This window comes from Blastococcus sp. VKM Ac-2987 (assembly GCF_026967805.1).
Classification (GTDB): Bacteria; Actinomycetota; Actinomycetes; order Mycobacteriales; family Geodermatophilaceae; genus Blastococcus.
The window spans coordinates 1,635,597-1,692,957 of record NZ_JAPVBG010000001.1 but is presented as its reverse complement, the minus strand read 5'-3'; the positions used below and the strand labels follow the sequence as shown (position 1 = coordinate 1,692,957).

At 73.8% G+C, this 57,361-nt stretch carries 51 protein-coding genes, 1 tRNA gene and 1 pseudogene (2 of these 53 only partly in view); 40 read left to right on the top strand and 13 right to left on the bottom strand.

The genetic code is table 11. From position 1 onward, the window contains the following. The 5 genes from O2W17_RS08335 to O2W17_RS08315 all read left to right on the top strand — a co-directional run. On the top strand, positions 1-1,353 hold the 3' portion of the coding sequence (locus tag O2W17_RS08335) for a 3-oxoacyl-ACP reductase (protein WP_269191931.1). The gene continues 3 nt to the left of window position 1, outside the view; the window shows 1,353 of its 1,356 coding nt (coding positions 4-1,356); its start codon lies beyond the left edge, outside the window; its stop codon occupies positions 1,351-1,353. 1 nt (position 1,354) lies between these two features. Further along, a complete protein-coding gene (locus O2W17_RS08330; RefSeq protein ID WP_269191930.1) occupies positions 1,355-2,209 on the top strand; it encodes a MaoC family dehydratase in 855 nt (284 codons plus the stop codon). 110 nt (positions 2,210-2,319) lie between these two features. Next, on the top strand, positions 2,320-3,534 hold the full coding sequence (locus O2W17_RS08325; protein WP_269191929.1) for an acyl-CoA dehydrogenase family protein: 1,215 nt from the start codon (positions 2,320-2,322) through the stop codon (positions 3,532-3,534). A gap of 329 nt (positions 3,535-3,863) precedes the next feature. Then, positions 3,864-4,826: a class E sortase gene (locus O2W17_RS08320; protein ID WP_269191928.1), complete on the top strand. Its 963-nt coding sequence runs from the start codon at positions 3,864-3,866 to the stop codon at positions 4,824-4,826. A 21-nt stretch (positions 4,827-4,847) separates the two neighbouring features. Then, the gene (locus O2W17_RS08315) at positions 4,848-5,003 is read left to right on the top strand and encodes a hypothetical protein (RefSeq protein ID WP_269191927.1); all 156 of its coding nucleotides are present in this window, start codon (positions 4,848-4,850) and stop codon (positions 5,001-5,003) included. Positions 5,004-5,081: 78 nt separating this feature from the next. On the opposite strand, the gene O2W17_RS08310 is transcribed toward O2W17_RS08315, so the two are convergent. Genes O2W17_RS08310 through O2W17_RS08300 form a run of 3 tightly spaced genes read right to left on the bottom strand, consistent with a single transcriptional unit; the run spans position 5,082 to position 8,452 of the window. Next, a complete protein-coding gene (locus tag O2W17_RS08310; protein ID WP_269191926.1) occupies positions 5,082-6,137 on the bottom strand; it encodes a DUF1611 domain-containing protein in 1,056 nt (351 codons plus the stop codon). Then, positions 6,134-7,156 carry a dipeptide epimerase gene (locus O2W17_RS08305; protein WP_269191925.1) on the bottom strand — a complete coding sequence of 341 codons (1,023 nt, stop codon included), beginning with the start codon at positions 7,154-7,156 and terminating at the stop codon, positions 6,134-6,136. The genes O2W17_RS08310 and O2W17_RS08305 overlap by 4 nt, the downstream gene beginning before the upstream one ends. A 54-nt stretch (positions 7,157-7,210) precedes the next feature. Then, a complete protein-coding gene (locus tag O2W17_RS08300) occupies positions 7,211-8,452 on the bottom strand; it encodes a hydroxymethylglutaryl-CoA reductase (protein ID WP_269191924.1) in 1,242 nt (413 codons plus the stop codon). Between the two features lie 122 nt (positions 8,453-8,574). On the opposite strand from O2W17_RS08300, the gene O2W17_RS08295 reads away from it, so the two are divergent. Genes O2W17_RS08295 through O2W17_RS08275 form a run of 5 tightly spaced genes read left to right on the top strand, consistent with a single transcriptional unit; the run spans position 8,575 to position 14,137 of the window. Beyond that, positions 8,575-10,110, top strand: coding sequence for an ABC transporter substrate-binding protein (locus tag O2W17_RS08295; RefSeq protein WP_269191923.1), 1,536 nt, complete (start codon positions 8,575-8,577; stop codon positions 10,108-10,110). Beyond that, positions 10,107-11,048, top strand: coding sequence for an ABC transporter permease (locus O2W17_RS08290; protein WP_269192054.1), 942 nt, complete (start codon positions 10,107-10,109; stop codon positions 11,046-11,048). The genes O2W17_RS08295 and O2W17_RS08290 overlap by 4 nt, the downstream gene beginning before the upstream one ends. A 22-nt stretch (positions 11,049-11,070) precedes the next feature. Then, the gene (locus O2W17_RS08285; RefSeq protein ID WP_269191922.1) at positions 11,071-12,024 is read left to right on the top strand and encodes an ABC transporter permease; all 954 of its coding nucleotides are present in this window, start codon (positions 11,071-11,073) and stop codon (positions 12,022-12,024) included. Further along, positions 12,021-13,103 carry an ABC transporter ATP-binding protein gene (locus O2W17_RS08280; RefSeq protein ID WP_269191921.1) on the top strand — a complete coding sequence of 361 codons (1,083 nt, stop codon included), beginning with the start codon at positions 12,021-12,023 and terminating at the stop codon, positions 13,101-13,103. Before O2W17_RS08285 ends, O2W17_RS08280 begins: the two co-directional genes overlap by 4 nt. Further along, a complete protein-coding gene (locus tag O2W17_RS08275; RefSeq protein WP_269191920.1) occupies positions 13,100-14,137 on the top strand; it encodes an ABC transporter ATP-binding protein in 1,038 nt (345 codons plus the stop codon). Before O2W17_RS08280 ends, O2W17_RS08275 begins: the two co-directional genes overlap by 4 nt. Before the next feature lie 79 nt (positions 14,138-14,216). On the opposite strand, the gene O2W17_RS08270 is transcribed toward O2W17_RS08275, so the two are convergent. Further along, entirely contained in the window at positions 14,217-15,419 is a 1,203-nt protein-coding gene (locus O2W17_RS08270) for an MFS transporter (protein ID WP_269191919.1), read from the bottom strand. A 195-nt stretch (positions 15,420-15,614) separates the two neighbouring features. On the opposite strand from O2W17_RS08270, the gene O2W17_RS08265 reads away from it, so the two are divergent. Genes O2W17_RS08265 through O2W17_RS08250 form a run of 4 tightly spaced genes read left to right on the top strand, consistent with a single transcriptional unit; the run spans position 15,615 to position 19,077 of the window. Then, the gene (locus O2W17_RS08265) at positions 15,615-16,583 is read left to right on the top strand and encodes an ABC transporter substrate-binding protein (protein WP_269191918.1); all 969 of its coding nucleotides are present in this window, start codon (positions 15,615-15,617) and stop codon (positions 16,581-16,583) included. Then, positions 16,580-17,428 carry an ABC transporter permease gene (locus tag O2W17_RS08260; protein ID WP_269191917.1) on the top strand — a complete coding sequence of 283 codons (849 nt, stop codon included), beginning with the start codon at positions 16,580-16,582 and terminating at the stop codon, positions 17,426-17,428. Before O2W17_RS08265 ends, O2W17_RS08260 begins: the two co-directional genes overlap by 4 nt. Continuing rightward, positions 17,425-18,198: an ABC transporter permease gene (locus O2W17_RS08255; protein WP_269191916.1), complete on the top strand. Its 774-nt coding sequence runs from the start codon at positions 17,425-17,427 to the stop codon at positions 18,196-18,198. The genes O2W17_RS08260 and O2W17_RS08255 overlap by 4 nt, the downstream gene beginning before the upstream one ends. Positions 18,199-18,225: 27 nt before the next feature. Further along, positions 18,226-19,077 carry an ABC transporter ATP-binding protein gene (locus O2W17_RS08250; protein WP_269191915.1) on the top strand — a complete coding sequence of 284 codons (852 nt, stop codon included), beginning with the start codon at positions 18,226-18,228 and terminating at the stop codon, positions 19,075-19,077. Positions 19,078-19,177: 100 nt separating this feature from the next. On the opposite strand, the gene O2W17_RS08245 is transcribed toward O2W17_RS08250, so the two are convergent. After that, positions 19,178-20,242 carry an alpha/beta hydrolase gene (locus tag O2W17_RS08245; protein WP_269191914.1) on the bottom strand — a complete coding sequence of 355 codons (1,065 nt, stop codon included), beginning with the start codon at positions 20,240-20,242 and terminating at the stop codon, positions 19,178-19,180. Positions 20,243-20,489: 247 nt separating this feature from the next. Here O2W17_RS08245 and O2W17_RS08240 point away from each other — a divergent pair, with 247 nt between their 5' ends. The 5 genes from O2W17_RS08240 to O2W17_RS08220 all read left to right on the top strand — a co-directional run bounded on the left by O2W17_RS08240 (position 20,490) and on the right by O2W17_RS08220 (position 28,098). Next, complete coding sequence (locus tag O2W17_RS08240; RefSeq protein ID WP_269191913.1) at positions 20,490-20,624, top strand: hypothetical protein; 135 nt, start codon at positions 20,490-20,492, stop codon at positions 20,622-20,624. A 181-nt stretch (positions 20,625-20,805) separates the two neighbouring features. Further along, positions 20,806-23,703, top strand: coding sequence for a putative bifunctional diguanylate cyclase/phosphodiesterase (locus O2W17_RS08235; RefSeq protein ID WP_269191912.1), 2,898 nt, complete (start codon positions 20,806-20,808; stop codon positions 23,701-23,703). A 411-nt stretch (positions 23,704-24,114) separates the two neighbouring features. Continuing rightward, positions 24,115-24,202 (top strand) — tRNA-Ser (locus O2W17_RS08230). A gap of 414 nt (positions 24,203-24,616) precedes the next feature. Next, positions 24,617-26,881 (top strand): immune inhibitor A domain-containing protein, encoded by a 2,265-nt coding sequence (locus O2W17_RS08225; protein WP_269191911.1) that lies wholly within the window; start codon positions 24,617-24,619, stop codon positions 26,879-26,881. A gap of 377 nt (positions 26,882-27,258) precedes the next feature. Next, positions 27,259-28,098, top strand: coding sequence for a hypothetical protein (locus O2W17_RS08220; RefSeq protein ID WP_269192053.1), 840 nt, complete (start codon positions 27,259-27,261; stop codon positions 28,096-28,098). Between the two features lie 70 nt (positions 28,099-28,168). Here the strand turns inward: O2W17_RS08220 and O2W17_RS08215 are convergent, their stop codons facing one another. The 4 genes from O2W17_RS08215 to O2W17_RS08200 are packed head-to-tail and all read right to left on the bottom strand — an operon-like array spanning position 28,169 to position 31,373. Beyond that, entirely contained in the window at positions 28,169-29,302 is a 1,134-nt protein-coding gene (locus O2W17_RS08215; RefSeq protein WP_269191910.1) for an NAD(P)/FAD-dependent oxidoreductase, read from the bottom strand. 45 nt (positions 29,303-29,347) lie between these two features. Next, complete coding sequence (locus tag O2W17_RS08210) at positions 29,348-30,280, bottom strand: alpha/beta fold hydrolase (protein ID WP_269191909.1); 933 nt, start codon at positions 30,278-30,280, stop codon at positions 29,348-29,350. A gap of 51 nt (positions 30,281-30,331) precedes the next feature. After that, positions 30,332-30,907: a TIGR00730 family Rossman fold protein gene (locus tag O2W17_RS08205; protein ID WP_269191908.1), complete on the bottom strand. Its 576-nt coding sequence runs from the start codon at positions 30,905-30,907 to the stop codon at positions 30,332-30,334. Between the two features lie 7 nt (positions 30,908-30,914). Continuing rightward, positions 30,915-31,373: a MaoC family dehydratase gene (locus O2W17_RS08200; RefSeq protein ID WP_269191907.1), complete on the bottom strand. Its 459-nt coding sequence runs from the start codon at positions 31,371-31,373 to the stop codon at positions 30,915-30,917. A 154-nt stretch (positions 31,374-31,527) separates the two neighbouring features. Here O2W17_RS08200 and O2W17_RS08195 point away from each other — a divergent pair, with 154 nt between their 5' ends. From O2W17_RS08195 to O2W17_RS08180, 4 genes are all read left to right on the top strand, one after another. After that, positions 31,528-32,025, top strand: coding sequence for an NUDIX domain-containing protein (locus O2W17_RS08195; protein ID WP_269191906.1), 498 nt, complete (start codon positions 31,528-31,530; stop codon positions 32,023-32,025). A 9-nt stretch (positions 32,026-32,034) separates the two neighbouring features. Beyond that, positions 32,035-32,922 carry a 1,4-dihydroxy-2-naphthoyl-CoA synthase gene (locus O2W17_RS08190; protein ID WP_269191905.1) on the top strand — a complete coding sequence of 296 codons (888 nt, stop codon included), beginning with the start codon at positions 32,035-32,037 and terminating at the stop codon, positions 32,920-32,922. A 16-nt stretch (positions 32,923-32,938) separates the two neighbouring features. Then, positions 32,939-33,271, top strand: a complete 333-nt coding sequence (locus O2W17_RS08185) for a hypothetical protein (protein ID WP_269191904.1) — start codon at positions 32,939-32,941, stop codon at positions 33,269-33,271. Positions 33,272-33,398: 127 nt separating this feature from the next. Then, complete coding sequence (locus O2W17_RS08180; RefSeq protein ID WP_269191903.1) at positions 33,399-33,992, top strand: TetR-like C-terminal domain-containing protein; 594 nt, start codon at positions 33,399-33,401, stop codon at positions 33,990-33,992. 59 nt (positions 33,993-34,051) lie between these two features. On the opposite strand, the gene O2W17_RS08175 is transcribed toward O2W17_RS08180, so the two are convergent. Then, positions 34,052-34,765, bottom strand: a complete 714-nt coding sequence (locus O2W17_RS08175; RefSeq protein WP_269191902.1) for a TetR/AcrR family transcriptional regulator — start codon at positions 34,763-34,765, stop codon at positions 34,052-34,054. A gap of 184 nt (positions 34,766-34,949) precedes the next feature. On the opposite strand from O2W17_RS08175, the gene O2W17_RS08170 reads away from it, so the two are divergent. Together O2W17_RS08170 and O2W17_RS08165 are read left to right on the top strand one after the other, a co-directional pair. Beyond that, on the top strand, positions 34,950-36,065 hold the full coding sequence (locus tag O2W17_RS08170) for an NDMA-dependent alcohol dehydrogenase (RefSeq protein ID WP_269191901.1): 1,116 nt from the start codon (positions 34,950-34,952) through the stop codon (positions 36,063-36,065). Positions 36,066-36,189: 124 nt separating this feature from the next. After that, the gene (locus tag O2W17_RS08165) at positions 36,190-36,858 is read left to right on the top strand and encodes an HAD family hydrolase (protein WP_269191900.1); all 669 of its coding nucleotides are present in this window, start codon (positions 36,190-36,192) and stop codon (positions 36,856-36,858) included. 56 nt (positions 36,859-36,914) lie between these two features. On the opposite strand, the gene O2W17_RS08160 is transcribed toward O2W17_RS08165, so the two are convergent. Together O2W17_RS08160 and O2W17_RS08155 are read right to left on the bottom strand one after the other, a co-directional pair. After that, positions 36,915-37,742: a glycerophosphodiester phosphodiesterase gene (locus tag O2W17_RS08160; protein WP_269191899.1), complete on the bottom strand. Its 828-nt coding sequence runs from the start codon at positions 37,740-37,742 to the stop codon at positions 36,915-36,917. A gap of 96 nt (positions 37,743-37,838) precedes the next feature. Further along, entirely contained in the window at positions 37,839-38,804 is a 966-nt protein-coding gene (locus O2W17_RS08155; RefSeq protein WP_269191898.1) for a glucosyl-3-phosphoglycerate synthase, read from the bottom strand. A 248-nt stretch (positions 38,805-39,052) separates the two neighbouring features. On the opposite strand from O2W17_RS08155, the gene O2W17_RS08150 reads away from it, so the two are divergent. From O2W17_RS08150 to O2W17_RS08080, 15 genes and pseudogenes are all read left to right on the top strand, one after another. Next, entirely contained in the window at positions 39,053-39,271 is a 219-nt protein-coding gene (locus O2W17_RS08150; RefSeq protein ID WP_269191897.1) for a hypothetical protein, read from the top strand. 41 nt (positions 39,272-39,312) lie between these two features. Continuing rightward, positions 39,313-40,044 (top strand): hypothetical protein, encoded by a 732-nt coding sequence (locus O2W17_RS08145; protein WP_269191896.1) that lies wholly within the window; start codon positions 39,313-39,315, stop codon positions 40,042-40,044. A 96-nt stretch (positions 40,045-40,140) separates the two neighbouring features. Continuing rightward, positions 40,141-40,380, top strand: a complete 240-nt coding sequence (locus O2W17_RS08140) for a hypothetical protein (protein ID WP_269191895.1) — start codon at positions 40,141-40,143, stop codon at positions 40,378-40,380. A gap of 119 nt (positions 40,381-40,499) precedes the next feature. Continuing rightward, entirely contained in the window at positions 40,500-41,120 is a 621-nt protein-coding gene (locus tag O2W17_RS08135) for a hypothetical protein (RefSeq protein ID WP_269191894.1), read from the top strand. 148 nt (positions 41,121-41,268) lie between these two features. After that, positions 41,269-44,559, top strand: a pseudogene (fdh, locus tag O2W17_RS08130) (formate dehydrogenase). Between the two features lie 25 nt (positions 44,560-44,584). Further along, positions 44,585-45,652, top strand: a complete 1,068-nt coding sequence (locus tag O2W17_RS08125; protein ID WP_269191893.1) for a 4Fe-4S dicluster domain-containing protein — start codon at positions 44,585-44,587, stop codon at positions 45,650-45,652. A 2-nt stretch (positions 45,653-45,654) separates the two neighbouring features. Next, entirely contained in the window at positions 45,655-46,716 is a 1,062-nt protein-coding gene (gene nrfD / locus O2W17_RS08120; protein ID WP_269191892.1) for an NrfD/PsrC family molybdoenzyme membrane anchor subunit, read from the top strand. A gap of 287 nt (positions 46,717-47,003) precedes the next feature. Further along, a complete protein-coding gene (locus O2W17_RS08115; protein WP_269191891.1) occupies positions 47,004-47,840 on the top strand; it encodes a glycosyltransferase family 2 protein in 837 nt (278 codons plus the stop codon). An 84-nt stretch (positions 47,841-47,924) separates the two neighbouring features. Continuing rightward, positions 47,925-49,061 carry a glycosyltransferase family 4 protein gene (locus O2W17_RS08110; protein WP_269191890.1) on the top strand — a complete coding sequence of 379 codons (1,137 nt, stop codon included), beginning with the start codon at positions 47,925-47,927 and terminating at the stop codon, positions 49,059-49,061. After that, complete coding sequence (locus O2W17_RS08105; RefSeq protein ID WP_269191889.1) at positions 49,058-50,233, top strand: glycosyltransferase family 4 protein; 1,176 nt, start codon at positions 49,058-49,060, stop codon at positions 50,231-50,233. The genes O2W17_RS08110 and O2W17_RS08105 overlap by 4 nt, the downstream gene beginning before the upstream one ends. Continuing rightward, positions 50,226-51,512 carry a lipopolysaccharide biosynthesis protein gene (locus O2W17_RS08100; RefSeq protein ID WP_269191888.1) on the top strand — a complete coding sequence of 429 codons (1,287 nt, stop codon included), beginning with the start codon at positions 50,226-50,228 and terminating at the stop codon, positions 51,510-51,512. The genes O2W17_RS08105 and O2W17_RS08100 overlap by 8 nt, the downstream gene beginning before the upstream one ends. Continuing rightward, the gene (locus O2W17_RS08095; protein WP_269191887.1) at positions 51,509-52,513 is read left to right on the top strand and encodes a CgeB family protein; all 1,005 of its coding nucleotides are present in this window, start codon (positions 51,509-51,511) and stop codon (positions 52,511-52,513) included. Before O2W17_RS08100 ends, O2W17_RS08095 begins: the two co-directional genes overlap by 4 nt. A gap of 52 nt (positions 52,514-52,565) precedes the next feature. Beyond that, positions 52,566-53,960: a hypothetical protein gene (locus O2W17_RS08090; protein ID WP_269191886.1), complete on the top strand. Its 1,395-nt coding sequence runs from the start codon at positions 52,566-52,568 to the stop codon at positions 53,958-53,960. Further along, entirely contained in the window at positions 53,957-55,270 is a 1,314-nt protein-coding gene (locus O2W17_RS08085) for a Wzz/FepE/Etk N-terminal domain-containing protein (RefSeq protein ID WP_269191885.1), read from the top strand. Before O2W17_RS08090 ends, O2W17_RS08085 begins: the two co-directional genes overlap by 4 nt. Positions 55,271-55,326: 56 nt before the next feature. Then, positions 55,327-56,682 carry a glycosyl hydrolase family 28-related protein gene (locus O2W17_RS08080; protein ID WP_269191884.1) on the top strand — a complete coding sequence of 452 codons (1,356 nt, stop codon included), beginning with the start codon at positions 55,327-55,329 and terminating at the stop codon, positions 56,680-56,682. 19 nt (positions 56,683-56,701) lie between these two features. Here the strand turns inward: O2W17_RS08080 and O2W17_RS08075 are convergent, their stop codons facing one another. Then, positions 56,702-57,361 carry the 3' portion of a glycosyltransferase gene (locus tag O2W17_RS08075; protein ID WP_269191883.1) on the bottom strand. Its footprint extends 447 nt past the window's final position, so only the last 660 of its 1,107 coding nucleotides appear in the window; its start codon lies beyond the right edge, outside the window — the gene reads right to left on this strand; it ends in the stop codon at positions 56,702-56,704.

Genomic DNA, 57,361 nt, shown 5'->3' with positions numbered 1-57,361 from the left:
GCTGACTGGTACACGAGCTTCGCCAACTCCGGCGTCGGCACCACGATCACCGAGCAGCTGGGCCTGCCGCGCCCGGTGGAGCTGCGCCGCTACGAGCCCGGCGAGCCGCTGCTGCCCGGGCCGGTGGTGGTCGGCTCGGCCGGCGCGGGCCGGCTGCGCGACGCGGTGACGACGGTCCTCCGGGACGCCGGGGTGACCGTGCAGTCCCCGGTCACCGCCGACGGCGGCACCGACGGCGAGAAGCTGGGGGCCGTCGTCCTCGACGCGACCGGCCTGACCGGACCCGGCGACCTGGCCGCCGCGCACGACTTCCTGGCGCCGGCGATCAAGCGGCTGCGCGCATCCGGGCGGGTGCTGGTCCTGGCCGACCCGCCGTCGGACGCCGGCTCCCCGGCGCAGGCCGCGGCGCGGCAGGCGGTGGACGGACTGGTCCGCTCCATCGCGAAGGAGCTCCGCGCCGGGTCGACGGCGAACGCGATCCACGTGCCCGAAGGTGCCGAGGGGTCGCTGGCCAGCCCGCTCCGGTTCTTCCTCTCCGGCCGGTCGGCCTACGTCGACGGGCAGCTGCTCACCCTCTCGGCGGCCGACGTGCCCACGGGGGAGGACGACGCGAAGCCGCTGGCCGGCAAGGTCGCCGTCGTCACCGGGGCCGCGCGCGGCATCGGGGCCGCGATCGCCGAGGTCATGGCCCGGGACGGGGCGCACGTCGTCGCCGTCGACATCCCGGCGGCCGGGGACAAGCTGGCCCGGGTGGCCAACGAGATCGGCGGGACGGCGCTGCAGCTCGACATCACCGCCGAGGACGCGCCGCAGCGGCTGGTGGAGCACCTGACCGAGCGGCACGGCGGGGCCGACGTCGTCGTGCACAACGCCGGCATCACCCGCGACAAGCTGCTGGTCAACATGGACGCCGCCCGGTGGAACACCGTCATGGCGGTCAACCTGCAGGCGCAGCTGGACATCACCCAGGCCCTGCTCGACACCGACGGTGCGCTCAAGCCGGACGCGCGGGTGGTCTGCGTCAGCTCGCAGTCGGGCATCGCCGGCAACCGCGGGCAGACCAACTACGCGGCGAGCAAGGCCGGCGTCATCGGGATGGTGCGAGCCTGGGCGCCGCACTTCGCCGAGCGCGGCGCCACGATCAACGCCGTCGCGCCGGGGTTCATCATCACCGAGATGACGGCGAAGATGCCCTTCGGCACCCGGGAGATCGGGTCGCGGATCAACTCGCTGCAGCAGGGCGGGCTGCCGGTCGACGTCGCCGAGACGATCGCCTGGCTGTCGCAGCCGGGCAGCGCCGGGGTCAACGGGCAGACGGTGCGGGTCTGCGGCCAGTCGCTGCTCGGTGCCTGAGATGACCGCTCCCGAGCCGGAGCAGCCGCCGAGCATGGCGGCGCTGTTCGCCCGGGCCGCGCTCACCGCGCGCGGCCGGGGCGGCGACCTGCCCGACACCCGGCTGACCCGCACCGGCGTGACCGTGGACCCGGCGAATCTGGCCGCGTACGCCCGGGTCTGCCGGTTCCCGGTCGCCGACGCCCTGCCGGCGACCTACCCGCACGTGCTCACCTTCCCGCTGCAGCTGGCGCTGATGAGCGACCGCGCCTTCCCGCTGGCCCTGCCCGGGTTGGTCCACGTGCGCAACCGGATCGAGGCGCTGCGCCCGGTGCGCACCGACGAGGTGCTCGACCTCGAGGTGTGGGCCGAGCGGTTCGCCACCCACCGCGGCGGGGCGACCGTGGACCTGTGCGCCTCGGTGTCGGCCGGCGGCGCGGAGGTCTGGCGCGGCCGCTCCACGTACCTGGCGCGCGGCGCGACGGCGCCCGCAGGCGCACCGGATTCCGATGTGACGGTTGTCGTGGGAGACCTCGACCGGGCGGCTGCCACCTGGCGGGTCCCCGCGGACGCCGGCCGGCGGTACGCCGCGGTCTCCGGCGACGTGAACCCGATCCACCTGTCCGGCCTGACCGCCAAGGCGTTCGGCTTCAAGCGGGCGATCGCGCACGGCATGTGGGTGAAGGCCCGCGTGCTGGCATCGGTGGCCAACCGGCTGCCGGAGGCGTTCGCCGTCGACGTCGGGTTCCGCAAGCCGCTGTTCCTGCCGTCGACGGTCATCCTGTCCACGGCGCAGGCCGACGGCGGCTGGGATGCTGCCGTCCGCAACGCGACCAGCGGCACCGAGCACCTGATCGGTACCGTCCGCTCCCTGTGAGCTGATGGCACCCCGCGCCGTCGATCATCGGCATCTGGCTGGCCGACACGCCGCCGGGAGCGACCGGATGCCGATGATCAACGTGACGGACCGAGTCGAGGAGCCCCCGCATGGCCGTGTCGTTCGACCTCACCGAGGACCAGCTCGAGCTGCAGAAGTGGGTGCACGAGTTCGCCGCGGACGTCGTCCGCCCGGCGGCGCACGAGTACGACGAGCGCGAGGCGTTCCCGTGGGAGGTCCTGCAGGAGGCCGCGAAGATCGGGCTCTACTCGCTCGACTTCTTCGCCACCCAGTGGTTCGACGAGTCCGGCCTCGGCATCCCGCTCACCATGGAGGAGCTCTTCTGGGGTGACGCGGGGATCGGGCTGGCGATCGTGGGGACGACGCTGGCCGCCGCCTCGGTGCGGGCGAACGGCACCGACGAGCAGGTCGGACAGTGGATCCCGGCGATGTTCGGTACCGAGACCGAGCCGAAGGTGGCCGCGTTCTGCTCGAGCGAGCCCGACGCCGGCTCCGACGTCGGCGCCATGCGCACCCGGGCGGTCTACGACGAGAAGACCGACGAGTGGGTGCTCACCGGCACCAAGACCTGGGCCACCAACGGCGGCATCGCCGACATCCACGTGGTCACCGCCGTCGTCGACCCCGAGCTCAAGGCCCGGGGGCACGCCAGCTTCGTCGTCCCGCCGGGCACGAAGGGCATCTCCCAGGGGCAGAAGTTCCTCAAGCACGGCATCCGCGCCTCGCACACCGCCGAGGTCGTGCTGGACGAGTGCCGGATCCCCGGCGACTGCCTGCTCGGCGGCCGGGAGAAGCTCGAGGAGCGCCTCGCCCGGGCCCGCGAGGGCGTGCAGAGCGGGCGCACCCAGCCGTCGATGGCCACCTTCGAGCGCACCCGGCCGGCGGTCGGGGCGCAGGCGGTCGGGGTGGCGCGGGCCGCCTACGACTACGCCCTGGAGTACGCCGGGCAGCGGGTGCAGTTCGGCCGACCGATCATCGAGAACCAGGCCGTCGCCTTCCTGCTCGCCGACATGAGGACGTCGATCGACGCCGCCCGGCTGCTGGTCTGGCGCGCGGCGTGGATGGCGCGCAACGGCCAGCAGTTCACCGCCGCCGAGGGCTCGATGTCCAAGCTCGTCGCCGGCGAGACCGCCGTCCGGGTCACCGAGAAGGCCATGCAGATCCTCGGCGGCAACGGCTACACCCGCGACTACCCGGTCGAGCGGATGGCGCGGGACGCGAAGATCTACACCATCTTCGAGGGCACCTCGGAGATCCAGCGGCTGGTCATCGCGCGCACCATCTCCGGCGTCCACGTGCGCTGACGAGAGCTGTCCGGCACGAACCGCGGGTGCCGAACCGGCATCGTGCCGAACTCATTCCCCCGACCGGCCGAGGGCCGCTCCACGGCTTCCGGCGCCGTGCGGATGCCCACATACGCAGGACCGGCAGCCGCCGGTTCCACCGGGTCGCGGATTCTACCGGCGTGTCGGATCACGATGCGCGCCTGTTCCGTCACTTACCGTCTACCGGGCGCCGCACGTGTGCACCGTAGGCCGACATCCGGGGGAACGGTATGACGGACCCGTACCGGGGTCGGCTCGAGGAGGACACCCGCCCGACGCGGCGGTGGGACCACGTCGCGGAGCCGGGCGTGCAGCTGGTCGCGGGCCGCCCGCCGGTGCCGCCGGTGTTCGACCGTGCGGCAGGGCACCGCCACGGACCGTTCCCCGTCGCGGGAGGCAGCCGGATCGGCCCCGCCGGCTCGCCGGCCGGACGGCCGTGGGACGACCAGCCGGACGATCGGCTCTGGGACGAGGAGCCGGACGACGAGTTCTGGGACGACGCGAGCGAGGAGCCGGCCGACCAGCCCATGCGCCGCGGTCCGGCCCGCGGGGACCGGGTGCGCGGCGTCGTCCGCGGGGTCGGCGAGTTGCTGGTCACCTGCGGGCTGGTCCTGCTGCTCTTCGTCGTCTACGAGGTCTACGTCACCGACTTCCTCACCGACCGCCGGCAGGACGAGCTCAGCTCCGAGCTGCAGGACCGGTGGGCGGACGCACCCGCGGAAGCCGGGCTGGTCCAGGTGGAGATCGGGGATGCCTTCGGCGTCCTGCGCATCCCGCGGCTGGGAGAGGACTACGCCCGCGTGATCCTGGAGGGGACCACCGAGGGCGAGCTGTCGCAGGGCCCCGGCCACTACGCCGGGACGGCGATGCCCGGGGAGCCGGGCAACGTCGCGCTGGCCGGCCACCGGGTGGGCAAGGGCTCGCCGTTCCTGGAGCTGGACCTGATGCAGCCCGGCGACCCGATAGTCGTGGAGACGGCCGACCGCTGGTTCGTCTACCGGGTGCTCGGCGACCCCGCGACCGGCGACCTCGACACCGACCCCAGCGGCATCCCCGGTCGCCAGATCGTCAGCCCGGCCGACGTGTCGGTCATCGCGCCGACGCCGAACCAGGCCGCGAGCGCCGGCCCGACCGGCAGCTACCTGACCCTCACCACCTGCCACCCGCGCTTCTCCGCGCGCCAGCGGCTGATCATCCACGCCCGGCTCGACGGGGCCGGCATCCCGAAGGCCGAGATGCCCGACGGTCCGCCGGCGCTGCGCGAGGGCTGACCCGAACTGACCGGAGGACCCGTGTACGGCTGGATCTGGCGACACCTGCCCGGTGGCAGCAGCCTCAAGGCGCTGCAGTCGGTGGTGCTGGTGCTCGCCGTGAGCGCCCTGCTGCTGCTCGTCGTCTTCCCCTGGGTCGAGCCGCACCTGCCCTTCAACGACGTGACGGTCGACTGAGGCACCGCCGGTCCGGCCGAGTGCGCAGCTGTGGTCGCCCGGGGCAGCGTGCACCGGCATGTCGGCGACCAGGACTGCTCACTCGGGCGCGGTTGACGCCGGGAGGGCGGCCATGACGGCGTCCAGCACCCGCTCCGCGCCGAAGCGGACGACGTCGTCGGTGACGAGCCCCGTTTTCGCGGCGGCGTCGTCGACCGCCCGCCGGGCGGCGGCGTCGTCCAGCCCGGCGGTGTTCAGCGCGACGGCGGCGACCCGTGCGGGCCGCACCCACCCGGCGGCCTGCTCGTAGCCGCGCACGATCCCGGCCAGCGGCGGCAGGCCGGTGCCCGGGTAGTCGGCGATCGCGGTGCGCCCCGCCCGGTGGCACAGCACCAGGGCGTCGGCCGACGAACCGTGCAGCAGGCCGAGCGTCACCCCCGAGTAGGCCGGGTGGTAGATCGAGCCCTGGCCCTCGAGCCAGAGCAGGTCGCCGCGGGTGGCCCCGTCGCGGACCAGCCGGTCGGCCGCCCCGGCGACGAAGTCGGCGATCACGTGGTCGACGGCCATGCCCCAGCCCGAGATCGCGACGCCGGTCTGCCCGGTGGCCACGAACACCGAGCCGAGCCCGCGGTCGCGCGCGGCGCGGTCCAGCTCGAGGACGACGCTCATCTTCCCGATGGCGCAGTCGGAGCCGACCGTGTGCACCACGCGGGCCGGAACCGGCTCGGCGAGCGGGACCCCGAGGTCCCCGGGGACGGCGCGCAGGTCCCGGATCCCCACCCCGGCCGTCCGGGCCGCGGCCGCGAGCTCCGGATCGGCGCCCAGATCGGTGTGCAGCCCCGCCTCGACGTGCATCCCAAGCCCCAGCGCGGCCAGCAGCACCTCCCGCCAGGCCGCCGTGAGCCGGCCGCCGAGTGGCGCGACGCCCAGCAGCACCGTCGTCGCGCCCAGCTCCCGGGCGGCGGAGACGTCGGCGACCACGGGGGCGGGGGAGGCGCAGAACGGGACGACGTCCACCGCGCGCCGCCCGGCGTGCGCGGCGTCGATCACGCAGACCACCTCGCGGGTGCCGTAGCGCAGCACCCCGTGCGCGGTCTTGGCGTAGGACTCGGCGAGCTGCCCGCCGGTCAGGACGGCCAGCCGGTCGTCACTCACGCCGCCTCCTCCTCCGCGACGAGCCCGAGACCCGGCGCGTCGGGCAGCACCAGCCGCCCGTCGGTGAGCCCCAGCCCGGTGAACGGCTCGTCGCTGATGAGCAGGTGGCCGTCGAGGTCCACCAGGTCGGCCAGCGCGCCGAGCTGGGCGGCCTGGGCGATGCCGAGCTGCGACTCGATCATGCAGCCCAGCATCACCCGCAGGTCCAGCGCGGCCGCGGCGGCCAGCATGCGCTGCGCCTCGCGGATACCGCCGCACTTGGCCAGCTTCACCACGATGCCGTCGGCGTAGCCGGCCACGGCCGGCACGGAGGCGAGGTCCCGGCAGCCCTCGTCGACGAAGACCGGCAGCCGGTCGGGGAGCTCGCGGTAGCGGGCGAAGGAGTCGAGGTCGGCCGCGGGGAAGGGCTGCTCGACCAGCTCCACGCCGAGCTCGCGCAGGCGGGGCGTGAGGTCCCGGGCCTGCTCGAACGTCCAGCCCTCGTTGCCGTCGATCCGCAGCCCGGCGCCGGACACCGAGCGGATCGCCGCCAGCCGTTCCAGGTCGCCGGGGCCCCCGACCTTCACCTTGTAGACGGCGAAGCCCGGCGCCCGCTGCACGCGGGCGACGGTCTCCGCGACGGTCGAGATGCCGATGGTGAAGCTCGTCGGCGGCGCGGACCCGGCCAGGCCGAGCAGCCGCCACACCGGGAGGCCGTACCGGCGGCCCACCCAGTCGTGCGCGGCGCCGTCGAGGGCCATCTTCGCGCCCTGGGGGCCGTCCCAGGCGCGCAGCCGGCGGGCGATCCCCTCGAGGTCGCGCAGGTCGTCCCCGAGCAGGGCGGTGCCGTCGGCGGCCACGGCGTCGGCCATGCCGGGCACCGACTCGCCCCAGTAGGCCACCGGCGCCCCCTCGCCGTACCCGCGGACGCCGCCGGCGTCGACGGTGACGACCAGGACCTCCTCGGTGTCCACCGAGGACCGGGCGATGGTGAAGGTGTCGCGCAGGTGCAGCGTCCGGGGGCGGCAGGTCAGGTCCACCCGGGCAGTCTGGCGGTCCGGGACGACGGTTGTCCCGGACCGCCGGACCCGGGCCTACCGGTTGCGGCCCAGGCTGTCGTGGCTGGTCACCCAGTCACCGGCCAGGATCGCCGAGGTCAGCGAGATGTCGCCGGCCAGCACGACGCCGGCGCAGATCTCGGCGAACTTCTGCACCTTGTCCTTGCCGTAGCAGCCGAGCACCTCCAGGCACTCCCGCTGCGTGGGCAGCCCGGTCCCGCCGCCGTAGGTGGCGACGATGAGCGAGGTCAGCGTCGTCGACCAGTAGTAGTCGCCGTTCTCCAGCAGCTGGGTGTAGGTGACGCCGGAGTGCGACTCGGCGACGTTGGCGGCGTCCTGCCCGGTGGCGATGAACATCGCGGTCAGCCCGTTGGCCGCGTGCGCGCCGTTGTAGGCCGCGCCGGACATGAACGCCCCGGCCATGCCGATCTGCCGGTACTCGAAGAGCTGCCGGGTGTCGACGCCGGTCACCCGCTTCAGCACCTCGTTCGGGATCGTCACCTCGGCCACCACCCGCTTCCCGCGGGTCATGAGCATGTTGATCTGCGAGTGCTTCTTGTCGGTGTCGATGGCGCCGGAGAGCACGTAGCGCGGGCGGTCGGGGTGGTTGGCCTTGATCCACTCGCACGCGGCGAGCGTGGCCTTGCCGGTCATGTTCTGGCCGGCGGCGTCCCCGGTCGTGTAGTTGACCCGCAGGTAGCGCAGCGGCCCGATCTGGTGCTGGCCGATGTAGGTCAGCTTCCCCGAGCTGGTGGTGGACTCGGCCGCCGCCCGGATCTCGTCGAGGTGCTCGTCCACCCAGCGGCCGAACTCCCGGGCCTCCAGCGCGTTGTGGAACAGGAACGCCGGCGCCCGCTGCATGTGGTCGTCGACGACCGTGGTGCGCACCCCGCCGCACTCGCCGATCAGCCGCATGCCGCGGTTGTAGCTGGCCACCAGCGTGCCCTCGGTGGTGGCCAGCGGGACGAAGAAGTCGCCCCGGGCGTGCTCGCCGCGCACCGTGAGGGGGCCGGCGAGGCCGATGGGGACCTGGGCCACCCCGGTGAAGTTCTCCACGTTGCCGGGCAGGACGCCGGGGTCGATGGAGTAGCGGCCGACGTGGTCGAGCCCCGCGCCGGTCTGCTCGGCGACGAAGGCCTGGCGCTTGTGCGCCATCTCGTCGGTGTAGTCGTGCTCCCGGTCGCGGGGGATGCGGGCTCGGTGCGAGGAGTGGACGTCGGTCATGGAGCACCTCTCCTGGGCGACGGTCGTGGTGGGCTCGATTGTGAGGTGGCTCACGCCGGATCGCTCGTCCACCGGCGGATCTCGAACCGGCAACGATCGCGCGGATCCGGGTCGCCAACCTGCGGGGACGGGAGCAAGGTCGAGGTGGACGAGCTGCCCCGACCTCGGAGGTTCCCGTGCGCACGACCCGACTCCTGTCCCTCGGCGCCGTCGGCGCGCTGTCGCTCAGCGCGTGCAGCGGCGGAGGGGAGAGCGTCGACACCGGCGGCGGCGGTGGGGGTGGCGGCGGCGGTGACAACGTCCTGGTCGCCGCGGTGAGCGCACAGCCGGACCAGTTCGACCCGCACGTCACGAGCGCCTACCCCAGCTTCCAGGTGCTGGAGAACGTCTACGACACCCTCGTCGTCCCGAATGCCGAGGACCTGACGATGGAGCCGAGCCTGGCGACCGACTGGGAGGTCAGCGAGGACGGGCTCACCTGGACGTTCACCCTGCGCGAGGGAGTCACGTTCCACGACGGCAGCGAGTTCGACGCCGCGGACGTCGTCTACTCGTACAACCGGATCATCGACGAGGAGCTGAACAACGCCTACCGGTTCACCACCGTCGAGAACGTCGAGGCCGTCGACCCGCAGACCGTCGAGATCACCGTCAGCCAGCCCACGCCCAACCTGCCGGCGCTGATCGGCGCCTTCAAGGGCATGTCGATCCTGCCCGAGGGCGCGGCCGAGGAGTACGACCTCACCACCGAAGCGGTCGGTACCGGCCCCTTCACCCTGGAGAACTCGGACGCCAGCAGCACGGAGCTGGCCACCTACCAGGACTACTGGGGCGGCGCGCCGAGCATCGACGGCGTCGAGTTCCGCTACATCACCGAGCCGGCCGCGGCGCTGACCGCGCTGCAGAACGGCGAGGTGCAGTGGACCGACAACATCCCGCCGCAGCAGATCGAGTCGCTGGAGGGCGACGGCGCCGTCGAGCTGGCGACCACGCCCAGCGTCGACTACTGGTACATGGCCATGAACCACGCCCGGGAGCCGTTCGGCAACCCGCTGGTGCGGCAGGCGATCGCGACCGCCGTCGACCGCGGCGCGGTCACCGAGGCGGCCCGGTTCGGCGCGGCGCAGCCCAACCAGACAGCCATCCCCGAGGACAGCTTCTACCACTACGACTACGCGCCGTTCGAGCCCAGCGTGGAGGAGGCGCAGGCCCTGCTCGCGGAGGCCGGCGTGCAGACGCCGATCACGATGGGGCTGATGGTCACCGACGAGTTCCCGGAGACCGTCACCGCCGCGCAGGTCATCGCCAGCCAGCTCGAGCCGATCGGGATCGAGGTCGACGTCCAGACCGTGGACTTCGCGACCTGGCTGGACCGGCAGAGCCAGGGCGACTTCGACGCCTTCATGCTGGGCTGGCTGGGCAACGTCGACCCGTTCGACTTCTACCACGCCCAGCACATCACCGACGGCTCCAGCAACTACCAGGGCTACAGCAACCCGCAGGTCGACGAGCTGCTGACGCAGGCGTCCACGGAGACCGACGAGGACACCCGCAAGGGCCTCTACGACCAGGCCGCGCAGCTGATCGTCGACGACGTCTCCTACCTGTACCTGTACAACCCCGACGTCGTGCAGGCCTGGGCCCCGGGCCTGTCCGGGTACGAGATCCGGGCGGACAAGGCGATCAACTTCGAAGGCGTGGAGCTGCCCTGACCGGCTACGTCCTCCGGCGGGTCGGCCAGTCCGCGGTCGTCCTCGCCGGGGTGAGCGTCATCGTGTTCGCCCTGGTGCACCTCGTACCGGGCGATCCGGTGCGGCTCGCGCTGGGGACGCGGTTCTCCCAGGAGAGCTATGACGCCCTGCGCGAGCGGTCGGGGCTGGACCAGCCGCTGGTCGAGCAGTTCTTCACCTGGTTCGGCCGGGCGCTCACCGGTGACCTGGGGGTCAGCTTCCGCAGCGGCGAGACGGTGACCTCCCAGATCGCCGAGCGGCTGCCGGCCACGCTGACCCTGGCGTTCGCCTCGATCCTGGTCGCGCTGGTCATCGCGATCCCGCTGGGCACCGTCTCGGCGCTGCGGCCCCGGTCGATCGTCGACCGCGTCGCCACGGTGATCAGCCAGTTCGGCATCTCGGTGCCCGACTTCTGGATGGGCATCGTGCTCATCCTGGTCTTCGCCGGGACGCTGGGCTGGCTGCCCTCGGGCGGGTACGTGCCGATCAGCGAGGACCCGGGCGCCTGGCTCCAGCGGCTGCTCATGCCGGCCCTGGTGACCGGCGTGGTGTCCGGCTCGGTCATCACCCGGTTCGTCCGGTCCAGCATGCTCGAGGCGCTGGGCTCGGACCACGTGCGGACGGCGCAGGCCAAGGGGCTGCCCACGCGGCAGGTGTTCACCTGGCACGTGCTGCGCAACGCCCTGCTGCCGCTGGTCACGGTCACCGGCGTGCAGCTGGCCTACCTGCTGTCCGGGGTCGTGGTCGTGGAGATCGTCTTCTCGTGGCCGGGCCTGGGGCAGCTCGCGCTGCAGGCGGTCCAGGCGCGCGACTACCCGGTGCTGCAGGGCGCGATCCTGCTGTTCGCCGTCGTCTTCCTGGTGATCAACCTGGTCGTCGACCTGCTCTACACCGCCATCGACCCCCGGATCCGGCGATGACGTCCAGCCGGGTCCTGCTGCCATGACGGGCGCGCCCGTCCCCGAGCCCGGCAACTCCCCGGACACCCCGGCGGGGGCGCCGGGGACGTCCCCGGTGGCCACGCTGCGGCCGGCCCGCCCGCGCTCGCGGGAGACGCTCAGCCTGCTGGCGCACAACCCCACGGCGGCCATCGCCTCGGTGCTCCTGCTGCTGATCGTGGTCGTGGCGGTCTTCGACGAGACCATCGCGCCCGACGGGGCCAACGACATCGAGGTGGCCGACCGGCTGCAGTCGCCCAGCTGGGAGCACCCCTTCGGCACCGACGACCTCGGCCGGGACATCCTCAGCCGGGTCATCCTCGGCGCCTCGGTGTCGCTGAAGGTCGGCTTCCTGGCGGTCGGGTTCGCGCTGGTCGTCGGCACGATGATCGGCCTGCTCGCCGGCTACTACGGCAAGTGGGTCGACGACGTCCTGATGCGGTTCATGGACATGCTGTTCGCGTTCCCCGCGGTGCTGCTGGCGATCGCCGTCCTCGCCGTCCGCGGGCCCGGGTCGGGCAACACCGCGCTGGCGATCGGCATCGTCTACACGCCGATCTTCGCCCGCGTCACCCGCGCCAGCGTCCTCGGCGTGCGCGAGGAGGTGTACGTGCGGGCGTCCCGCTCGGTCGGCGCCTCGGACTGGCGGATCCTGACCCGCCACATCCTCCCGAACGCAGCTCCCCCGATCATCGTGCAGACCTCGATCAGCCTGGCCTTCGCCGTGCTGGCCGAGGCGGCGCTGTCGTTCCTCGGCCTGGGCACCCAGCCGCCCGACCCCTCGTGGGGGCTGATGCTGGCCGAGGGCCGCGGCTACATCCAGCTGGCCTGGTGGCTGGCGTTCTTCCCGGGGATGGCGATCTTCCTGACCGTGCTGTGCTTCAACCTGCTCGGTGACGGGCTCCGCGACGCGCTGGACCCGCGCCAGCGCACCCTGATGGCCGGGGGTGGCAAGTGACGGCCGGGGAACCGGTGCTGGAGGTCGAGGACCTGCGGGTCCGGCTGCGCACGCCGCGCGGACCGGCCGACGTGGTCAACGGGCTGAGCTACACCGTCGGCGCGGGCGAGACGGTCGCCGTCGTCGGGGAGTCCGGCAGCGGCAAGAGCGTCTCGGTGCTGGCCCTGCTGGGTCTGCTGCCCGCGCGGGTCGCGACGGTGACCGGCCGGGCGCTGCTGCAGGGCGAGGACCTGCTGACCATGGCGCCCGACCGGCTGCGGCAGGTGCGCGGCGCCGGCGCCGGCATGGTGTTCCAGGACCCGATGACGTCGCTGAACCCGGTGCTGACCATCGGCCGGCAGCTGGTCGAGGGCATCCGGGCGCACGGCGACGTCTCCAAGGCCGACGCCCGGTCCCGGGCCGCGGAGCTGCTGCGCGAGGTGGGCCTGCCCGACCCCGAGGGGGCGCTCGACCGCTACCCGCACGAGCTCTCCGGCGGGATGCGCCAGCGGGTGGTCATCGCGATCGCGCTGTCGAACTCGCCGTCGCTGCTGATCGCCGACGAGGCGACGACGGCGCTGGACGTCACCGTGCAGGCGCAGATCATCGACCTGATCGAAGGGCTGCAGGACGAGCACGGCACGGGCGTCATCTGGATCACCCACGACCTCGGCGTCGTCGCCGGGATCGCCGACCGGGTGCTGGTCATGTACGGCGGGCGCTGCGTGGAGGACGGCACGGTCGACGACGTCCTCGAGCGGCCGGCGCACCCGTACACCCGGGGCCTGCTCGGCTCGCTGCCCGACCTCGCCGCGCCGGTGGGCCCCGACGGCGAGGTGCCCGAGCTGACCGCGATCCCGGGGCTGCCGCCCCCGCCCACCGACCTGCCGCAGGGCTGCGTCTTCTGGCCGCGGTGCCCGGTGCGCGCCGATCCGCGCTGCGAGACCGAGCAGCCGCCGCTGGCGGTCGTCTCGCGGGCCCCGGCCGGCGGGCCGGCGGGGGCGACCGCGTCCGGCGCGTACACCGGCGACGGCGCCGGGCTGCCGCACCGCGCGGCCACCTGGTGCACCGAGGGCGTGGACGGGGGGAGCCGCGGATGAGCGAGGACGTGCTGGTGTCGGCCCGCGGGCTGGAGGTGCACTTCCCCGTGGGGGGCGGCGGGTTCCGCCGGGCGCCCGCGGGCGTGCTGCGCGCGGTGGACGGCGTCGACCTGGACGTCCTCCGCGGCGAGACGCTCGGCCTGGTGGGCGAGTCCGGCTGCGGGAAGTCGACGCTGGGCAACGCACTGCTGCGCCTGGTGCCGCCCACCGGCGGCACGGTCACCTTCGACGGCACCGACGTCACCGCGCTGGACCGCCGCGGCCTCAAGGAGATGCGCCGCCGGGCGGGCATGGTGTTCCAGGACCCGTTCGCCTCCCTCGACCCGCGGCGCACCGTGGCGCAGACGGTCAGCGAGCCGCTGGAGGTGCACGGCCTGCGGTCGGGCAAGCGCGAGCGCGCGGCGCGGGTGGGCGAGCTGCTGGAGCTGGTGGGTCTGGACCCCGCGGTGGCCGGGCGCTACCCGCACGAGTTCTCCGGGGGGCAGCGGCAGCGCGTCGGCATCGCGCGGGCGCTGGCGGGGGAGCCGGACTTCCTCGTCTGCGACGAGGCGATCGCCTCGCTCGACGTGAGCGTGCAGGCCCAGGTGCTCAACCTGCTGCGCCGGCTGCAGCGGCAGCTGGGGCTCACGCTGCTGTTCATCTCCCACGACCTCTCCGCCGTCCGGCACATCTCCGACCGGATCGCCGTCATGTACCTGGGCCGGGTCGTGGAGGTCGGGCCCGCGGCGGCGGTGGGCAGCGCCCCGGAGATGCCGTACACGCAGGCCCTGCTGTCGGCGGTCCCGCTGCCGCACCCGGCGCAGGAGCGGGCCCGGCAGCGGATCGTGCTGACCGGCGACGTCCCCTCGCCGTCCGCCGTCCCCAGCGGCTGCCGGTTCCGCACCCGCTGCCCGTACGTGTTCGAGCCGTGCGACGACGTCGACCCGGCGCTGCAGCCGGCGGGCGCACCCGGTCAGCTGGCCGCGTGCCACCTGCACGGCGTCGTCGGCACCCCGGTCACGGCCACCCCCGAGGGCGTCACCGCCGACCCCTGACGCCGTTGATCATCGTCATCTGGCGGCCGCCGCCGGCGAGTCGGCCCGCCACACGACGATGATCAACTGGCACGGGGCGTCAGACAGACGCGCCGACCAGGCGGGGGCGGGCCGCCGCGAGCCCGACGGCCAGCTGCACGGCCACGACCACCAGGAGCAGCAGCAGCCCGGGCTCCCAGGCGCCGGTCGCCTCGTGCAGCAGGCCGACGCCGAGCGGGCCGGCGGCGGCCACCAGGTAGCCCGCGCTCTGGGCCGCCGCGGACAGCCGTCCGGTCTGGGCGACGTCGCGGGTGCGCTGCAGGATCAGGGTCATCGCCAGCGGGAAGGCGATGCCGGTGCCGATGCCGTAGAGCAGCGTCCAGAGCAGGGGGGCCGCGGCGGGGGCCACGAGGAGGCCGGTGATCCCGGCGAGCACCGGCAGGGTGCCGACGAGCACCCAGCCCTGCTGACCCGGGCGGCGGGCCGCCATCGGGGGCACGACCAGGGACGCGGGGATGCCCAGCCCGGCCGCCAGCGCCAGCAGGCCGCCGGCGGCGACGGGGGAGACGCCGGCCTCGGCCTCCAGCACCTCGGCCAGCCAGGTGAGCATCGCGTAGAACGACAGCGACTGGAGCCCGAAGAAGAGCGTCACCGCCAGCGCCACGCGGTCGCGCAGGACGGCGGTGCGGGCACCGGCCGGGGCCGCCGGTGGGGGCGGGACCGCCCGGCGCGCCCGGGTGAGCGCGGCCATCCCGAGCAGCGCCGCCAGCACCGGGACCGCCCACAGCAGCAGGCCGGTGACGGCGGTGCCGCCGGCCGAGGCCAGCGGCTGGGCCAGCCCCGCGCCGATGCTCGCCGAGCCGGCCATGGCCGCGACGATCATCCCGAGCACCACGGCGCTGCGGTTGCCGTACTCCGCGCGGGCCGCGGCCGGCAGGAGCACGTTGGCCACGGCGATGCCGCCGGTGAGCAGGACCGTGCCCGCGAAGAGCCCCGGGACGCCGGCCAGCCGGAGCACGATGCCGGCGGTCAGGGCGACGACGCCGAGCAGCACGGCCCGGTGCACCCCCAGCCGGGCGGCCAGGGCGGGGGCGAACGGCGAGACCAGCCCGAAGCAGACCAGCGGCAGGGCGGTGACGACGGCGAGCGCCCCGGTGGTGAGCGCGAGCTCGTCGCCCAGCTCGGCGAGCAGCGGGCCCACCGCGGCGAAAGGGGCGCGCAGGCAGAGCGCCACCAGGACGAGGGCGACGGCCGGCAGCGCCAGCCGCCAGGCGGCGCGCCGCCGGGTGGCGGGGGCGGTCATCGCGGCCATTCTGCGCCCGCGGGGGGCGCCCCCCGCAGCCGGTTCCGCCACGTCCCACCCCACCGTCGAGCACATGACGGAGCGGTCACGGTGGTTTGACGCCGTCTGCCCCACGTGCCAGCGTTCACGCCGCCCCGGCGCGCTCGCGCGGCGAGCAGCAGGGTCGTCCCTGCCCGTCGATCGAAGGAGATCCCGATGCGTCGCACCGTGGCCGTGCTCGTGGCCGCTCCCCTGGTGCTGGTCGCCGCCTGCGGCGGCTCCGACGAGACCACCACCGGTGGCGGCGGTGGTGGTGGCGGAGAGCTCGAGCAGGTGTCGGTCGGGGTGATCCCCATCGTCGACGTCTCGCCGCTCTACCTCGGCCAGGAGCAGGGCTTCTTCGCGGACTGCGGGCTGGAGCTCACCCTGGAGACGGGCCAGGGCGGCGCCGCGATCGTCCCCGCGGTCGTCAGCGGCCAGTCCCAGTTCGGCTTCAGCAACATCACCTCCCTGCTGCTCGCCGCCAGCGAGGGGCTGCCGCTGCGGGTCGTCGCCAACGGCGTCGCCTCCACCGGTGAGCAGGGCGCGGACTTCGGCGCCGTCGTCACCACCCCCGACAGCGGCATCGCCGGCGCAGCCGACCTGGCCGGCGCCACGGTGGCGGTCAACACGCTGAACAACATCGGCACGACGACGATCCGCGAGTCGGTGCGGGCTGCCGGCGGTGACCCCGACGCCGTCGAGTTCGTCGAGCTCCCGTTCCCGGAGATGCCCGCTGCCCTGGAGCAGGGCAACGTGGACGCCGCCTGGGTGGTCGAGCCGTTCCTCGCCGTCGCCACCGACGCCGGTGCCCGGGTGGTGACGTCGAACTTCGTCGACACCGCCGACGACCTCACCGTGGCCGCGTACTTCACCAGCGAGCAGTACGCCCAGGAGAACCCCGAGGCCGTCGAGTGCTTCAGCGACGCGACGGAGCAGTCGCTGCAGTACGCGCAGGAGAACCCGGACGCCGTCCGCGAGATCCTCGGTGAGTACACCCAGATCGACCCGGCCATCGCCGAGGCGATGACGCTGCCGGCCTGGCCGGCCGAGGTCAACCGCGACTCGGTGCAGACCCTCTCCGACCTCGCGGTCGAGGACGGGCTGCTCGACGAGGCTCCGGACCTGGACGCCCTGCTGCCGTGACCGGGTCGACCGCTACCCGGGCGTCGACAGGTGCTGCACCGCCGGACCGCTCCCCGCGAGCGGGCCGGCGACGGCCGGTCCCGGCCTGGGCGCTTGGGCTGCTCGGCCTGGCCGTCCTCGTCGTGCTGGTCGAGGTGGCGCCGCGGATCGGGCTGGTCCCGCGGCGCTGGTTCCCGCCGTCGTCGGAGATCGGCGCGGAGCTGATCGCCCAGTTCGGCCGACCGGAGTTCTGGACCGCCGTGCTGGAGACCCTCAAGGGCTGGGCGATCGGCCTGGCCATCGCCGCGGTGACCGGCGTGCTGCTGGGGCTGCTCCTCGGCACCAACCGGTTCGCCCGGGAGTTCACCGCCTCCACCATCGAGTTCCTGCGCCCGATCCCGTCGGTGGCGCTCATCCCGATCGCCGTCCTGCTGTACGGCAACGACCTGGAGAGCGAGCTGCTCCTGGTGGTCTACGCGGCCTTCTGGCAGATCCTCATCCAGGTCCTCTACGGCGTGCAGGACGTCGACCCGGTCGCGCAGGACACCGCGCGCGCCTACGGGCTGGGCCCCTGGGCGCGGGTCCGGCACGTCACCTGGCCCACCGCGCTGCCGTACGTGATGACCGGGCTGCGGCTGGGCGCCGCCGTCGCGCTGATCCTCGCGGTCACCGCCGAGCTGGTCATCGGCACCCCGGGCCTGGGTCAGCTGCTCAACAACGCGCAGAGCAGCGGTGCGGTCGCCGCCACCTACGCCATCGTGGTCGTCACGGGCATCCTCGGCGTGATCGTCAACCTGGTCTTCCGGACCGTCGAGCGGCGGGCGCTCTCGTGGCACCCGTCCCAGCGAGCGGAGGTGGCGGCATGAGCGTGCTGCGCCGGGTCGCGATGACCGTCGGCCTGCCGGTCATCCTGCTCACCGCCTGGTGGTTCGCCAGCGCCGGCAGCACCAGCTTCTTCTTCCCGCCGCTGTCGGAGATCCTCGACAGCCTGGTCGAGGAGTGGTTCGGCCCGCGCCTGGTCTCCGACGTCTGGCCCAGCCTCTACCGGCTGGCGGCCGGCTACGCCCTCGCCGTCCTGGTGTCCCTCGTCCTCGGCGTGCTGATCGGCACGTCGCGCACGGTCCGGGCGCTGACCGAGCCGGTCTTCGAGTTCTTCCGGGCCATCCCGCCGCCGGTGCTGGTGCCGATCTTCATCCTGCTGTTCGGCCTCGGTGACGGCATGAAGATCGTCGTCATCGCCTTCGGCTGCATGTGGCCGATCCTGCTGAACACCGTCGAGGGCGTGCGCGCCGTCGACGAGGTGCTCAGCGACACCGGCCGCGTCTACGGCCTGCGCGGCTGGTCGCGGCTGCGGCACCTGGTGCTGCCCAGCGCCAGCCCGCAGATCTTCGCCGGGCTCCGCCAGGGGCTGTCGGTCGCGATCATCCTCATGGTCATCAGCGAGCTGTTCGCCGCCACCAACGGGCTGGGCTACGCGGTCGTCCAGGCGCAGCGCAGCTTCGCGATCCCGGAGACCTGGGCGGGCATGCTCATGCTCGGCCTGCTCGGCTTCCTCCTGGCCCTGCTGTTCCGGATCGTCGAGAGCCGGCAGCTCGCGTGGTACCACGGCCTGCGCCGCGCGCAGCGCTCCTCCTGACCTCTCACTCCCGGGAAGGGGACCCCCGTGCTCGACGTCCGCGGCATCAAGAAGGTCTACGAGAGCAGGGACCGCACGGTGGAGGCCGTCCGCGACCTGACGTTCACCCTGCAGGCCGGCGAGCTCGCCTGCCTGGTCGGCCCCTCGGGCTGCGGGAAGACGACGCTGCTGAAGATCATGTCGGGGCTGCTCGACCCGACCGAGGGCGAGGTGCTGCTCGAGGGCACCCGCGTCCAGGGCCCGCCGCCGGGCATGGCCGTGGTGTTCCAGGAGTACGGTCGCAGCCTCTTCCCCTGGATGACGGTGCGGGAGAACGTCGAGCTGCCGCTCAAGCAGAAGAAGCTGCCCACCGCCCGCCGCACGGAGCTGGTGGAGGAGTCGCTGGCCGCGGTCGGGCTCGCGGAGGCGCACGCGGCCTACCCGTGGCAGCTCTCCGGTGGCATGCAGCAGCGGGTGGCGATCGCCCGCGCGGTGGCCTACGAGCCGCACGTGCTGCTCATGGACGAGCCGTTCGCCGCCGTCGATGCGCAGACCCGCGCCGACCTCGAGGACCTCATCCGCGACCTGTGGCACCGGTTCCAGGTCACCACGCTCTTCGTCACCCACGACATCGACGAGGCGGTCTACCTGGGTCAGCGGGTGCTGATCCTGTCCAACTCGCCGACGGTGATCCGCGACGACCTGGCCATCGATCTCCCCGACGAGCGGGACCAGCTCACCACCCGCTCCTCGCCGCGCTTCGCCGAGCTGCGGGCGCGGGTCTACGAGCAGATCCACCGGGCCAAGGAGGAGAAGGACGCCACCGAGGCCGCGCAGCCCGTGGCCGCCGGACCGGTGTCCGGCCCTGCGCCCGCGGCCCCGGACCACTCGGGGTTCTGACCGGCTGGCCAGGCGCCGACTTCCGGGAAGTCGGCCCCTGGAGGACGGCCCGGCGCCCGACTTCCGCGAAGTCGGGCGCCGGCGCACGCCGCCTGCCGGCTCAGCGGCCGGCCCGCTCCGCCTGGGCGAAACCGAGGCGCAGGAACCGGTCGATGTCGTGCCAGCTCGGCGCGGCGCGGTGGACGACCCGCTCGCGCCCGTAGGCGTTCGTGAGCCACGTCGTCGACTCCCGGGCGCCGATGATGTCGTCGACCGAGTGTCCGGCGCCCGGCACGAGGGTGAATCGCGCCTCGTTCCCCTCCGCCGTCGTCGTGTCGTAGACGAGCTGGCTCTGGTTGTAGGGCAGCAGCGGGTCGGCCAGGCCGTGGAGCACCCAGATGGGGATCTCGTCGCCCTCGATGTAGCTGCTCGGGTCGGCCGCCTCGGTCTCCGCCGGGCACGCCTGGATGCTCACGAGCTCGGTCGGGAAGACCTCACCGGGGCACTCGATCAGCCGGCTCTCCGGGGAGTCCGGCGCGTCGTGGGGGTAGATGCCGGGCTGCATCGGCAGGTCGTTCTCGGCCGCGAAGGTGTCCATCGACAGGAAGTCCGTCGGCGGGAAGAACGGCACGGCCACCTGGACGGCGCTCGACGTCCCGTCCACGCCTGTCTCCCCGGGCAGTTCGAGCTCGTCGCTCGTGGTCGCGGCGAACGCCGCCGACCAGCCGCCCGACGAGTTACCCATGAACGCGAAGCGGTCCGGGTCGAGGCCGTACCGGTCGGCGTTCTCCCGCAGGTAGCGGACGGCGGCGCGCACGTCGTGGCCCTGTGCCGGGAAGCGGGCGTCGAAGCTGGAGCGCACGTTGATCGCCGCGACGGCGTAGCCGCGGCCGGTGAACTCCGCGACGACGTCCAGCGCCTGCTCGCCGGTCTTGACGTCGTTGCTGAACCACGCGGAGCCCGAGTGCCAGATGACCAGCGGCAGGTCGCCCTTCCCGCGGACGTCCGGCAGGTGCAGGTCGAGCAGGTTGCCCGGGGACGCCGGGCCGTAGGCGAGGTCGCCGACCACGGTGGGTGCGGCCGGCGGCGCGGCGGAGGCCGGGGCGGCGAGCGTGACGGCGAGCGCGGCGGCGAGGCCGCAGCCGGCGGCCAGGCTCCTCCGGGCGGTACGTGCGGTGGGGTGCATGGCAGTCGAGCTCCGTTCAGTGGGGACGTTCGCGCCGGTGCGGAGACTGAGCGGCTGTGACGCTAGACACATCACGGAGCGGTCACGAAGCGGAGCTTCCACTCCCTGGAAGCGCCCTGCGGACGGAGTGGCGTTGCCGGTCGGGAGACGGCCGATGGGGCGCTGGCAACGCCCGCAGCGCCCGGTTCTCCGCCTCTCGCCGCCGACCGGGGCCGGGTCGTTGTCCTGGCCGGTCAGGTTCGCCCGGATGGAGGACGGGACGCCGCAGGCGGTCGGCGCAATCACCGCCGACGGCGACCTGCGCGTCCCCGTGGTGATCGACGACGGCCTGCTGGAGTCCACCGACGGAGGCGCCACGTTCACCACGCTGTTGTCGAGATGAGTCCGGCGCCGGGCGTCGGCGGTCGTGCTCGACGGACGATCCGCGCGGGGCCACGACACCCTTGCGGGGCAGACGGGCGCGCTCGGAGCCTCAAGCCGAGACGCGATCGACCGATACCGGCGGGGAAGGCAGAGTCGGTGGCTGAACGTCAGCACCCGGGCCGGACAGGACGGGGGGCACCGTGGACGAGGCGACACCACTGGCGGGAACCTCCACGATCACCACGCGGCTGCTGCTGCGCGTGGTGGCCGCGCGGGGCGGCGAGGGCGCCGTTGAGCGGGTGCTCGACCGCGCAGGACTTGCCGACAGGCGCACTCTGCTGCTGAGCCTCCGGGGGCGGGTGTCGTACCCGGAGAAGCTGCGACTGTTCGATGCGGCTGCTGAGGAACTCGGCGACCCGCGGATCGGGCTCGCGCTCGGCGATGCCGCCATGTCGGACCCTGCGGTGGTGGCGCTGCGGCGCCTGCTGACGACCTTCGGGACCCCTGCCGGACTGCTCCGACAGGTCTCGCGAGTCTCCACCCGCCTGGACACCTCCGCCGTGTTCCGCTGCGAGTCGGCCGCGGACGGGACGGCGCGGCTGGCCTGGCGCGTGCTGCCACCGCACTCCCCCGGTCGCGTGGACTGCGACTACAACATCGGGATGCTCCGCAAGGCCCCGGTGCTGTTCGGTCTCCCCCCGGCGGTCGTCGAGCACTGGACCTGCCAGGTCGACGGCGCCCCGCAGTGCGAGTACACGGTCACCTGGCAGGAGCAGCAGACGTCCTCCTGGTGGCGTGGTCGCGGCCGGCGCCGCCCGACGGCTGGTAACACCGTCCACATGCCCGTCGCGGACGCGGAGCAGCGGCTGCAGGACCTGCAGGAGGCCGCCACCGACCTGCTCAGCGCGGATTCCCTCGAGGACACCCTCGACCGCGTCGCCGAACGTGCGGACCGCGCCGTGCACGCCCCCGGCTACGTGCTCGACGTCCGACTGCCCCACGGGAAGCGGCACGTGCGTTCCCGTGGTCTGGGCTCCTCGGTACTGGCCGCGCTCGGGGACGCCCGGCTCGAGGTCGGCTGCCGGCAGGTCGGCGGCACCACAGTGCTGTCCGTGCCGGTCACCTCCGCGACGCGGGACTACGGCGTGCTAGCCGTCGTCGCCTGGCCAGGTCAGGACACCCTTCCCGGCGACGTCGAACTGCTCACCGCCTACGCCCGGCACGCGGCAGCCGCCATCGAGATGACGGCAACGCTGGCCGAGGCCCGCGAGCAGGAGGAGACCGCACGACTGCTCCTCACCGTGGCCCGGTCGCTCGCGGGGCGCCGGGAGGCCCAGCAGATCGCCCAGACCATCGCCGACGCCGTGCCCAATCTCTGCGACGCCGACCGCGCCGCCGTAGCGCTGTGGGACGCCGAGAGCGAGTCCGTCTGGATCGCCGGTCTCAGCGGCTGGCCGCCGGACCTGGCCGACCGGGCCGCCGGCTTCGTCACGAGCACGGACGACAGCCCCGAGCTGTGCGAGCTGATCGCCGTGGGCGCCCCGATGCTGGTCGACCGGTCGAGCTCGTCCTGGGCCGATGAGGTCCTGCGCGTTTTCGGCGTGACCGCCATGGGCGGGGTGCCGATCAAGGTCGACGACCGGCTCGTGGGGATCGTCCTCGCCTACTGGGCGCACAGCCGACCGCCGGCCGCGCTCGGTGAGGGGACGACCGAACGCCTGTGGGGCCTGGCCGGCCTGGCCGGCGTGGCGTTGGACAACACACACCTGCTCGACGAAATCCGGCACCGGGCCGCACACGACCCGCTCACCGGCCTGCCGAATCGCGGGCTCCTCCACGCGCGGATGCAGACCGCGCTCAGCCGGCCCGATGGCCCCGCCGCCCGCACCGCACTTCTCTTCTGCGACGTCCGCCGGCTCAAGCGAGTCAACGACAGCCTCGGGCACGGCGCCGGAGACGAGGTGCTCGCAGAGGTCGCCCACCGGCTGCGGTCGGCGGTGCGCGACCACGACACCGTGGCCCGGTTCAGCGGCGACGAGTTCGCCGTCCTGCTCCCCGGCACCACGGAGCCAGGTGCCCGTGAGGTGGCCGACCGGATCCACCGCTTGCTCGCGGCCCCGGTACGGACTGGGGACGACGAGGTCTTCGTCGAACTGGCAATCGGCGTCGCCGTGGCCGAGTCGTCCGAGCACGTGACCGATGACGCCGTCCGGGACATGGCACAGGGCCTGCTCGAGCGCGCCGAAGAGGACATGCACCGGCGCAAAGCCGGATCTCAGGGTCCGCCGGAGCAGCGGGTCAGAGAGCACCTGCGCCTGGAGACCGACCTGCACGGCGCGATCGGCCGAGGTGAGATCGTCGTCCACCTGCAGTCGCAGGTCGATCTGGTCAGCGGCCAGGTCGTCGCCGTCGAGGCCCTCGCGCGCTGGCAGCACCCCACCCTCGGGCCCGTCCCGCCCGACATCTTCATCCCCCTCGCCGAGGCCAGCGGCCAGATCCGGGACATCGGTGACCACGTCCTCCGCGAAGCGTGCGGGACCGTCGCGGCCTGGCGAGCGGACGGATTGGACCTGGAGGTGGCCGTCAACGTCTCCGCCGTCCAGCTCACCGACCCTGACTTCGCCGGATCCGTGCTCCACCTCCTCGCCGAGACCGGGCTGCCCGCACGGTCGCTGACCCTGGAGGTGACCGAGAGCCAGGTGCTCACCGAGGTCGCCACCCGCCACGGCCACCTGGAGCACCTCCGCGCCCTCGGTGTCGGCATCTCCGTGGACGACTTCGGGACCGGCTACTCCTCGCTGGCGCAGCTCCAGCGGCTGCCGGTCACCGAGCTCAAGATCGACCGGTCCTTCACCTCTCAGCTCACCGACACCGCCCCCTCGTCGCCGCTCATCGCGGGGATCATCGGCCTCGCCCGCGGCCTCGGCCTCCGCATCGTGGCCGAGGGCGTGGAGACCTCCGCCCAGGCGGAGGCGCTGCAGGAGATGACGTGCGACCGGGTCCAGGGCTACCTGTTCGGCCGTCCGGCCGATCCCGCGGCCGTGCGCGACGTCCTCCTCGCCGAGACCAGCGCTGTTGCCCTTCCGGTGCCGCGGTGACGGCCGGCGGCCCACCTGGGCCCTCGACGGCGTCTGCGGCCGCGTCGCACGTGGTCGCATGGGCGCAGTCCCCGCCGCCGCGGCCTGAGTCGGTCCACCCCGGGGCGTCATCGACCGGGCCGAGGGCATGCTGATGGACCGGCACGAGCTGACCGCCGACCCGGCATTTCCAGGCCCTGGCCCAGACGTCGATGAGGCGGTCACCGCGGGGGCGGACCCTGCCGCCAGACCGGGCGAGCCTCACGGCCCGCGCGGGCGCTCGCGGCCACAGCAGCTGGGTGCTCGGCGATCGCCGGGTCGACGGATGCCGAGGTCTCTTCTCCAGCCCGTGGTCCTGGCGTGGCCGGCGTTGCTACCGTCGACAGCACCGATTCCTGTCCCGCGCACACAGTCGCAGGTCAGGAACTCGGAGGAGGGCTCGCCTAGTGGCCGATGGCGGCGGTCTTGAAAACCGCTAAGAGGTAATCCCTCTTCGTGGGTTCGAATCCCACGCCCTCCGCCGCCTGCGGCTGCCGCGGCCGTGAGGGATCCCGGCCGACGGCGTCCCCCGGCCGACGGTGTCCCCCGGCCGGCGGCCGCCCGCGACCGGCCCGGCGTCGGCACCCTCCGCCGTTCCCTGTCCGCACAGCGATGTCCGCTCTGGCCGCCGGGTGCCGTCCCGCAATCGACGCGCCCGTCCCAACAGCTGAGATGGCGATCGCGTCGTCACCAATTGTCTGCCGAGAGTGAAGACCCAGGTCATCGCGGCGGTTCGCCGACTGCGGGCGGAGCCGTTCTGTGACCGATCGGTATCGCTCTGTGGACATGGGTGCAGGGCTCACCTAACGTCCCGATCCGACCGCCCGCGAGGGCCGTCGGTGGTCCTCCACCGGCCGGCTGGACGGTCTCCCCTCCGAACGCAGGAGAACCATCCTTGAAGAGAGCTCTGGCCGTCGTCGCCGGTGCCGCCCTGGTGATGGCGGTCCCCGTGACGGCATCGGCCGCGCCACGCGTGCAGGACACCCCGACCACCCCCGCCCGCGCCCACGACCTGCCCAGCCCGCTGGCCGAGACGCAGCGCGCGCTGCGCGCCGAGGCCCTCCAGCAGGTGCTCACCGGCCAGGCCACGCCGCGGGGCGACAACAAGGTGGTCGAGGTCGCGAAGGGCCGCTACGTCGAGCTGGCCCAGGAGGACAGCGACGCCATCTGGACCGTCCTCGGCGAGTTCAGCGACCTGCCGCACAACTCGATCCCCGCGCCCGACCGCTCGGTGGACAACAGCACCATCTGGACGCAGGACTTCTCGCAGAGCTACTTCGACACCCTGCTCTACAGCACCGCCCCGGGCGTCAACTCCGTGGCGAACTTCTACGAGCAGCTCTCCTCGGGGCGCTACACCGTCACCGGCGAGGTCGAGGACTGGGTGCAGGTGCCCGGCACTGGCGCCTCCTACGGCGACAACGACCTCGGTGACGCCACCACCTGGCTGTTCGTCAACGACTCGGTCGACGCCTGGTACGACGAGCAGCTCGCTGCCGGACAGACCCCCGAGCAGATCGACGAGTACCTGTCGCAGTTCGACGTCTGGGACCGCTACGACTCCGACGGCGACGGCAACTTCGACGAGGCCGACGGCTACATCGACCACTTCCAGGCCGTGCACTCCGGCGAGGGCGAGGAGGTCGGCGGTGGGGTCCTCGGCGACGACGCCATCTGGAGCCACCGCTGGTACAACCAGACCAACCGGATCGGCACCGCCGGCCCGACGGTCAACGGCGCGGTCAACCCGCTCGGTGGCGCGCCGGTCGGCGGCTCCCGGTACTGGATCGGCGACTACACCGTCGAGCCGGAGAACGGCGGCGTCGGCGTCTTCGCCCACGAGTTCGGCCACGACCTCGGCCTGCCGGACCTCTACGACACCTCGGGCAACAGCGGTGGTGCGGAGAACAGCACCGCCTTCTGGACGCTGATGAGCTCCGGCTCCTACGGCAACTCGGGTCGCCCCGAGGACGGCATCGGCACCCAGCCGATCCACATGGGCGCCTGGGAGAAGCTGCAGCTGGGCTGGCTGAACTACCAGGTCGTGCAGCCGGGTGAGAGCGCGGACCTCCGTCTCGGCCCGGCGGCCTACAACTCCAGGGAGAAGCAGGCGGCCGTCGTCGTCCTCCCGGAGAAGGAGGTCACCACGACGATCGGCACCCCGTTCGAGGGCGAGGACTTCTGGTACTCCGGCTCGGGCGACGACCTCGACCACAGCATGCTGGCGGCCAAGCCCGCCGGTGCGCAGGAGCTGACCGCCAAGGTCAACTACCAGATCGAGGAGGACTGGGACTACGCCTACGCGGTGTACTCCACCGACGGCGGCGCCACGTTCACGTCGCTCCCGACGAACCTGTCGACGACGACCGACCCGAACGGCCAGAACTTCGGCCAGGGCATCACCGGCAGCACCGGCGGCGAGTGGGTCGACCTCTCGGCGAGCCTGGCGGGCGTGCCCGACGGCGCGCTGGTCGGCTTCCGCTACTGGACCGACGGCGCGGCCACCGAGCCGGGCCTGCAGGTCGACGCCGTGGAGATCGACGGCGCCCCGGTGACCACCTGGACGCTGGAGGGGTTCGAGCAGACCACCGGCACGACCACCAACTCGTACTTCAACGCCTACATCCTCGAGAACCGGGCCTACACCGGCTACGACACGGGGCTGAAGACGGGGCCGTACAACTTCGGTGACCCGCGCCGGCCGGACTGGGTCGAGCACTTCCCGTACCAGGACGGTCTGCTGATCAGCTACTGGAACACCCAGTACAACGACAACAACGTCGGGGCCCACCCGGGCGCCGGCCTCGTCCTCCCGGTCGACGCCCACCCGGGCCTGCTCTACGAGCCGACCGACGACGAGGGCGACGACCGCACCGACGGCGAGAGCTGGCGGCCGCGCGTCCAGTCCTACGACTCCACCTTCGGGCGGCAGCCGACGGACAAGATCACGCTGCACGACCCGGACACCGGCGTGGGCGGGACGATCGGCGGCCTGCCGGCCGTCCCGACCTTCGACGACCGGCTGGACTGGTGGGTGGCCCCGGGCGAGCAGCCCGACGCCAACGGCTGGACCGGCGTCGACGTGCCGAAGACCGGCACGGTCATCACCGTCAAGGGGATGAGCGCAGCGGGCGCACTCATGCAGGTCCGGGTCAACTGACCCGCTAGCGCAGCACGCGAACGGCCCGTCGGCACCCGCCGGCGGGCCGTTCCGCGTCCCGGGGCATGGCGCCGGCCCCGGAGCGCCGGCGATCCCGGTCCGGTGGCCGTCCCGACATGCCGGGCGCGCCTGCCCGACGGTGGTGACCGCACCCCTCGCGGAGCGCATCCGCGCTGGTCAGGGCCGCACATGTCGACATGGCGGTGCCGTGGGGGAGGGGTCACCGTGCGCTGCCGGGGCCGGTCGCAACGATCGGGTGACGGGCGGTTCCCGAGTGGCCCGGAACCGGCCGTCCACGCCTTCCCGGCGCCGTAGCTTCGCTCCTGACCGCGGTACTTCCCCGCCGCGCGAACGCACCGAGGAGCACCCCCGTGATCATGGACGCGATGCTGCTGTGGCCGACCGCTTCGGTCCTGGGCTTCCTCCTCTGCACCGCCGTGGTGATCGCGCTCGGCACCAGCTCCACCGCCCGGTACGAGTACGCGCGCGCCGCGGCGCAGCAGAGCGCGCAGCGCGCGGCCGCCCGCACTGCCGGCACCCACCCGGCCGGCCGCCGGGCCGCGGGCTCCGCCGGCGCCGGCACGCAGCCGAAGGTGCGCTCGCAGGCCGGTGCCGTCGCCGTCAAGCCCGCGCCGGCGCACGCGCCCGCCGCCGGGACGGGCGACGCGCACGGGTGGTGGCTGGTCGACGACGCGGCGCGGGTCCTGGCCGGCCCGTTCGCCGACCAGCTGGACGCCGACTGGGCCGCCCTCTCCGGCGACCTGCCCGCCGTCGCCGCCTTCGGCGTGCCGCGCCCCGACGGCACCCTGGCCCCCCGGCCCACCCCCGCGGACCGGGCGTGGCTGACCGAGCTCGGCGACCAGCTCGACCGGCTGCCGGAGGACTGGGACGCGCTGCTCACCGACACCGACCCGCTGACCACCCTGGTCGTGGAGGTCGCCGCGGCGCTGGCCGAGGCAGGGTTGCCGCTGTACGACGCCGCCGGGGGCGCTGCGGCCGGTGGCGTCTGCCTGGTGCCCGAGACCGGGTCCTGCGGGGTGCTGGTCAGCTGGCGGACGCACGACCGGATGAGCGTCCAGGGGTCTCGTGGCGACTCGGTGCACACGGCGGTGCAGGAGCTGATGAACACCGCCGTCGCCGACACCCTCGCCGAGCTCGGGTTCGTCGTCCAGACCTCGGGTTCCACCGGCGTCACCCTGGTGACGGCGCTGCGCTGACCGGCGCCGAACAGGAGGCCCTCTACTCCGCCGAGCGTGCGGGCCGCGGGCGGGTCGAGGTCGCGGCCGGCTAGCCGACCGGCCCCGGCCGGCGCAGGTGGCGGGCGGCGCCCGCGAGCGCCGGCAGGGTGAGCCGGCCGTCGGCCAGCCCCAGGCCGACGACGTCGTCGAACACCCGCTGGGAGCCCGCCGCCGCCCGGAGGACCGCGTCCATCAGCACCGGCCAGCGGCTGAGCGCCGACGCCGTCGACGAGTGCCGCAGGTGCCGGCCGAGCCGGCCGGCCAGCGCCCGCCGGTAGGCCGCGCCGGCGCCCGCGCCCACGGCGGCCGCCTGCCCGGCCAGCGCCCCGGAGAGGACGGCGTAGAAGATGCCCTCGCCGGTGAGCGGGTTGATCAGCGCCGCGGCATCACCGGCCAGCAGCACCCGGCCGTCGGGCTGGCGCGGCCGGCCGGTGCTCAGCGGCAGCCGGTGCGCCCGCAGCTCGCCGGCCACCACCCCCGGCAGCAGCCGCTGCAGGCCGTCGAGGAGGTCGGCCCGCGTGGCCCCGGCGGACACCAGCTCGCCGTAGCCGACGTTGGCCCGGCCGTCCCCGAGCGGGAAGGACCAGGCGTAGGCCGGCCAGCGCTGCTCGGTCGTGGTGATGACCTGGACACCCCGCTGCCCGGGCGGCTCGGGGGCGTAACCGCGGATGGCGACGGCCAGCTGGGAGGGGCGGTTCCGGGCGGCGCCGACGGCCCGGCGGACCACCGACTCCGCACCGTCGGCGGCGATCACGACGTCGGCCGTGACGGACCCGTCCACCTCGACGGCGTCCGGGCGCACGGTGACGGCCCGGACCAGCCGGCGGCGCAGCACCGCGCCGGCCTCCTGGGCGGCGTCGATCAGCCGCGCGTCGAGCACCGCCCGGGGGATGACGTACGAGGGCCGGGCGGTCGCCCGCTCGACCGTCGCGCCGCCCGGGGAGCTCAGCCGGAGCCGGGGGACGGCGGGGAAGCCGTCGGTGACCGTCGCGGGGTCCAGGCCCAGCCCGGCGAGGACGTCGAGCGCCTCCGCGGCGATGCCGTCACCGCACACCTTGTCGCGGGGGAAGCCGGCCCGGTCGAGCACCAGCACCCGGGCCGAGGGGCGGGCCCGCCGGGCGGCCAGTGCGGCCGCGGCCCCGGCCGGCCCTCCACCGACGACGACGAGGTCCCAGTGCTCCACGGGTCCGACGCTAGGCAGCGCACCGGCCGGGCGCGCGCCGGGCCCTCAGCCGGCGGCGGAGGACGTGCCCTCCCGGGGCCGGGCCAGCAGCGCCCGCCAGCTGTCCAGGTCGTGCGCCGCGGGCTCGGTGGTGGCGATGAAGTCCAGCAGCACGTCGCAGAACCGCTCCGGCTGGTCCAGGTGCGCCCAGTGGCCCGCTCCGGGGAACACCTCCACCCGCGCGCTGGGCACGAGCGCGCGCACGGCATCGGCGTGCGCCGACGGCACGATCGGGTCCTGGTCGCCCCAGATCACCAGCATCGGGATCGCGTCGGCCAGGTAGAGGCGGTCGAGGGCGGTGACCGCCTGGCCGCGCGAGTCCACGACGCCGCGCACGGTGCGCACGAAGGCCCGCCGTGCCTCGGCGTCCCGGAGCCCGAGGAGGGCGTCGCCGGCCTTGGCGAGGTCGCGGACCGCTCGCCAGCCGACGAGGCCGCCGACCTGGTCGACCGCCCGCATCCCCACGCGGAGCGGGCCGGAGACGCCGGCCATCGCACCCACCACCAGCTCGGCACCCGGGAGGGCCACGGCCCGCAGGCCGGCCGAGAGCTCGGGCCCCAGCCCGCCGCTGCCCACCAGCACCAGGCGGTGGCAGCGCTCGGGGAACTGGTAGGCGAACTGCAGTGCGATGCCGCCGCCCAGCGAGTGCCCCACGATGGTCGCCTGCTCGATGTCCAGGACCGTCATCAGGTCGCGCACGCCGTTGGCGTAGGCGGCGATCGAGTAGTCACCGCGCGGCTTGTCCGAGTCGCCGTGCCCGAGCAGGTCCGGGGCGATGACGGTGTGCGACTCCGCCAGCCGGTCGATGACGCCCGCCCAGGTCTGGCAGCTGTTGCCCATCCCGTGCAGCAGGAGCAGGACCGGCCCGCTCCCGGCCCGGATGAACGCGCGCTTGTGACCGTGCACGACGCGCGCGTCACGGACCTGGGGCGATGCCATGTGCCCAGTTCACCACCGTGCTGTTGCCGGGGGGTTGCCCCCCGCCCGCCATCAGGCCGACGACGGCGGGGCGGTCCACTTCCGGGGTGGGTGCTGGTAACCCTCGGTGAACGCGAGCAGCGCCTTCGCGTCCGTCACCACGCCCAGCGCGTCGAGCCGCCGGGCGTCGAGGTAGCCGTCGTCGACCATGCGCCGCAGCTGGGCCAGCAGCGGCTGCCAGAACCCGTCGACGTCGAGCAGCGCGGTGGGCTTGGCGTGCAACCCGAGCATGCCCCAGGTCCAGGCCTCGAACAGCTCCTCGAGGGTGCCCGCCGCGCCGGGCAGCGCGACGAACGCGTCGGAGAGGTCGGCCATGCGGGCCTTGCGCTCGTGCATAGAGGGCACGACCTCCAGCCGCGGCAGGCCGGCGTGGGCGAGCTCGTCGTCGACCAGGTGCTGGGGGATGACCCCCACCACCTCGCCGTCCGCGGCGAGCGCGGCGTCGGCGACCACGCCCATCATCCCGACGTGCCCACCGCCGTAGACGATCCCGACGCCGGCCTCCGCCAGCCCGGTGGCGAAGGCGGCCGCGGCCGCGGCGTGCGCCGGCGGGCCGGCGTGCGACCCGGTGAAGACGGCGATCCGCACCCGCGGATCAGCCGCGGTAGTAGCGGAAGACCGGCTCGGCGATGCAGACCGGCTTGTCGCCGCCCTCGCGCTCGATGACGGCGGCCAGCGTCAGCTGCAGGCCCCCGGTCACCTCCTCGGCCGACTTCAGGCTGGCGGAGAGCCGCACCTTGGCGCCGACCGGCACCGGGGAGGGGAAGCGGACCTTGTTGAGGCCGTAGTTCACGCCCATCACCGTGTCGGTCACCGCGAGCACCTGCCCCGAGAGCGAGGCCAGCAGCGACAGCGTCAGGTACCCGTGGGCGATCGGGCCGCCGAAGGGGCTCTCGGCCTTGGCGCGCTCGACGTCGACGTGGATCCACTGGTGGTCGCCGGTGGCGTCGGCGAACAGGTTGACGTGCTCCTGGGTGACCTCGTGCCACTCGCTGCTGCCGAGCTCGGTGCCGACGAGCCCGGGGACCTCGGCCATGGTCGTGGTGGTGGTCATGCGCGCGACTCCTTCGTCGGACGTGCGGGTGCCTCCTCGCAACCTAGTCCTCCGTGACGTCCGCCTCTGCCCGGCCCCGGTGGGCAGAGGCGGACGTCCCGCAGCACCCCACCTGGCCTCGCGCGGTCGGCGCCGGATGGGTTGACTGGGGGGTGTGCTCGCCTCCACCGACGGCTGGACCTCCTGCGGCCAGGGTCACCGTCACTGGGGCAGGGCCGGCGCGGCCGGCCTGCTCATCCACCGCGACGGGCCCGGCGGGGTCGAGCTGCTGCTCCAGCACCGCGCCCGGTGGTCCCACCACGGCGGCACCTGGGGGACGCCGGGCGGTGCGCTGCACGTCGACGAGTCCCCGGCGGCCGGTGCGCTGCGCGAGGTCGGGGAGGAGCTGGGCCTGACCCGGCACGACGTCGTCCTGGGCGTGGAGAGCGTCGACGACCACGGCGGCTGGGCGTACACGACGGTGCTGGCCCGCCCGGCGCGGCCGTTCGAGGCGACCGACCTGCGGCTGGACGGCGAGAGCGACGGGGTGGCGTGGGTCCCCCTCGCCGGGCTCGCCGCCGTGCAGCTGCACCCGGGCCTGGCCGCCTCCCTCGACCGGTTGCGCCCCCTCCTCGCCGGGGACGACGCCGTGCCCGGCGGCGACGGGCGTTAGGTTCGGGGCATGAGCGCGCGCGAGGACGTCTCCGAGATCTTCGACAGCTCCGCGTGGGCGCCGGTCGAGGGGTTCGACTTCGCCGACATCACCTACCACCGCGCCGTCGACGCCGGCGTCGTCCGCATCGCCTTCGACCGGCCCGAGGTGCGCAACGCCTTCCGGCCGCAGTCGGTCGACGAGCTGATCACCGCCCTGGAGCACGCCCGGCTGTCCACCGACGTCGGGTGCGTGATCCTCACCGGGAACGGACCCAGCCCCAAGGACGGCGGCTGGGCGTTCTGCTCGGGCGGCGACCAGCGGGTCCGCGGCAGGTACGGCTACGAGCACGCGCAGGGCTCGAGCGGCCGGCTGCACATCCTGGAGGCCCAGCGGCTGATCCGCTTCATGCCGAAGGTCGTGATCTGCGTCGTCCCCGGGTGGGCCGCCGGGGGCGGGCACAGCCTGCACGTGGTCTCCGACCTCACGCTGGCCAGCGCCGAGCACGCCCGGTTCAAGCAGACCGACGCCGACGTCGGCAGCTTCGACGGCGGCTTCGGCTCGGCCTACCTCGCCCGGCAGGTCGGGCAGAAGTTCGCCCGCGAGATCTTCTTCCTGGGCGAGGAGTACACCGCGCAGGACGCGCACGCGATGGGCATGGTCAACCGCGTCGTCCCCCATGCGGAGCTCGAGGCCACCGCGCTGGAGTGGGGGAAGAAGATCGTGGCCAAGAGCCCCACCGCCCAGCGGATGCTCAAGTACTCGTTCAACCTGATCGATGACGGCCTGGTCGGCCAGCAGCTGTTCGCCGGGGAGACCACCCGGCTGGCCTACATGGCCGAGGAGGCCGTCGAGGGCCGGGACGCCTTCCTCGAGAAGCGCGACCCGGACTTCACCCGCTTCCCCTGGCACGTCTGACACGAGGAGGACCCAAGTGATCGTCGAGGTGGTGACGGGCGCCGACGAGCGTCCGGAGGCGCGGGTGGTCGACGTCGACGACCTGGGGCGGCTGCACCTGGCCCTGGGTGCCGTCACCGACGAGGAGGCCACCGAGGCGCTCGAGCGCTCCGGGCTCGGACGGCTGCGGGACGCCGAGACCGCGTTCCTGGACGTGGCCGCGCTGCGCGCCGCCGCGGAGCCGCGGGCGGGTGACGGGGACTGGCTGACGCGGTGGGACGAGATGGTCGCCGGCGCCCGGAGCGAGGGCCGGCTGTCCGACGACGGAGCCACCCTCCAGGTGCACGTCGAGAGCGCCGCGGGCGCCTGAACGGCGCGGCCGCGAACGGTCGGCCGGAGGAGTTGTCTGTGACTCGATGCCAAGAGATCGTTGTGGTCGCTCCACTGACCAGCAAGTATGTCCGGGTGCATACGACAAGCCGGGACGGAACGGCGTCATGAGCGGCACGCCGGGGCGCCCGCTCAGTGCGGAACTGTCCGAGCAGCTGCTCGCGGTGGCCGTCGACATCCTCGCCGACGAGGGATGGGGGCGGCTCAACAGCGACCGCATCGCCGCCCGCGCCCGGGCGGGCAAGGCCGGCATCTACCGCCGGTGGCCCACGATGGCCGCGCTCGCCCGCGCAGCCGTGAGCCGCTTCGAGCTGGTGGTGCTCCCCGCGGACGGCGGCTCGCTGCGGTCGGACCTGCTGGGGCTGCTCACCGAGCGCTGGACGCAGCCGCTCAACCGCGAGGAGCGCGCGGTGGCCAGCCTGGTGGGTGCGGCCCGGCACGACGAGGAGCTGCGGGTCGGGCTCGACGAGGCCCTCGTGCGCCCGCTGGCGGCGGCCGTGCAGGAGATCGGTGAGCGCGCCGTCCGCCGGGGTGAGGACATCCGGGTCGAGCGGCTGCGGCTGCTCAGCTCGGTCCTCGAGGCCTTCTGGTGGCAGCGCTACCGGATGCCCGAGCCGCTGACCGCCGAGCAGGTCGGCTTCGTCGTCGACGAGGTGCTCGCGCCGCTGCTGCGGCCGGTGGGCGAGCCCGTCGCCGTCTGACCTCCGGGCCAGGAGGAGGGCCGGCCGTGGGGCGGGGCCCCGCGCGCCGATCGGGGCGCTCAGCCGGCGCGCAGCGAGCCCACCGGCTCGACGCCGGGCGGGGGCGCCGTGCCCGTGCGCAGCTGCTCGGCGGAGTCGGCGAGCCCACGCAGCAGCCGGTCGGCGAAGGTGCCGAGGTCGGCGGCGATCTGCGCCGCGTCGGCCCCCGCGGTCACCAGCGGCCGGTGCCGGACCATCAGCGCGCGGACGGCCGAGAGCCACATGGCGGCGGTGATCGCCGCTGCGGTGGACGGGTCGTGCGGGGTCGGGCCGGGGTCGCTGCGGTCGGCGTCGGTCCACGCCTCGCGCAGCGAGTCGGCCAGCAGCCGCTCGCTCTCGAACACCAGCTCGCGCTCGTGCACGCGCAACGAGGGCGAGGCGTCGAGCGTGCGCACGTAGGCCCGGAGATCGGCCTCCCGGAGTGCGCGAATTCGGTTCCGCACGAACTGGGACAGGTAGTCGGTCAGGGCCGACAGCGGGCAGTCGGCGGGCTGCCGGTGGCGCACCGCGTCGGCCGGACCGGAGACCCACGGGGTCCGGCCGTCGAAGAAGAGGTCTTCCTTTGTCGGGAAGTGGTTGAACACGGTCTGCACCGCGACGTCGGCCTGCCGGGCGATGTCGGCGATCGTCACCGCGTCGAAGCCGTGCTCGTCGAACAGCTGCCGGGCCACCGTGCGCACGTGCTCCCGCGTCTGCGCCTTCTTCCGCGCCCGGCGGTCGGTCAACTCGCCCACGGGGCCGAGCTTAGGCACCGGACGGGGTGATCGCAGGCGCGACCGACCGCGCGGTATGTCGTGCACGTCGAGGTCGAGGGGGTCCGCGCGGGAGGTCGGGGGTGACCAGGCACGATGGCCCGCGGTGCGTCCGGCTCCGGATGCCGTCGGCGCGCCGACCACGACTGCGAGGAGGAGCCGCCCGGTGCGGACGAGAGCTGCGGTACTGCGCGAGCCGGAGACCGAGTACGAGATCGTCGAGCTGGAGGTCCTCGACCCCGGCCCGGGCGAGGTGCTGGTCGAGATGGCCTACGCGGGGCTGTGCCACTCCGACGAGCACCTGCGGCACGCCAACCCCGGCGGGCGGTACCCCATCGTCGGCGGGCACGAGGGCTCCGGCGTCGTCCAGGCCGTCGGTGCCGGCGTCACCGGCGTGGCCCCGGGCGACCACGTCGTCACCAGCTTCCTGCCCGCCTGCGGGCACTGCCGGTACTGCGCCTCGGGCCGGTCCAACCTGTGCGACAAGGGCGCGACGATCGCCACGGGTCAGCTGCCCACCGGTACCTTCCCCTACCGGCTCGACGGCGAGCCGCTGGGCGGGTTCTGCATGATCGGCGCCTTCGCCCGGCACACCCTGCTCAGCGAGTTCTCCTGCGTGAGGATCGACCCGTGGCTGCCGCTGGACACCGCCGCGCTGGTCGCGTGCAGCGTGCCGACCGGCTGGGGCTCGGCGGTCTACTCCGGCGGCGTCCGGCCCGGTGACACCGTGGTCGTCGTCGGCCTCGGCGGGGTGGGTGTCAACGCGGTGCAGGGCGCGGTGCACGCCGGCGCCATGCACGTGATCGGCGTCGACCCGGTGGCCCTGAAGCGGGAGTTCGCCGAGTCGCTGGGCGCCACCCGCACGGTCGCCGACGCCGGCGAGGCGGCGGCCCTGGCCCGGGAGCTGTCGCGGGGCACCGGCGCCGACGTCGTCGTCGTCACGGTGGGGAAGACGTCGGGCGAGGTCTACAAGGCGGCGTCCGCCTGCGTCGGCAAGGGCGGCACCCTGGTGCTGACCGCGCTCGCCGACCGCCCCGACGAGGGCCGGGCCACGCTCAACGGGCAGGTCACCACGGTGTTCGAGAGCCGCGTGCAGGGCTCGATGTTCGGCTCCTGCAACCCGTTCACCGACATCCCGCGCCTGCTCCGGATGCACGAGGAGGGCCGGCTCGAGCTCGACCGGCTGATCACCCGCCGCTACTCCCTGGACGAGGTGAACCAGGGCTACCGCGACCAGGCGGCCGGCGAGACCATCCGCGGCCTCCTCGTCCACGCCGGCTGACCGGTCCCGCCCCCCGCGGCATAGGAGGCTTTGCCTACGGATCCGCCCCGGGGACCGTAGGCAAAGCTTCCTATGCCTGAGGGGGCGCCGGTTGGGGTGCGCGCCGAGTGGGCAGCCCGGGCGCATGAGCTCCCCGCGCATCGCCGTCCTCGACGTCGACGGCACCCTCGTCGACACCAACTACCAGCACGCCCTGGCCTGGTACCGGGCCCTGCGGTCGCTGGGGGAGACCTACCCGATCTGGCGGATCCACCGGCTGATCGGCATGGGCGGCGACCGGCTCCCGGCCGCGCTCGGCGGGGACGACGTCGAGGCGCGGATCGGCGACCGGGCCCGCGAGCGCTGGACCGAGGAGTTCGACCGGGTGATCGACGAGGTGGCGCCCCTGCCCGGTGCCCGCGACCTGGTCCAGGCGCTGCGCGAGCGCGGTCACCGGGTCGTGCTGGCCAGCTCCGGCAAGGCCAAGCACGTCGACCACTCGCTGGACCTGCTCGACCTGCGCGACCTCGCCGAGGCCTGGACCACCAGCGACGACGTCGAGTCGAGCAAGCCCGCCCCCGACCTGCTCGAGGTCGCCCTGCAGAAGCTGGGCGAGCCCGCGGACGCGCCGAGCGTGATGGTCGGCGACTCGGTCTTCGACGTCGAGGCGGCGAAGAAGGCCGGGATGCCGGCGCTGGTCGTGCGGTCCGGGGGCTTCGGCGACGACGAGCTGCGCGGCGCCGGCGCGCTGGACGTCTTCGACACCCCGGGCGACCTCGCCGCGGCGCTGGACCGCCTCGACCTCTCCGCCTGACGAGCCTTTCCGCGGGAAAGCACCCCGGCGTCTCCGCGGAAAGGCGCGTCAGGTGGTCAGGGGAGGCGGCCGAGGCGGCGCAGCGCCTCGTCCGGCCGGTCGGTGATGATCGCGTCGACGCCGAGCGAGACCAGGAAGTCGATGTCGGCGGCCGAGTTCGCCGTCCACACGTGCACCTCCTTGCCGGCGGCGTGCGCCTGCGCCACGTACCCCGGGTCGGCCCGCAGCAGCGCGATCCCCGGGCCGACGGCGCTCATCGCGCCGCCCAGGAGCTCGGTGCGCACCGGGCGCAGCCGCTTGCCGATGAGCTGCACGGTCGGCACCCCCGGGGCCAGCGCCTGGGTCCGGCGCACCGCCCGCTGGGAGAAGCTCATCACCCGGAACGCCGGCCGGCCGGCCCACTCCGCCGGCCGGTCGCCCTGCAGCAGCCCGTAGCGGCGCAGCAGCCGCACCAGCTCCTGCTCCACCCGGCTGGTGTGCCGGGTCGGGTGCTTGGTCTCGATGGCCAGCCGGACGGAACCGGGGGTCGCCGAGGCGTGCTCGAGCAGCCGGTCGAGGGTGAGCACCAGGCCGTTCTCGACGTCGGGCTCGTCGGTGACCGCGGTGATCGTGTCGTCCCTCCACCGGTCCCGCCGGCTGCGGCGGGCGCCGAACCGGAACTGCTCCAGCTCGGCGAGGTGCAGGGCGGAGACGACGCCGCGGCCGTTCGAGGTGTGCCGGACCCGGCGGTCGTGGACGCAGACCAGCACGCCGTCACGGGTCATCCGGACGTCGCACTCCACCGCGTCGGCACCGACGACCGTGGCGTGCCGGTACGCGGCCAGCGTGTGCTCGGGCGCCCCCGCGGTGGCCCCGCGGTGGGCGACGACCTCGGGACCGCTCACCGGTACGGGGAGGGCGGAGGCACGGCGGGGTGGTCGAGCGGCACGCGGGGATCCTGCCCGCCCGCGGCGGGGCCCGCGACGGAGGGGGGGTGGCGGCTACCCGGCCAGCCGGGCGCGGTACTCGGGCACGGTCGCCATCGGCGGGCGCTCGTCGACGGCGACGGCGCTGGTGCGGGGCACGAAGCCCGCGCCGTCGTGCCGGAACTGGGTGAGCAGCCCGCTCGGCTCGTGCCCGGCGGCCGCCCGCGCCAGCACGGTCGCGACCACCTGCCCGGCCATCGCGCCGAGCGCCTCGACGCTCTGCGAGGTGTGCCGGCGTTCGCCGAGGTCGACCTGGGCCAGCGAGGAGAGCCCGCCCAGGTGCAGCAGGTCGACGAGCAGGCCCACCTCGACGCCGTAGGCGGAGACGAACGGCACCTGCTCCAGCGCCGAGCGCCGGCCGGCGTACTCGCCGCCCAGGGGCTGGACGAAACCGGCGAGCTCGGGCCACAGGGCGTTGAGCAGCGGGCGGGCGGTCAGCTCGGTGACCCGGCCGCCGCCGGCCGGCACCACGGCGTCGCCGACCGCCAGCGGGCGGGTGTAGCAGCCCTTGACGTAGTCGACCTGCGGGTCGGTGAGCAGCGGGCGGAGCAGCCCGGGCACGTAGTGGGCGACGTCGCCGAGCAGGTCGGCGTCGAGGAAGACGACGAGGTCCCCGGTGGTGGCGGCCAGCGACTTCCAGAGCGCCTCGCCCTTGCCGCGGCGGGTGCCGTGACCGGGGAGCACGTCGGTGGTGGCGACGACGTCGGCGCCGGCGGCCCGGGCGACGGCGGCGGTGGCGTCGGTGCTGTCGGAGTCCACGACGACGAGCTCGTCGACCAGCGGCACCCGGCGCACCCAGTGCTCGTGCAGGTCGGCGACGAGCCGGCCGACGGTGGCCTCCTCGTCGCGGGCGGGGAGGACGACGCTGACCCGGTGCCCACCGCGGCGCTTGGCCTGCAGCAGCGCGGCGGTGTCGAGCTGCGCGAGGGAGCGCGCGGTGGTGGTGCGGTCGGCGAACCAGGCGCGGGCGTCAGGTCTCACGGGGCCCACTGTCGACCAGCCCGGACGCCCGCACCAGCGTGCCACCCTGCTGTTCACCGGGCCGTCACGGGACCGTTCCCGGGGCCGTCCCGGGACCGTTCCCGGTGCCTGCGTCCCGGGCGTCCAGGTGGTTCGAACGGGCGTGGTCCGGGCGGTCGCGCCGGTGCGTCACCCGTTCGGGGGACCGGCGCCGGGGCCGGTCGCCGGGCCGAGTCGCGGCGCGCTCCGGGAGCCCCGACGATGCGGGCATGACCACAGGTCAGCTGCCCGATCGGTTGTCCCTCCCGCACGGACGTCGCGAGGAGCGGCGACGGGTGGCGCTGCTGCTCGAGACCGCCGACGTCCTGGCGGAGCGCGCCCGGCGCACCGACGACGCCACCCAGGCGCAGGTGCTGCTGCGCCGCTCCGCCCAGCGCCGGGCGCAGGCCGCCCGCCTCGCGGCCGGCGACTCCCCGACCGGCCGCTGAGCGGTCGCCCGCGGGCCGGTCGCGCGCGTACCGTCCCGGCAATGGTGCGGGGACTGCCTCCGGCGCCGCGCTGGGCGTGGGTCGTCATGGCGCTGGGTGTCGTCGCGCTCGCCGTGATGGCCTACCTGCTGGCCAACCGGCCGCCGCCGCCGCGGTTCTCCGCCCCGGCGTCGGCGGGGGAGCCGCTGGAGGCCCCGGGGGCCGCCCAGGAACTGCGCGTCCTGGTCGTGGGCGACGGCACCACCGCGGTGCCCGACGGGGCCGTCGGCTGGCCGCAGCTGGTGGCGGAGGAGATCGCCGCCGACGGGCCGCCGGTGCAGCTGCAGGTGGCGGCCGCCGACGGCAGCGGCTACCTGCGGACGCCGCCCGGCGGCCAGACCTTCGCCCAGCTGGCCGAGGCGGCGGGCGGCGACTGGGACGTCGTGGTCTTCGCCGGATCACGGGACGACAACGCGGCCGCCGCCGACGTCCAGGCCGCCGCGGAGGAGTCCTTCGCAGCCGCGCGCGCGGCGTCCCCGGAGGCCGACCTGCTGGCTGTCGGCCCGGCGTGGCCGAGGACGCCGGCACCCGGCTACGTGATCACCGACCGGGACGCGGTGTCGGCCGCCGCGGAGGCCGCCGGCGTGCCCTTCACCGACCCGCTGGCCGAGCTGTGGCTCACCGGCCCCGGGCTGTTCGACGCCGCCGCCGACGCGCCGACCGCGGAGGGCCACCGGTTCCTCGCCGACCGGATCGCCCCGCTGGTCGAGCCCCTGGTGACCGCCGGCTCGTGAGACCCGGGCGGCCGTCGGCGCGGTGCGCCGACCCGGAGGGCGGGCGCCCAGAAGCGGCGCGGCCCCCTGGTCGCCGTGCCCGACTACGGTTGGTCGATGCTCCGCTGGCTGTGCGCTCTCGTGGCCGGTGGGGTCGTCACCGGTTTCGCCCTCCTGCTGGTCACCGGCGAATACCGGAACGAGGGCCGGGTGCTCTTCACGGTGTCCCGGAACCACGGCCTGCACGCCGGTGACCTGTTCGTGCTGGCGGGGTGGGCGGTCGCCGTCCTCGCGCTGCTCGCGCTCGCCGCCATGCCCGGGCGGCTCCGGGACGGCGAGGGCCCGCCCCGCGGCTGACGCCGCTCTCCTGCGGCTTTCTTGCGGATCGCTGCAGGGGATCCTGCGGGTGTGCGCGCAGGGTCGGTGCTGCCGCGGGATGGACGGGCCACCCCGGGCAGCACCAGGGAGGCAGCACCGTGACCAGCCGCACCGGCACCGCCCTCGCCCGCCAGGGCACCGCCGCCAAGGTCGTGGCCACGCTGGCCGTCGTCGCCGCGGCGGGCGCGGTGGCCGGCCTGGGCACCTTCGGCGGCTTCAGCGCGAGCGAGAGCGTGGACACCGCGGTGGGCACCGGCGTGCTCTCGATCGGCCTGGACGCCGCCGCCGCCGGCACGGCGAGCGTGCCGTTCACCGGCGGGAGGATGCTGCCGGGCGACGTCGCGCGGGTGCCCTTCGACCTGGTGAACGACGGGGACGTGCCGCTCGCGGCGGTCACGTTCAGCTCGGTGGCGCGGAGGTCCAGCCCGCTGGACACCGACCGGGTGAACGGGCTCCAGCTGCGCGTCCAGTCGTGCTCGCAGGACTGGTCCGCAACCGCCGGCGGCTACACCTGCGCCGGCGACGTCACCGACTCCTACGCCGGCCCGATCGTCATGCGGGAGCCGCTCTCCGGGGCGGCCGGCCTGGCCCCGGGCGGGGTCGACCACCTGCTGGCCACCATCACCTTCCCCACGACGGCGGGCGACGAGCTGCGCGGGCGGTCCAGCGCCCTGACGTTCACCTTCACCGCGACCCAGCGGGACGGCGCCGCCCGCTGACCCCGCGACGCCGGCGGGCGGGGACCGGACCCACGGGGGGCCCGGTACCCGCCCGCCGGCGCCGTGCCGGGGTGGACTGACGGGACACGATCAGATCGCGGGCCCCGTCGGCGCGCCGCTCCGCCGTCCGGGTGGCAGAGTGACGCGGGTGAAGACCTGGCTCGAGAGCTGGCCGGTGTACCGGCAGCTGACCGGCTCGGACCCGCTGGGGCGCGGCACCGCCGCCCGCAGCAAGGCGACCGAGGCCGTCGTGTCCCGCACCGCGACCGCCGACCGCGTCGTCAAGAGCGTGTGCCCGTACTGCGCCGTGGGCTGCGCGCAGAACGTGTACGTGAAGGACGAGCAGATCGTCCAGATCGAGGGCGACCCGGACTCGCCGATCAACCGCGGCCGGCTCTGCCCCAAGGGCAGCGCCAGCAAGCAGCTGGTCACCAGCCCGAGCCGCACCACCACGGTCAAGTACCGCCGTCCGTTCGGGACGGAGTGGGAGGACCTGGAGCTCGACACGGCGATGGAGATGATCGCCGACCGCGTGCTGGAGGCCCGCCGCAAGGGCTGGCAGGACGAGGACGCCGGCTACCGCGTCAACCGCACCATGGGGATAGCGAGCCTCGGAGGGGCGACCCTCGACAACGAGGAGAACTACCTCATGAAGAAGCTCTACAGCGCCCTGGGCGCGATCCAGATCGAGAACCAGGCCCGCATATAGCACTCCTCCACGGTGCCCGGTCTGGGCGCCTCGTTCGGTCGTGGCGGTGCCACGAACTTCCTGGAGGACCTCTCGAACGCCGACTGCATCGTCATCGAGGGTTCCAACATGGCCGAGTGCCACCCGGTGGGTTTCCAGTGGGTGATGGAGGCCAAGGCGCGCGGCGCGAAGATCATCCACATCGACCCGCGGTTCACCCGCACCAGCGCGGTGGCCGACCTGCACGTGCCGCTGCGCATCGGCACGGACATCGCGTTCCTGGGCGGGCTGATCCGGTACGTCCTGGACAACGACCTCTACTTCCGCGACTACGTGGTCGCCTACACGAACGCCGCCGCCCTGGTCGGTGAGGACTTCGTCGACGTCGAGGACCTCGACGGCCTGTTCTCCGGGTACGACGCCGAGAACCGGATGTACGACGAGGACAGCTGGGCGTACGAGCCGGCGAACCCGCCGGAGTCCAGCGCCGACGACCCGGCCGAGGCCGCCGAGCAGGAGCAGCTCGACGACGCCCCCGCCGTCCGGGAGTCCGACCAGGCGCAGGCGGCCGGCAGCGGCGGCCCGCCGATCCCGTCCAAGCCCAAGCGGGACGAGACGCTCCAGCACCCGCGGTCGGTCTTCCAGGTGCTCAAGCGGCACTTCGCCCGCTACACGCCGGAGATGGTGTCCGAGGTCTGCGGCATCGAGCCGGCGGTGTTCGAGCAGGTCGCGAAGTGGGTCACCAGCAACAGCGGCCGCGAGCGGACGACGGCGTGGGTCTACTCCGTGGGCTGGACGCAGCACAGCGTCGGCGCGCAGTACATCCGGACGGCGTCGATCCTGCAGACGCTGCTGGGCAACATCGGCCGACCCGGCGGCGGCATCCTGGCGCTGCGCGGGCACGCCAGCATCCAGGGCTCCACCGACGTCCCGACGCTGTTCAACCTGCTGCCCGGCTACCTGCCGATGCCGCACGCGATGCAGCACTCGACGCTGGACGAGTACTGCGCCGACGCCGCCGGCAAGGCCGGGTTCTGGGGCAACAAGCGCGACTACATGGTCAGCCTGCTCAAGGCCTGGTTCGGCGACGCCGCGCAGCCGGAGAACGACTTCGGGTTCGACTGGCTGCCGAAGATCAACGGCGACCACAGCTCCTACCGGACGATCGCCGACATGATCGAGGGGAAGGTCAGCGGCTACTTCCTCGTCGGCGAGAACCCCACGGTCGGGCACCCCAACGGCCGGATGAACCGGTTCGGCCTGGCCAACCTCGACTGGCTGGTCGTCCGCGACCTGCAGATGATCGAGTCGGCGACGTTCTGGAAGGAGGGCCCGGAGCTCGAGACGGGGGAGATGTCCCCCGACACGATCGGCACCGAGGTCTTCTTCATGCCGGCCGCCACGCACGTGGAGAAGGACGGCACCTTCACCCAGACCCAGCGGCTGCTGCAGTGGCGGCACAAGGCGGTCGAGCCGCCGAACGACGCCCGCAGCGACCTGTGGTTCTTCTTCCACCTGGGCCGCATCCTGCGCGAGCGGCTGAAGGACTCCACCGACCCGCGCGACCAGGCGCTGCTGCGGATGACCTGGGACTACCCGCTGCACGGGGAGACCCGGGACCCCGACGCCGACGCCGTGCTGCGCGAGATCAACGGCACCGGCCCCGACGGGCAGCCGCTGTCGTCCTACATGCAGATGAAGGACGACGGCTCCACCTCCGGCGGCTGCTGGATCTACACCGGCGTCTACGCCGACGGGGTCAACCAGGCCGCGCGCCGCAAGCCGGGCTCGGAGCAGGGCACCGTCGCGTCGGAGTGGGGCTGGGCCTGGCCGCTCAACCGGCGCATGCTCTACAACCGCGCCTCGGCCGACCCCGACGGCAAGCCGTGGAGCGAGCGCAAGAAGTACGTCTGGTGGGACGAGGCCGCCGGCGAGTGGACCGGCGTCGACGTCCCCGACTTCGAGAAGAACAAGCGCCCGGACTACGTGCCGCCGGAGGGCGCCCGGGCGCAGGACGCGCTGGCCGGCGACGACCCGTTCGTCATGCAGGGCGACGGGAAGGCCTGGCTGTACGCGCCGGCCGGGCTGGTCGACGGCCCGCTGCCGACGCACTACGAGCCGGTGGAGTCGGTCGTAGAGAACGCGTTCTACGGCACGCAGGCCAGCCCCACGGTGGAGCGGATCGACGGGCCGTGGAACCGGGAGAACCCCTCGCGCAGCGAGGTCTTCCCGTTCCAGGTGACCACCTACCGGCTGACCGAGCACCACACCGCCGGCGCGATGAGCCGCACGCTGCCCTACCTGTCCGAGCTGCAGCCCGAGTTCTTCGTCGAGGTGAGCCCGGAGCTGGCAGCGCTGCGCGGGCTGACGCACAACGACTACGCCACGCTGGTGAGCGCGCGCTCGGCGATCGAGGCGAAGGTCCTGGTCACCGAGCGGGTGCGGCCGATCAAGCTGCGCGACGGCCGGGTCGTGCACCAGATCGGGATGCCGTACCACTGGTCCTACGGCGGGCTCTCCACCGGGGACTCGGCGAACGACCTGCTGGGCATCGCGCTCGACGCGAACACGCACATCCAGGAGGACAAGGTCTCCACCGCCGACATCGTCCCCGGCCGCCGTCCCCGCGGGCCGGAGCTGCTGGAGTTCGTGGAGGCCTACCGGCGCCGCGCCGGCGTGGCGTCCGGCCGCGTGGGCGTGAACGGCCGCGACCCGGTCGAGGCCTCGGCGGGCGAGGGGTCGACCCAGTGACGAGCGACTTCGAGAGCAGGTCGGCATGACCTCCATCAGCTCGGCGAGCCCGGGGCTCGCCGGCAACGACCCGAGCAACCGGCTGTTCGGCCCGCTGCCCGACGTGTCGGCCGACGCCGGCTACGTGGAGGAGCACCCCGCGCGGGTGGGCTTCTTCACCGACACCTCGGTGTGCATCGGCTGCAAGGCGTGCGAGGTGGCCTGCAAGGAGTGGAACACGCTCCCGATGGACGACTCGCACGGCGTGCGCGACGCCATGGGCATGTCGGGCATGAGCTACGACAACACCGGCATGCTCGGCGCCAACTCGTGGCGGCACGTCGCCTTCGTCGAGCAGACCCGCACCGTCGACCTCCCGATGCCGACCTTCGGCCGGCCGGGTGACGACCGGCAGGGCAGCGGCCCGTCGCCGATGACGCCCGGGGACGGCGTCAGCCTGGCCGACGCGCAGCAGAGCAGCGTGCTCAACGCGGAGGCGCTGAGCGAGTTCGACCCGCAGACCGGCCAGTCCGGCGCGGACAAGCAGATCCGCTGGCTGATGTCCTCCGACGTCTGCAAGCACTGCACGCACGCCGGCTGCCTCGACGTCTGCCCGACCGGGGCGCTGTTCCGCACCGAGTTCGGCACCGTCGTCGTGCAGGGCGACATCTGCAACGGCTGCGGCTACTGCGTCCCGGCCTGCCCGTACGGCGTGATCGACCAGCGCAAGGACGACGGCCGGGTCTTCAAGTGCACGATGTGCTACGACCGGCTCACCGACGGGCTGCAGCCGGCCTGCGCCACCGCGTGCCCGACCCAGTCCATCCAGTTCGGGGACCTCGACGAGCTGCAGGCCCGGGCGGACGCGCGGCTGGCGACGCTCAAGGGGCAGGGCGTGGAGACCGCCCGGCTCTACGGTCGCGACGAGAACGACGGCGTCGGCGGCGCCGGGGCGTTCTTCCTGCTGCTCGACGAGCCCGAGGTCTACGGCCTGCCGCCGGACCCGGTGGTGACCACCCGGGACGTGCCGGCGATGTGGAAGGCCGCCGCCCAGGGTGCAGCGTTGATCATCGGCGTGGCGGTCTCGGCCGTCCTCGGCTCACGGAAGCGGTAGCGATGACCGAGGGGATCACCACGCCCGGCGCCGGCTGGCGGCGGGCGGACGGCCCGGGGGAGCGCAAGCCCCCGAAGCGCTACCGCAAGGGCGGTGGCCGGCGCGGCCGCTCGGCCGAGCAGGCGATGGTCGACGACGCCGAGTTCACGTCGTACTACGGGCGGCCGATCATCAAGCCGCCGGTGTGGAAGACCCCCGACGTCCCGCTGTACCTGTTCCTCGGCGGCGCGGCCGGCTCCTCGGCGATCCTTGCCGCGGTGGCCGACCTCACCGACCGGCCGACCCTGACCCGGGTGGGCCGGCTGGTCGCCGGTGGCGGTTCGATCGCCTCCGTCGGGTTCCTGATCCACGACCTCGGCCGGCCCGAGCGGTTCCTGCACATGCTGCGCGTGATCAAGCTGACGTCGCCGCTGTCGGTGGGCACCTACATCCTGTCGCCGTTCAGCGCCGCGGCCGGCGCGACGGCGGCGGTGGAGCTGCTGGACTGGTTCCCGCGGCTGAAGCGCTTCGGCGGGGTGGTCTCGGCGCTGTTCGGCGGGCCGATGGCCACCTACACGGCGGTGCTGCTGGCCAACACGGCCGTCCCGTCGTGGCACGCGCCGTACAAGCAGCTGCCGTTCGTCTTCGCCGGGTCGGCGATGGCCGCCGGTGGCGGGCTGACGATGATCTTCACGCCGGTGGACGAGGCGGGGCCGTCGCGGAAGATGGCGATCGCCGGGGCGACCATCGAGCTGGCCGCGATGCACAAGGTCGAGAACGACCACGGCATCGTCAGCGAGCCGTACCACGAGGGCCGGGCCGGGACGTTGATGCGGGCGGCGAAGACCTGCACCGCCGCGGGGGCCGGGCTGACCGCCGTCGCGGGGCGGACGCGGATCGGGGCGGTGGCGTCGGGCGTGCTGCTGGCCGCCGGGTCGCTGCTCACCCGGTTCGGCGTCTTCGACGCCGGAATGGCCAGTGCCCGCGACCCGAAGTACACCGTCGTGCCGCAGCGCGAGCGCATGGCCGCCCGCGAGGCCGGCCAGCAGGTCGGCCAGGGCGAGGGCCGCTCCGTCACCCGCTGAGCCGGCCGGGGACGAGCAGATCCGTCCCGGCGTCCCCGCCGTCGCACGCCGCGGCTGCGGGGATCGCGGTCACGTCCGGCCGGGCGCCCGGTCCCGGCTCCTCCGGTGGTGGGTGCGCCGCCGGCACCTCGGTGGGCGGGGAACGCCGACCGGTATGGAGCCGGGCAACTTCCCCTTGACCCGCAGTCGTCCAGACCGCAAGGTGCCAAGGGCTGGGGGTGGCGGCGTGCGTCGTGCGCCGTGCCGAGCCGGCGCGCCGGATCGGCCCGAGCGACGGAGCGACTGCCATGACCCGATCGATCTCGATCTGCATCCCCGCCTACAACTCGGCGCGGACGGTCGCCGAGACCCTCGAGTCGGTGCTGGCGCAGGACCTCGACCTCGAGGTCGTCGTGCTCGACAACGCGAGCGAGGACGGCACCGGTGACATCGTGCGTTCCTTCTCCGACCCGCGCATCACGGTGCACCGCAACGAGAGCGTCCTCCCCATCGGGGACAACTGGAACCGGCTCGTGGGCCTGTCCACCGGCAGCCTGGTGAAGATCGTCTGTGCGGACGACCTCATCGCGGCGGGGTCGGTCGCGGCTCAGGCGGACATCCTGGGTGACCCCTCGGTGGCCATCGTGTCCGGCAAGTTCGACGTCGTCGACGAGCAGGGGGCGGTCAAGGAGACGGACCTGGGCCTGCCCGGGCTCTGTGGGCGGGTGGAGCCGCGGGAACTCATGCGCACGATCGTGCGCCGGGGACCGGCCGGCTTCGGTCCGACGGCCGCGGCGATGTTCCGGCGGGCCGACTTCGACCGGGTGGGCGGCATCCGGGGGGACCTGGTCTTCCCCATGGACGTCGACCTGTTCGCGCGTGTGGCCACGTCGGGATGCTTCTACGGGATGCGTGAGCTCGTGGCGTCCTGGCGCGACTCCACCTTCAACCTGTGCGCCACGACCTCGTCCCTGAGCAAGCTGACCGAGACCCTCCGCTTCCACCACCGGATCAGGTCCGACCACCCTCGGTGCGTGACCTGGGCAGACGTCGCCGCCGGCGACGCCCGGCTCTTCCGCGCCGGTCTCGAGCGGGTCTGGATCCGCTCGCGCTCGATCCCGAAGAGGCGCGTCGAGCTGGCGTGAGGTCGATCGGGCACCCGCCCTGGCAGCGTGGCCGTCGCTCCGCACACGTCGGCCGGACGAGCGATCGAGGGGAGGACTGACCTCGTGGCTCTCCGCGGTGCTCGACCGGCAGAGGACGGCTGGGAGGACGGGAGCGCCGCCCCGGCGGCCGCCGACGTCCGGGTCCACATGACCGGGTCGGAGTGGTTCTCGACGACCCCGGGTGGACTGAACCGGTACTTCACGGACCTCTTCCTGGCGCTGCGCGACCTGCCCGGCGTCGCCGTGTCGGCCTCCGCCTTCGGTCGACCGGCCCCGGGCGGCGCGTCGTGGGGCCCGGTCGGGGGCCCGACGTGGCGCCGAGCGCTGGCGGCGTTCACCGAGCAGGCACCCGGACGGGAGCCCCACGTGCTGGACCGGCACTTCTGCCTCTACGGCCGGTCTGCGTCCGGCGCGCGCGGGCGGAACCCGCTGGTCGTCCACTTCCACGGGCCGTGGGCGGCGGAGAGCCGCCTGGCCGGCTCCCGGGGTGCGGCGCTGAAGTACGCCCTGGAGAGGATCCGCTACGCCCGTGCGGATCGGTACGTCGTGCTCTCGCGGCGGTTCGGCGAACTCCTCGTCGAGACCTACCGGGTCCCCGAGCGCCGGGTGCAGGTCATCCCACCGGGGGTGGAGCTCGAGCGGTTCCAGGTGGCCCCGGCTCCCGGGGGACCCCCGACGGTGCTGTGCGTACGACGCCTCGAACGGCGGATGGGCATCGACGTCCTGCTCGACGCGTGGCCCGGTGTGCGAGCCGCGCATCCCGATGCGCGACTGGTGATCGTCGGCACGGGCAGCGAGGAGGCGTCCCTGCGGGAACGGGCCGCACGGCCCGACATCGCGGAAACGGCACGCCTGGTCGGTCGGGTGGACGACGAGACGCTGACCGGCCTCTACTCCCGGGCGGCCGTGACCGTGGTCCCCTCGGTCGCGCTCGAGGGCTTCGGGCTGATCGCCCTGGAGTCGCTGGCAGCCGGGCGCGCCCCGGTCGTGACGGACTGCGGCGGCCTGCCGGACGCCGTGCAGGGCCTGGACCCCTCCCTCGTGGTGCGCCCCGGCGACGGGGCGGCGCTCGCTGAGCGCATCAGCCGCGCCCTGGGCGGCGATGTCCCGGCCCCTCGGCAGTGCCGCGCGCACGCGGAGACGTTCTCCTGGCGCCTCGCCGCGCAACGGCACGCGGAGCTCTACCGGGATCTGCTGTGACCCCGCCGACGAGAGCGCTGTTCGTGCTGCACACCGCGGCGCCGTCCGGAGCAGAGCTCGCCGCTCTGCGGTTGATGCGCGCCCTGGCCGGGCGCGGGACGGTCGAGGTGGCGGCGGCGTACTGCGAGGACGGACCCATGCTCGCCAGGACCCGGGAGGCCGGCATCCCGGCCACCCTCCTCGTCGGCAGGTTCGACAGCCGCGCGATGACGATCCAGACCCGGGACATCCGCCGATTCGCCGCGGGACTGCTCCGCCTCGCCCAGCTGGGCTGGCGACTGGGCGACCTCACCCGTCGCACCGGGGCCTCGGTGCTGGTCGCCGAGAGCACCAAGGCGCTGCTCATGGCCGCCGTCGCCAGCCGCCGTGCGCGTGTCCCGCTGGTCTGGCACGTGCACGACCGGGTCTCCCGGGAGTACTTCGGGCGCTGGCTGGCGATCGCCCTTCGGGTCCTGGGCTGGGTCAGCGGGGCCGGCCTCATCGCGAACAGCCGGTCCACCCTCGACCAGCTGATCACCTGGCGTCGCCCGACCCTGGTCGCCCACCCCGGCGTCGACCGCATCGAGCCCGGGCCGCGGGACCCGCAGCGTCCGCCGGACCGGACCGTCGTCGCGGTGGTCGGGCGATTGACGCCCTGGAAGGGCCAGGACGTCTTCCTGAGGGCGGTGGCCCGGCTCCGGGTCCGCCCCGCCCGGGTACTGCTCGTCGGCGGGACGCTCTTCGGCGAAGAGGCGTACCGGTCCGGACTCCAGGAGCTCGCCGACGAGCTGGGCCTTCCGGTGACCTTCACCGGGCACGTCGAGGACCCGCAGGAGTACATGCGGCAAGCCGACGTCCTGGTGCACTGCTCGGTGCTCGCGGAGCCGTTCGGCCAGGTCGTGGTGGAGGGCATGGCTGCCGGGTGCGCGGTCATCGCGTCGGGGCCAGGAGGTCCGGCGGAGATCGTCGAGCCGGAGGTCAGCGGGCTGCTGGTGGACGGCGGGGACCACCGGCAGCTCACCGCCGCGCTCGACCGGCTCCTCCAGGACCGGAGCCTGCGGGAGCGGCTGGCGCACGGCGGCACGGCGCGGGCCGAGCGGTTCGCGATCGCGGATGCCGCCCGCGACGTCGCCGCCTTCCTGGAACAGGTCGTCGGCGCTCGCACGGGGCGGAGGGGGCGCAGCCATGTCTGACGACGTCACGGCGATCCGGCTGCTCGGCATCGTCCGGGACATCGGTTTCGTCAGCTTCGGCAAGTACGGGCAGTACCTGGTGACGGCCGTGACCGTGCCGCTGGCCGCCCGGTTGCTCGGGACCGAGGGGCTCGGGCTCCTGGCGATCGGGATGTCGGCGTACTTCATCGGCTCGCTGCTCGTCGACCTCGGCATCGCGCAGTTCCTGTCCGCCATGCTGCCGAAGGCGGACGTGAACCAGCTCCGCGGCAACTACCTGGCGATCCGGGCCGGCATCCTGGCCGTGCTCGCCGCCGCCCTGGGTGTGGGTCTGGCCGTCGATGTGGGGCCGGCCGCCACGATGATCCTGCTGGGGCTGGCGGCGGGCGGCCTGTTCGCCATGACCGAGGACTGGGTGCTCATCGGGCAGGGCCGGTTCTTCGCCTCCATGGCCTACCAGGCGGTCGGCCGGGTGGTGTACCTCGTCCTGCTGATCGTCCTGCTCCCGCGGTACCCCAGCGCGGTGGTCGCGCTCCTCTGCCTGCTCGTGTCGGCCCTGCCGATGATCGCCCTGACCTGGAGGGACACGATCCGGCGATTCGGGCGCCCGAAGCGACCGCGCGAGCTGCTGCCGACGCTGCGCATGGGGGCACCGGTGCTCACCTCGCGTCTGCTGATCGCCAGTTACGGGCAGGGCTCAGGGGTGGTGTACGCGTCGGTGCTCGACGCCGCCTCCCTCGGGCTGTTCTCCGCCGGGGACCGGATCGTCCGCGCCCTCCAGTCGTTGCTCGACCCGATCGGTTTCGCGCTGCTGCCCCGGATGGCCCGGATAGCGGACGACGACCGGTTCTGGCGCCGCGCGACGCTCGCGCTCCTGAGCACCGTCGGCGTCGCGACCGCGGTCACGGCGGTGCTCTGGGCGGCGGCGCCGCTCCTGATCGCGGTCGTCTTCGGCGACCAGTTCACGGAGTCGGTGGCGCTGCTGCGGGTCGAGGCCCTGATCCTGCCGGCGACGGCGGTGACCTCGTTCGTCATCACGGCCGTCCTGACCGTCCGCCGGGACACGACCGGCGTGCTCGTGGGCGGGATCATCGGCACCTCGCTCGCGGCCGGCTGGCTGGTCGTCGCCGCGATGACGCACTCGGTCTGGACGCTGGTGTGGGGCACGGTCTGCAGCGAGGTGGGCGTCGCGGCCTGGTACGCGTACCGCATGCGCCGGCTCGTGCTGCGTGAACGGCGCACGGCCCGGGCGCGGGCCTCGGCCGCGGTGGTCCCCTCCGAGGAGAGGAGTCCGCTGTGAAGGTCCTGTTCGTGGGCAACGACTGGGTCGGCAGCAATGCCCGGTCCCTGGCGGACGGTTTCCGCGCGGCCGGGCACGACGTCGTCGTCGTCGACTCCACCCGGGTCACCCTGCCGGCCCGGCTCTCCCCGCCGTGGGTCTACTCGAAGATCACCGGGGAGCGCGCTCCCTGGGACGTCGAGGTGGTGCACCGGCGGATCGAACGCGCCGCCGCAGCGCTCCGGCCGGACCTGCTCCTGGCATTCAACGCCGCCCACCTGGACCAGCCGCGGCTGCTCGGGGTGCGCGCAGGGCTGCACGTGCACTACAGCCCGGACGACGTCTCGAACCCCGTCAACACCTCGCCCGCGTATCTCGAGCACGAGCGCGCGTGGGACCTGGTCGTGACGACGAAGCGGCACAACGTCCCCGAGCTGCTCGGGAGAGGGGTGCGGGCGGCGACGTTCGTGCTCAGCGCCTACGACCCCGCCTGGCACCGGCCCGTGGCCCGCCGCGATCCCCGGCAGTACCTCGTCGGCTTCATCGGTGCCTGCAGGCCGGACCGGCGGGTGTCGACGACGGCGCTGGCCCGGCGCTACGGCGCGGAGATGCTCGTTCGCGGCCCGGGTTGGCGGAGGGTCCCCCAACTGCACCGGACCGGCGCCACGGTCGGTGGTCCGGTCTACGGCGAGCACTTCTCGGCCGTGGTCGCGCAGGTGACCGCGAACCTCGTCCTCCTCAACTCGGACAACCGCGACACGCACACCTGCCGCACCTTCGAGGTGCCCGCTGCGGGCGGCCTGTTCGTCGGCGAGCGCACCGACGAGCACGAGTCGCTGCTCGAGGACGGTGCCGAGTGCTTCCTGTTCTCCGGAGCCGACGAGTTGCACGACATCCTGCGGCGCTGCGAGCAGGACCCCGACGGGGCGCGCACGGTCGCCGCGCTCGGTCACCGCCGGATCACCGGCGGCGGTCACACGTACGCGGATCGGGCCCGGGAGATCGTCTCGGCCCTCAGGTGAGGGCGATGCGGGTTACCCTTCGCCCCCCGATCAGCGGGAAGGACGTCATGGCGTGTCCGCGGCACTGATCACGATCGGCGGCGCCTTCGCGGCCCTGGCGACGATCGTCGTCGCCGCGCTGGCCGTCCGCGGGGTCGCCCGGGTGCTCCTCCTCGGCCAGGTCGCCTACTGGACGCTCTCGTACGTCGCCCGGCCGCTCGTGCTGCTGTGGGTCCAACCCCAACCCCGCTTCGGGGACGACCTCGCCGACGAGCGGCTCGCGCTCATCGGCTATCCCCACGGGATCACCGAGGTGCTGAGGCCGGTCGTCTTCGGCCTGTGGGTCTACGCCGCGATCGTGGTGGCGTACGCCCTGTGGGCGCGGAGGAGGCCGGACCCGCCCCCCGCGCGGACCGATCCCGACCTCATCAACACCCTGCTGGCGATCTACGTGATCGGCGGCCTCGCCCGGGCTGCGGCCCTGCTCACCGGGCAGCAGGCGTCCGCGGGCGAGGTCGAGAGCGCGAACCCGGTCCTCACCCTGGTCTCCGGGCTGGCCGGCGTCGGCGCCCTCGGCCTGATCCTGTTCCTGCGCCTCGCCGGGCCCCGGACGACCGCGGTGGCACTGGGCTGCCTGCTGGTGGTGGAGCTCGCATGGGCGATCGCGGTCGAGTCCAAGAGCCCGATCATCGCTGCCGCGCTGGCCCTCGCGATCCGCTTCGCGCTGCTCGGCTGGACGCTGCGGAGGACGCTCGTCGCGGTCGGTCTGGCCGTCGTGGGGCTGGCCGGATTCGGGTGGCTGCAGTCCTTCAAGCTGACGGACGAGGCGAAGGCGGCGGCGGCGGTGACCGAGGCGCAGTACCCGACCGTGGTGCACCCGTTCCTCAGCGTCCTGCGCCGGTTCGATCTGCTGCAGGCGGCCACGGACGCCTATTACCTGGGCGGCCGGCCGTGGCTGACCCTCGACGAGGTCCTCACCGCGGGGGTGCAGAGCCTGGTGCCCTCCCAGTTGCTCGGCGCGGACAAGTTGCAGTCCGGGACCGCGTGGGCGAGCCAGGTCCGCGGGAGCTCCGTCGACATGACCACCGTCTCGGTATCGCTCGCCGAGGGCGGCATCACCGAGGGCTACGTGCTCGGCGGGACGGTCGGCATCGTCCTGGTCGCGTTGTTCACCTTCACCCTGCTGGTGCTCGCCGCACGTGCACTGCACGCCCGGCACGTCCTGGTGATCGTGCTGGGTGTTCTCGTGGCCACGTCGCCGATCCTCGACGAACGCGGGTTCCTCGGCAGCATGGAGGTCATCGGGAAGGGCCTCCAGCTGGCCGTGGCGGTCTGGGCGGTCGACCTCGCCCTCCGGACGCTCCGGCAGTCCTCGCCGCGTCCTGCGCCGCGGACGTCACCACGAACCACCCCCGACAGCCGGGACACCGGCGTGGGCCTGCCCGAGACGATGGGAACGATGAGATGACACCGATCGAGTTCCTCCGCCTGGTGCGGCGTCGCTGGGTGGTCGCCGTGGCGGTCCTGGCGGTCTGCGTCGCGGGCGCGGTCGCGTACGCGGTCACCGCGCCGACCACCTACGCCGCCACGTCGACCCTGTACGTCTCGATGGCCACGGGGACGTCGGTGAACGACTCGTTCCAGGGCGGCATGGCCGCCCAGCAGCGGGTGACCACCTATTCGCACCTCGCCGGCGGACCGGTCGTGGCAGAGCGGGTGATCGACGAGCTGGGGCTGGACACCACCCCCGGGGCCCTCGCGTCCCGGGTCTCGGTGACGTTCCCGCCGGCCACGGCGCTGCTGGAGATCACCGCCACCGACCCGACGCCCGAGGGGGCGAGGCTCCTCGCCGACGCCTTCGCGTCGCAGTTCGGCGAGATGGTCGGCCAGATGGAGACGACCGTGGTCGGCGCGGCGCCCGCCGCGCAGGCGACCGTCATCGAGCCGGCCGAGCGGCCGACGTCCCCGGTCGGCCGGCCGGCGATGCAGATCCTGGCCCTCGGGACCGTCCTGGGACTCGTGCTCGGCGTGCTGGCCGCCTTCGTGCGGGACCGGCTGGACCAGCGCGTCCGGAGGCCGGAGCAGCTCGGGGATGCGTGCTCCGCGCCGGTGCTCGCCGTCGGCGCCGGCGAGCCGGAGGCGACGCGCGCCTACGCGCGGCTGCGCCGGGTCGTGACCGGAGGGGCAGGCCGGACCAGCCCGACGACCCTGGTGGTCACGAGCATCTCCGGCCGGTCGCAACCGTGGGTGGGCCTGCGGCTCGCGAGGTCGCTCGACGCGGCCGGCACGAAGGCCGTGCTCGTGGACGCCGACACGTCCGCGCACGGGCCCTCCGCGGTCCTGGGCCTCCTCGGCGTGCCCGGTGCCGCGGACTGGCTGGCCGGGCGGACGACCCGGTTCGAGGACGTCGTGCGGCAGACGGAGGACGGCTGCGCGTTCGTGCCGCTGGGTGTCACCGACGACCGGACCGTCGAGCTGCTGGACTCCGAGCGGAGCACGGCACTCCTGGAGCGACTGGGTGAGCAGTACGACCACATCGTGGTCGCGGCGGCCCCGGCCGACGCCGCGACGTTGGCCGCGTCGTGGAAGTGCGCAGGCGCCGTGGTCGTCGGCGAGATCGGTACGACCACCGTTCGCGCCGCGCGGGACGCAGCGGAGGCGTTCGCGGTCGCCGACGTCCCCGTCGTCGCCACGGTCGCCCTGGCCCCGGTCACCCGGTCCGCTCGTCATGCGAACCGGCGGACCGGGCGCTCGGAGCTCGAGGGCGGGCCGAGCTGAACCGCGAGATCCACCCGTCGTCCCTGTCCGATGATCCGCTGAGCACCGGGGTGAGCATGTCCGACAGCGTGTCCCGGCGCCGGCTGCTCGGCGTCACCCTGGCCGCCGCCGCGGGGCTCCCGGTCGCGGCGGCCTGTACCTCGCGCGGCACGGGAGCGGCCGGTGACTCGGCGGAGGCGCTCGACGTCCTGCCGTCCGCGACGAACGTGCGGGACCTCGGTGCGGTCGGCGACGGCGTGGCGGACGACACCGCGGCGATCGCGGAGGCCTACGCCGGCGCGGAGGGGCCCGTCGTGCTCTACCTCCCGGCCGGCAAGTACCTGGTCTCGGCCTGGCCGGCGCTGCCCGATTACTCGGTCGTCATCGGCGAGGGCGGGGACGCGACCACGATCATCCACCAGGGGTCCGGCGCCCTCTTCGCACTCGAGGGCAGGCACCGGGTGGCGTTCCGGCGGTTCGGCGTCCACGTGACCCGGCCGGGTGGCTCGGCCGTCTCGCTGTCCGCGTGCTTCCGGTGCTCGTTCGACTCGGTGGTGCTCCGCGGGAGCCACCTCTCCGAGAACTTCCCGCAGTTCGCGGATCAGCAGGGGGTGATCCTGTCGGACAACACGGGAGGGACCACCTTCGTCAACTGCGACATCAACAACTTCGGCACGGGTCTCGTGACGTCCTGCATCCAGAACTACGTGACCGCCTCGAAGTTCACGAACAACTACGTCGGCGTCCTCGGGACGGGGGGCGACTACAACGCCGGACTGTCGATCGTGAACTCGGAGTTCGTGTCGGACAACGACCCGGACACGACGAGCACGCACGTCCGGATCGACGGGCCGGCGAACGACTGGTGGATCACGAACGTCTGGTTCGAGGGCGCCGACGTGGCGATCTCGGCGGGTGATCCCGGCCGTGGCGGCCCGGCCCAGTTCGGTCTGGTCAACTGCAAGGTGGCCGCCCGCTCCACGTGCGTCGAGCTCCTGCACTGCCGCCAGCCGTATCTCGCCAACGTCCTCTTCGACCCCGACCTCGACTCGCCGCCGACGCCCCTCCGGATCGATCCGCAGTACTGCGCCGAGGGCACCGCCGTCAACCTCGTCTCCGGCTTCGCCGACGACATCGACCTGGAAGCGTTCCCGCCCGGGTGGAGCGTGACCGCCCGCGGCGTCATCTCGGGGGCGGCGCACGTCGGTCCGCTGTCTCTGCGGGCCGGTCCGCGCGGCGGCGACCTCCTGGAGGCCAGGGACGCGACAGGATCGGTGGTGTCCGCGGTCCTGCCGACCGGGGCGTTCCTCTCCGACCGGCCGGAGGGCGGGGTGGTGCTCAGGGACGAGGCAGGCGGTTACTGGCGCCTCTCGGTCGGCCGCGACGGGGCCCTGCGCACCACCGCGCTGGGCGACGTCCGCCCTCTGGCGTGACGACCGATCCGGGCAGCAGTCAGCCCAGCACGCCGTCCACGACCTCCTGCATGCGCCGCCGGAAGATCGGGCGGGAGAAGCCCTCGGCGTGCCTGCGGATGCGGACGCGGTCGTAGTCCGCGTCCTCGAACTCGGACAGCGCGGTCGCGAAGCTCTCGACCACCGACTCGTCCGAGGCGGAGGCCGCCACGAACTGCCCGGTGACGCCGGGGAGGACGGTGTCCAGCACGCCACCCGCGCCGAGCGCGATGACCGGGGTACCGCACGCCATCGCTTCGACGGGGACGATGCCGAAGTCCTCGACACCTGGCATCAGCAGGGCCCGTGCTCTTCGCTGCAGGTCGAGCAGGTCCGCGTGGGGCACCCGCCCGGCGAAGCGGACCGTCGGGCCGGCCAGCTTCCGGCACAGATCGGCGCTGCGCCCGTCCCCGACCACGACCAGCGGTGCGCCGGCCAGGTTCGCCGCCCTGATCGCCACATCCGGTCGCTTGTAGGGCACGAGCCGGCCCGCCAGGAGGAAGAAATCCTCCCGAGGCAGGCCCGGGTCAGGGGTGAACGCCTCCGTGTCCACCGGCGGGTGGACGACGACGGCGTCCCGGTCCCACCACCGCCGGATGCGGTCCGCGACCGCTGTCGAGTTCGCCACGATCGCGGTGAGCCGGGGAGCCGCGGCGAGTTC

What these genes read in the sequence shown, in the direction of transcription:
- O2W17_RS08330 (WP_269191930.1), top strand. Translation starts at nt 1,355, where the DNA reads ATGACCGCTCCCGAGCCGGAGCAGCCGCCGAGCATGGCGGCGCTGTTC.
- O2W17_RS08325 (WP_269191929.1), top strand. Translation starts at nt 2,320, where the DNA reads ATGGCCGTGTCGTTCGACCTCACCGAGGACCAGCTCGAGCTGCAGAAG.
- O2W17_RS08285 (WP_269191922.1), top strand. Translation starts at nt 11,071, where the DNA reads ATGACGGGCGCGCCCGTCCCCGAGCCCGGCAACTCCCCGGACACCCCG.
- O2W17_RS08275 (WP_269191920.1), top strand. Translation starts at nt 13,100, where the DNA reads ATGAGCGAGGACGTGCTGGTGTCGGCCCGCGGGCTGGAGGTGCACTTC.
- O2W17_RS08270 (WP_269191919.1), bottom strand. Translation starts at nt 15,419, where the DNA reads ATGACCGCCCCCGCCACCCGGCGGCGCGCCGCCTGGCGGCTGGCGCTG.
- O2W17_RS08265 (WP_269191918.1), top strand. Translation starts at nt 15,615, where the DNA reads ATGCGTCGCACCGTGGCCGTGCTCGTGGCCGCTCCCCTGGTGCTGGTC.
- O2W17_RS08255 (WP_269191916.1), top strand. Translation starts at nt 17,425, where the DNA reads ATGAGCGTGCTGCGCCGGGTCGCGATGACCGTCGGCCTGCCGGTCATC.
- O2W17_RS08245 (WP_269191914.1), bottom strand. Translation starts at nt 20,242, where the DNA reads ATGCACCCCACCGCACGTACCGCCCGGAGGAGCCTGGCCGCCGGCTGC.
- O2W17_RS08240 (WP_269191913.1), top strand. Translation starts at nt 20,490, where the DNA reads ATGGAGGACGGGACGCCGCAGGCGGTCGGCGCAATCACCGCCGACGGC.
- O2W17_RS08220 (WP_269192053.1), top strand. Translation starts at nt 27,259, where the DNA reads ATGGACGCGATGCTGCTGTGGCCGACCGCTTCGGTCCTGGGCTTCCTC.
- O2W17_RS08210 (WP_269191909.1), bottom strand. Translation starts at nt 30,280, where the DNA reads ATGGCATCGCCCCAGGTCCGTGACGCGCGCGTCGTGCACGGTCACAAG.
- O2W17_RS08200 (WP_269191907.1), bottom strand. Translation starts at nt 31,373, where the DNA reads ATGACCACCACCACGACCATGGCCGAGGTCCCCGGGCTCGTCGGCACC.
- O2W17_RS08190 (WP_269191905.1), top strand. Translation starts at nt 32,035, where the DNA reads ATGAGCGCGCGCGAGGACGTCTCCGAGATCTTCGACAGCTCCGCGTGG.
- O2W17_RS08180 (WP_269191903.1), top strand. Translation starts at nt 33,399, where the DNA reads ATGAGCGGCACGCCGGGGCGCCCGCTCAGTGCGGAACTGTCCGAGCAG.
- O2W17_RS08165 (WP_269191900.1), top strand. Translation starts at nt 36,190, where the DNA reads ATGAGCTCCCCGCGCATCGCCGTCCTCGACGTCGACGGCACCCTCGTC.
- O2W17_RS08150 (WP_269191897.1), top strand. Translation starts at nt 39,053, where the DNA reads ATGACCACAGGTCAGCTGCCCGATCGGTTGTCCCTCCCGCACGGACGT.
- O2W17_RS08145 (WP_269191896.1), top strand. Translation starts at nt 39,313, where the DNA reads ATGGTGCGGGGACTGCCTCCGGCGCCGCGCTGGGCGTGGGTCGTCATG.
- O2W17_RS08140 (WP_269191895.1), top strand. Translation starts at nt 40,141, where the DNA reads ATGCTCCGCTGGCTGTGCGCTCTCGTGGCCGGTGGGGTCGTCACCGGT.
- O2W17_RS08125 (WP_269191893.1), top strand. Translation starts at nt 44,585, where the DNA reads ATGACCTCCATCAGCTCGGCGAGCCCGGGGCTCGCCGGCAACGACCCG.
- nrfD (WP_269191892.1), top strand. Translation starts at nt 45,655, where the DNA reads ATGACCGAGGGGATCACCACGCCCGGCGCCGGCTGGCGGCGGGCGGAC.
- O2W17_RS08115 (WP_269191891.1), top strand. Translation starts at nt 47,004, where the DNA reads ATGACCCGATCGATCTCGATCTGCATCCCCGCCTACAACTCGGCGCGG.
- O2W17_RS08100 (WP_269191888.1), top strand. Translation starts at nt 50,226, where the DNA reads ATGTCTGACGACGTCACGGCGATCCGGCTGCTCGGCATCGTCCGGGAC.
- O2W17_RS08085 (WP_269191885.1), top strand. Translation starts at nt 53,957, where the DNA reads ATGACACCGATCGAGTTCCTCCGCCTGGTGCGGCGTCGCTGGGTGGTC.
- O2W17_RS08080 (WP_269191884.1), top strand. Translation starts at nt 55,327, where the DNA reads ATGTCCGACAGCGTGTCCCGGCGCCGGCTGCTCGGCGTCACCCTGGCC.